A 57,671-nucleotide genomic window follows, 5' to 3' on the forward strand; every position below is an offset into this window, starting at 1 on the left:
GTGGTCGGGCAACAGCTTTATCGCCGCGACCGACCGCGCGCTGAATGACAAGCAAAAACGCGCTGCCATTGCCGACTATGTGCAGCGACTTGCCGAGGCACAGGTGTGGGCGCACCAGCATCTGGATACTTACAGTCAGACGCTGTCGAAAATCATCGGCTTCCCGCCTGAGGCCGCCAGGCTGTCCTATGGGCGCAGCAACGCCCGCTGGCAGTCGCTCGATGACAAGACGATTGCGCAGCAGCAGCAGACCGCCGATTTTTACCAGCAGGCGGGATTATTGCCGGTAAGAGTTGACGTTAAAGGGACATTTGATCGGAGTTTTATCATTCAGTAATGGCCTTAAATGGCCATTGTTTTAGGTTTCTTTTTTTGGGCAAGAGTGTGTGGCGTGTTTGCTGGGCGGCTGCCCTGGACCTGCTTTTTAGGTCAAAGGCACGCGCCTTGCGCGCTGGGCGCGTGCCCTTGACCTAAGAAATTAAATTCAAACCCTAAATTTGATAATCAATCACCACGTCACTGTCGTTCTGCGGCTGTTTAAAGACTTTCTCTTTAATCTCATTGATCGACAAACTCTGATTACACAATTCAATAAATCGCCAGACATAGTTACGTTGTAACTGCGAACGCTTGAGGCCCAGCCAAACGGTGTTGGCTTCGAAAAGGTGCTCGGCGTTAATCAGTTGCAGACCCCGGTCACGGTCGGCGTCGAAGGCTTTATCCGCCAAAATCCCGACACCCAGCCCCAGCTCCACGTAGGTCTTGATAACGTCGGAGTCCTGCGCGCTGAGCACGATGTCCGGGTTAAGCCCGTGTTGCTCGAAGGCGCTGTCTATTCTCGAACGTCCGGTAATCCCCTGACGATAGGTCACCAGCGAGTATTCGGCGAGCTGCTGCAAGGTCACCGGCTGCTGGTCCAGCAACGGGTGGCCATCCGGCACCAGGATGGCGTGATGCCAACGGTAATACGGAAACGAGGCGACGGAAGGATCGTTAATGAGCTTCTCACTGGCGATCGCCACGTCGGCCTGACCACTGAGCAACATCGCCAGCACTTCCTGCGGCGAGCCCTGATGCAGCTCGAGACGCACGGCCGGATACACCGAACGAAACGCCTTAATAACCCTCGGCAGACTGTAACGCGCCTGAGTGTGCGTGGTCGCTATGGTCAATACACCCGCATCTTCTTTAGAGAAGATATCGGCCAGGCGACGGATGTTTTGCGCTTCATTCAGAATACGCTCGGCGACGGAAAGCAGTTCTTTGCCCGGCTCGGTCAAACCCAGTAACCGTTTGCCGCGACGAATAAAAATCTCAACCCCAAGCTCGTCTTCCAGTTCGCGGATATGACGACTCACCCCCGACTGTGAAGTGAAAAGCATGTTCGACACTTCAGTCAGGTTGTAATTGCATCGCGCTGATTCCCGAATAATTTTTAGCTGTTGGAAATTCACCGTGAACCCCTAATTAGTTATACTTGCCTCTATTGTTACGTCCGTGTAACCAATAGGACAAATACGAAAAAAAAGTTACTTATGCTTTTTACTAATAAGGGTTGTTTCTTTATGCCTTAAACTCGTGAGGATTAGGCCGGTACTGGCGTGACTACCGGTTGTCCGCTGAAATGGGCGTTCAAGTTCTCGAGCACCTGTTTCATCATGTTTGACATCGCCTCGGGAGAACGCCCCGCGACGTGAGGCGTAAGCACCAGATTCCCGGTGATGCCTACCAACTCTTCCGGCACCTCAGGCTCACCGGCAAGCACGTCAAGCGCCGCGCCAGCGATAGTGTGATTATTCAGACTCTCGATCACCGCCCGCGTATCAACCACCGTGCCGCGCGCAATATTGATGAGATATCCCCGTGGCCCGAGTTCGCGTAGCACCTCGGCATCAATCAGATTGAGAGTCTCTTTCCCTCCCGGTGTCGCCACGACCAGATAGTCTGCCCAACGCGCCAGTGACTGACGGCTGTCAAAATATTGGTACCGGCTGTCTGCCACAGGACGGCGATTGAAATACCCTACCGGCATATCGAATCCTCCGGCGCAGCGATGAGCAATCTGCATACCTATATTGCCCAAACCAATGATGCCCAACTTTTTGCCAAACATGCCGGGGGTTACGATGCGCGAGCGCGCCCACTGCCCGGTGCGCACGCGATGGTCGAAGTCGGGAATATTGCGAGTGATGGCCAGCATCAGTGCCAAAGTGTGGTCGGCAACCGCTGAATTATTGGTACCGGGGCCGTGCGTCACCTGAATATTACGCGCTCTGGCAGCCGCTATATCAATCTGTTCAAAACCCACGCCCTGCGCGCAGATAATCTCGAGTTTGGGCATCGCGTCCATCTGCTCGGCGGTGAGACCAATTGAACCCACGGTCAATACCGCGCGAATTTTTGCCGCGACATCGGCTGGCAGATTATTACGGTCTTTCGGCGTCAGTGCGAAATGCAGCGCAAAACCTGCGGCCTCATAGTGGGCCGGAAACCCGGCGTCCATCTCAAAATGACATAATAAATCGATTTTCATGAATGTCCCCCTTCGAAAATAACCGTCAGCAAAAAGGTGCGGTAAATCATTTTGTTGTGCACCCGATTGCGAGCAACTTCGCGTCAAAAATAGACAGGAAAAAAAGACTTAGCAGGCTATTAACTATCCTGTAACAACCTCAACTTGTACAGGATTTCGCCCAAAACATCTGTTTCAAGGTGCGTTTGTAAAACCAGCGTCTACACTCCAACTATGCGCTTTGCAGATTTCTTGCTTGTTTACTCTCCTGGAGAACTATCAACGATGGCCAAAGCCCCACCCAAAAAAGTTGTTAAACCCACGGCTTCAGTTACCCCTCCTATCAAACCTCAGGCGCAGGTCGATGTTGAAGTTACCGAGCAGGGTGTCCGCCTGATCCATCCCTACAGCGATGGTGAATTGGTTAAAAATTTCGACAGCGGGCATAAAACGCGCGTCCGTGAGGGACTGCCAGTGCCTCTGGGCGCAACCTGGGACGGCCTCGGCGTAAACTTTGCGCTGTTCTCGGCGAACGCCACTAAAGTAGAACTTTGTCTGTTTAATGAAGAAGGCGAAGAGTATGACCGCATCGAATTGCCGGAGTATACCGACGAGGTCTGGCACGGTTATCTCCCCGATGCCCGGCCCGGCATGCTCTATGGTTACCGCGTTCACGGGCCTTATGCCCCGCACGACGGACACCGTTTTAATCCCGCCAAGCTGCTGTTAGACCCTTATGCCAAGCAGATTGTCGGCGATTTAAAATGGGACGATACCCTGTTTGCCTACGACATGGAAAGCGACAAAAAAGACCTGCATTTGGATGACCGCGACAGCGCACCCTTTTTACCGAAGTGTCGGGTTATCGATCCGGCGTTTTCATGGGCGCGCTCGCGTAAGAACCCGGTTCCCTGGGAAAAAACCATCATTTATGAGACGCACGTTCGCGGTTACACTATGCGCCACCCCGCCGTGCCGGAGCACCTGCGCGGCACCTTTTCGGCCATGACCACCCCACAGATTGTCGATTACATTAAATCTCTCGGCGTGACTTCGATCGAACTGATGCCTATTCATGCATTCACCGACGACCGTCATTTGCAGGAAAAAGGGCTGCACAACTATTGGGGCTACAACACGCTAAGCTTCTTTGCGCCGCATCCTCAATATATGGCAACGCACACCATCAACGAATTCAAGCAGATGATAGCCACCCTGCATGCCGCTGAAATCGAGGTTATCCTCGACGTGGTTTACAACCACACGGCGGAGGGCAACGAGCTTGGCCCAACGCTTTCTTTTAAAGGCATCGATAACGCCAGTTATTATCGTCTGATGCCGGAAAACAGGCGCTACTACATCAATGATACGGGCACTGGCAATACGCTGAACCTCAGCCATCCACGCGTGCTGCAAATGGTGACTGACTCCCTGCGCTATTGGGCGACCGAGATGCAGGTTGACGGTTTCCGCTTCGACCTTGCCACCATTCTTGGCCGCGAAAGTTACGGTTTCGATGAAGGCTGTGGGTTCCTCGACACCTGCCGTCAGGACCCGATACTGAGCCAGTGTAAGCTGATTGCAGAGCCCTGGGACTGCGGACCGGGCGGCTATCAGGTCGGTGGTTTTCCTCCGGGATGGGTGGAATGGAACGACCGCTTCCGCGATTCGGTACGAAAATTTTGGCGCGGCGACGAAGGACAGCTGGCCCAGTTTGCTACCCGTCTTTCCGGTTCGGCCGATATTTTCAACCATCGTGGGCGCAAACCTTACGCCTCGGTCAACTTTATTACCGCGCACGACGGTTTCACCCTCAATGACCTTGTGTCCTATCAGGACAAGCACAACGAAGAGAACGGGGAAGACAGCAAGGACGGAACCGACAACAATATTTCGGCCAACTATGGCGTCGAAGGCCAGACGGACGATCCTGCTATCAATGAACTCAGGCTTCGGCAGATGCGAAACATGTTGGCGACGCTGTTTTTCTCGCAGGGAACGCCAATGTTGCTGGCCGGCGACGAGTTTGCCCGCTCGCAGAACGGCAACAACAATGCCTACTGCCAGGACACGCCAATTGCGTGGGTTAACTGGAATATCGAGGACAAAGGGCGTTCACTCATCCTCTTCACCTATCGGTTGATTGCCCTGCGTGCCAGGTTTCCTATTCTGCATCGCGGTCGCTTCCTGACAGGTCAGGTGCATGAAAAACTGAATGTAAAAGACGTCAGTTGGTTCCAGCCGAATGCTGAAGAGATGAATGACGAAGCCTGGGGAGATGCGCACGCCAAGAGCATTGGTATGTTGCTGGACGGGCGCGCTCAGCCTACCGGTTTGACTCGCTATGGTTCACTGAGCACGGTACTTCTCCTGTTTAACGCGGCTCACGAGGACGTGGTGTTCTCGCTGCCTTCCGTGGCACACGGCGAAAGCTGGCGGCATATTCTCGACACCTACCAACCAGACGACATCAACGAGCGCAACTTCGAGTTTGGCAGTCAATACACCTGCCCATCACGCAGCGTGGTGCTGTTTGAATTGATGAGTCTGCCTAAATAACGTCCCTCTTCGAGCGAGCCCCTTCAACGCCCGGTTAGTACAACGGGCGTTTACAGATTGCCGTGCATCAACCACGCCTTGAGCCCGAGCGCATCGTGATAATGCGAGTAACCGCGCGGCCCACCGGTTATCACCATCAGGACGTCCTGCCCCTTGATGCGGGTATAGATAATCAAACAGTGTCCGGCCTGATCGGTATAGCCGGTTTTCTGTAGCACAATATTCCAGGTTTTATTGTTAATTAGCCCGTCAGAACTGCGATACACCAGCTGGCCGTGCCCCGGATGCACCACATCGCGTTTATCGGTCGAAAGCTGGCGGATAAGCGCATAGCGGTACGCGTGCTTGGCCATAATCGCCAGGTCATGCGCCGAGGCGGTGTTACGCGGGGTTAATCCGGTCGGATCGTAAAAATGCGTGTGGGTCATGCCATAGGCTCGCGCTTTACGATTCATCTGGCGAACAAAAGCACGGCGGCCGCCGGGATAGTAGCGACTGAGCGCGGCAGCGGCACGGTTCTCTGAAGACATCAGCGCGATGTGCAGCATGTCCTTGCGCGACAGCACAGAACCTATCGTTAAACGTGAATGCGTTAGCTTGAGCAAGTCTCTGTCGGCGGGCGTAACGGTGATTTTTTGCTTCAGCGACTGGTGGCTGTCGAGCACCACCATCGCGGTCATCAGCTTGGTTAGCGAGGCTATGGGGTAAGCACGGGTGGCGTTCTTTTGATACAGTACGCGACCGTTGGTGGCATTCATGACCAGTACCGACCGTGAAAGCATAGGGGGATAAACCTTGGCCGAGGCGCTGTAGGAAGTGACACACAGCAGGCTAAACAGCGGAACGGTGAGACGGGCAAATCCTGAACGAACAATGCGGGAAAAAAATGACATAACAACCATAAGACGATTAAAAATGAATTAATGACTTCAACAACTCAGAGACCAACCAGCCGCATTCCTGAAGACGATGCAGGAGATCGTTTTATTGACGATACGCAGTAAAGCTCTCCCTGACGCCAAATAGTGCCCAACTTGGCAGAGGTGACCAAAAGGTAAATTGTAAAAAAATCGTTGCATAGGGACGACAACCCCGCAGAATCAGGACTTTGTGTACCACTTTTAAGACACATCTTAGAAATAGCCAGTTCAGTTTACTTAACATCCGCAGTGGGATTCAAAACAAGACGTCGAGCCCCGGCAAAATACGCTCTCACAGGGGCTCGATGAGTCATGACAAGAATACGCAGGCTTGTAGAGGTGGGTTACTTTTATTTCTCGGCTTTGCGCAGATAGGCTTTGAACTGCGGGGTCATGGTAATTTTGAAGCCGTCTTTTTCCTTAGTGATCAAATACACCGCAAGATGCTCTTTTTCGGCCAACGCCAGGGCTTTTTTAGTACCTAACACCATCAGGCCAGTATCCCAGCCGTCGGCCTCGAGTGCTGTCGGTGCAATCACCGTTGCCGAGACCAGTTTGTGGGTAATAGGGCGTCCGGTTTCGGGGTCGATGATGTGCGAGAGGCGCTTACCGTCCAGCTCATAGTAGTTGCGATAACTGCCCGAGGTGCTTATCCCCATCCCCTGCAGGTCAACAATGGCCTCCACCGCATCTTCTTTGTCGGTCGGTTTCTGGATAGCAACCTGCCACGGTTTGCCTTCAGGGTTTCTGCCGCGAGAAACGACTGCGCCGCCCACGGAGACCAAATAGTTGCTGACACCGTTGCCCTCTACCAGTCTCGCAAGGTGATCGGTGGCATAACCCTCGCCAACGGTTGAGAGATCAACGTACATATTGGCTTTGTCTTTCTGCAAATAGTCTCCGTCCACGGTCTCGATGACCTTGAGATGCGAAAGCCCAATCTCGGCCTTGGCGGCATCTATCTGCTCCTGGGTTGGCATCTTGACAGGCTCTTTGGTCGGGCCAAATCCCCAAAGATTGACCAGTGGGCCGACGGTAATGTCCATCTCGCCACCGGTCTTTTTGCCGATGCGCAGCGCAGTGACAATGGCGTCGGCCATGCCGGAGCTGACAGGCTGCGGATCGGTACCGTTATATTGGTTAAAGCGCGAAAGAACAGAGTCGTTCTTATAGGTTGAAAGCTCGTGGTCGTCTTCTTTCAGCTGGTCTTCAATCTGTTTGCGCAACTCCGGTTCCCGGCTTTTATCCAGCCCGACCATGCTGACGCGATAGTAGGTGCCCATGGTTTGACCGGAGATAACGACTGCCGACTGGCTTGGGCTGTTGGTTGGACCGCAGGCGCAAAGCAGCGCAGTTCCGCTCAGAACAAGAGAGGCAGGCAAAAGGTGGCGATTGAACAGCATGTAAACTCACTTAGCAAAACGCAGGGTTAACATAGGGATAAATTAGGTAGGGCCAAGAGTATACAGTTTTTGTTAAACCCTGCGTTAACGGTGCCAACGCTTAAAATGTTACTTCCCGATTGTTTAATTTAGATTTAACGACTGTGTTTGGCGTGCCTTTCCCAGTTCTCCTGCTTAGCCTGAGGCGATTTTTTAAGCGCGACATAGCAGGCTCCTGCCCCGCCGTCCTTGCCGGTTGCCACGCTGAAAGCCTGCACCTCGTCAAGCTGCCTGAGCCATTTGGCGAGATAGCTGCGCACGATATTGGCATGGCTCTCGTCATGCCTGCCACGGCCGTGAACGATCAGCAAGGTGCGTAGATTCTGCGCCTGTGCCTGCAGAAAAAAGCTAAACAGTTCCTGACGACAGGTCTCGACCGGTTTGCGGAGAAGGTTAAGGCTGGCTTCGAGCGGATATTTCCCCTGACGCAGCTTATCCAGGACGCCCTGCTGCACGCCCGCCTGCTTATATTCCAGCGGTTCGGCGCAGTCGATGACGTCAAGAAAGCCGGTAGTCAGAATATTTTCAGGTTCAGTTACGTCCGGCGTCTGAGGCCGTGCCGCTTTTTGATGGTTTTTGAGGTAAACCACCTGATTGTTATCTGAGAGTTTGTGGACGCCGACCATTTCCTGTGAAAACAGAAAATCATCATTTTCATCATCATTTTTCATCGTCACCCTCCCGACGTTTTATTAGATTTTCACGTTCTCAAACCTGACCGGCACCCTGAAGCGGTGACGGTCAGGCTTAAGAACTGAGTGTATAGAAAAAAGTGCAGGCTGCAATATCCTGCCCGACCGCTCTCACCGCTTCAAAGATAAGAATCATATAACTCCCTGTTCCACAGTCTGTTATTTATCGCTCAAAAAAATGGCTTATTGATTTAGGGCTATACTTAGGCCCTGGAGTGGAATAATTCTGATGCTTGGTCGTTTCTGTTTCCATTCATTTTGAGGAGAAATGATGCCGTACCTTGATGACAATCTGGTTGTATTTACTGACCTCGACGGATCGCTGCTAGACCACCACAGCTACGACTGGCAGCCAGCGCAGGAATGGTTGAACACACTGAGTGCGGCGAAGGTTCCGGTGGTTCTAACCACCAGCAAAACGGCGGCCGAGGTCGCAGAACTCCAGAGAAAGTTAGAACTTACTGAGGTACCTTTCATTGCCGAAAATGGTGCGTTGATAGGTTTGCCAGACCGTTGGCAAAAGCACGAATCGTCGACTTCGGGGCACATTATTGGCGCCGCTTACGAAGACATTCGTCATGTTCTGGTCGCGTTACGCCAGCGCTACGATTTTGAATTTCGCGGTTTCGGTGACGTTAACGCCCAGCAGGTGATCGACTGGACCGGGCTTCCGCTTGAGAATGCCAAACTGGCCATGCAGCGCGAAGCCTCTGAACCGATTATCTGGTTTGGTAACAGCCTCGACTTCGCCCGTTTCGAAAAATATCTGCATCAAGAGAAACTGGCTCTTACGCGCGGTGGTCGCTTCTGGCACGTGATGGGGGCCGATGCAGGGAAAGGCCCGGCGGTGAAATGGCTGAGCGACTGCTACGCAGAGAGGGCCGGAAAACCCGTTGTTAGCATCGCACTCGGCGACGGCCCCAACGATATTGGCATGCTTAATGCTTCAGATTATGCGGTGGTCATTCGAGGTCACCATGACCATAAAATGCCAGTCAAAGAAGGTGTAAACGTATTTCGCACCGAACAATACGGTCCCGAAGGCTGGAAAGAGGGACTGGACCACCTTATCGACCGTTAACAGATTCACGTTTTGCCCTGTGTGGTTTTTTTGATGTTCTTTTAAATAAATTGAGGATGCCTATGAGCGAATTTTATCAGGACGGTATCATTACTAATTTTCACAACCTCACGAAAAGAAAATTAGAAGAATTAGAATACGATCTGCAGGTGTTCTCGGGTCGACGCTCGATGGGGCTTATCCTCCCTTCTCTGTTCTCGGAGCTTGAAGGGCCGGCGTTGAGCAAGATTGTTGACGAGTTGACCAAGGTTCCTTACCTGGAAGAGATTGTCATTGGTTTAGATCGCGCAGACCGCGATCAGTTTCTATTTGCACGCGAATTTTTCTCTCGCCTGCCACAACGTCACCGTATTTTGTGGAACGATGGCCCACGCCTGAAGGCGATCGATGAAGAGTTAAAGAAAGAGAACCTTTCGCCAATGGAACCGGGCAAAGGCCGCAATGTGTGGTTTTGCGTCGGTTACACGCTCGCTTCGCGCCGTACCACGGTGGTCGGCCTGCATGATTGTGACATCGTCACTTATAGCCGGGACATGCTGGCTCGCCTGATGTATCCGGTCGCGAACCCTAATTTCCACTATGATTTCTGTAAGGGCTATTACGCGCGAGTGGCTGACGGTAAGTTCAACGGCCGCGTGGGACGCCTGTTGGTGTTTCCACTGCTGAAATCGCTGCAAATCGTTTATGGAAACTCCGAGTTTCTCGAATACCTGCGCAGCTTCCGTTATCCCCTCTCCGGCGAATTCGCTATGCGTACCCACGTACTCAACGATTTGCGCATTCCGAGTGACTGGGGTCTTGAGATTGGCGTGCTGTCGGAGCTGCATCGCAATACGGCCACCAAGCGCATCTGTCAGGTCGATATCGCCGATAACTATGACCACAAACATCAGCCAATGTCTGAAGATGACGCGAGCAATGGCCTACAGCGCATGAGTATCGACATTACCAAGGCACTGTATCGCAAGATGGCGATTCTGGGCGTGCCGATCACCAGCGAATCGTTCCGCATTCTCAAAGCCACCTACTACCGCAACGCGTTGGACATGATTGACGGCTTCGAGCATGACGCGCGAATGAACGGCCTGAAGTTTGACCGCCACAGCGAAGAGTCGGCGGTTGAGCTGTTCTCAGGGGCAATCATGGAAGCCGGTTTGGCATTCGTCGATACGCCGAGTGAAAAGCCGTTTATTCCGAGCTGGAGCCGCGTTCAGTCGGCGTTCCCGGACATGCTGGAACGTATTCACGATGCGGTAGAAGAAGACAACAAAGGTAACGTTTAAGATAAGACCGGGCGTCACAGGATTTATTGTGACGCCCTACTGCTTAATAGATTTATCCGTTCACAATTTTATTACATTATTCTGCCGCAATTAATCAGCGATAAATTAATAGTCATAATTTCTACGCGTACGGTATTGTGACCCGCTGATTTAAAACCCTATTTGATTAAAATTAATTTCAGCCGCCAGCGGTCAATAACTCCCACGAGTTATTTTCGCCATTTCACCTGCACTTATTGACACACTTCCTGCTTATGGCCTGTCAAAAATAACATTGCAATAACATCAATCCGTATTAGTACGAAATACCCGACAAACCTAAAATGTTGGCATGAAATTTGATTTCACAGCGCGTGAAAATCACAACTTACTGAATAAAATGAATTTTAAATTAACGTCGCGCCTGCGCTTATTTTGCCCGGCCTGTTTACTCCGCCTGCAAAAATCGATCAACCTTTGCTCCAATCCGCGTTGCCGGGATGCAAAAAAATTGACGTAAACGAGACTCTTTTTATATATTCGCCTAAGAGTTCTGGCCGAAATGACCGCTTATTTGTCGTTAGATCAAAAAATATTTATAAAAAACCCCTTAAAAATCGTGGTTTTTAACTAAATACCTCTTTCGGGACAAAACTTACACTTATCACTCATTGCAAAAGATGTTAAAATTGACGCATATCAATATTGCGAGAGCGAAACCTATGATCCCGGAAAAACGTATTATTCGGCGTATCCAATCTGGTGGTTGTGCAATTCACTGCCAGGATTGCAGCATCAGTCAGCTGTGTATTCCCTTCACTTTGAATGAGCATGAGTTAGACCAACTCGACAACATTATCGAGCGTAAAAAACCGATTCAAAAAGGGCAGACTCTTTTTAAAGCCGGTGACGAACTCAAGTCTCTCTATGCTATCCGTTCCGGCACCATCAAGAGTTACACCATCACAGAACAAGGTGACGAGCAGATTACCGGTTTCCACCTCGCGGGTGACCTGGTTGGCTTTGACGCTATCGCGGGTCTGCAACACCCAAGCTTTGCGCAGGCGCTTGAAACCTCAATGGTTTGCGAAATACCTTTCGAAACGGTCGATGATCTTTCTGGAAAACTGCCAAAACTGCGTCAGCAAATGATGCGGCTGATGAGCGGCGAAATCAAAGGCGACCAAGATATGATCCTACTGCTTTCCAAAAAGAACGCAGAAGAGCGCCTGTCAGCCTTTATCTATAACCTTGCTCGCCGTTTTTCACAGCGCGGCTTCTCGCAGCGCGAGTTTCGCCTGACGATGACGCGCGGCGATATCGGTAATTACCTCGGCCTGACCGTGGAAACGATCAGCCGCCTGCTCGGGCGTTTCCAGAAATCTGGCATGCTCAGCGTAAAAGGTAAATACATTACGATTGAAGACCATAACGCGCTGTCGGTGCTGGCCGGAAACCCTATTTCGCTGGTTTCGTAGCTGCGCTTTCGGGCACCCTGCCCGAGGCGTCAAATACCGGATCAATAATTTGTCTATTTTATTGATTTACTTTATTGATCCGGTTCAATTTATCCTCTGTTCTGTTTGTCCATCCTGGTTTACTCTATAACTATAACGCGGGCTCTTTTCGTCCATCGATAAGGCGACAGCTTAAGCGTTTGCATTTGGCTTCTCTTTTGCGTTCTCTTTTAACGGGTTTTGACTTTCCTTGAGAAAATGGCGCCCTGTGCGCTTTCAATCACAGATGTTAAGGAGGCTCCTTTGGCCAAGTATCAGAACCTTCTGGTCGCTATTGACCCCAACCAGGATGACCAGCCGGCGCTGCGTCGCGCGGTCTATCTTGTTCAACGCAACGGTGGGAAGATCAAAGCCTTCCTGTCGATCTATGATTTTTCCTACGAAATGACCACCATGCTGTCCCCTGAAGAACGCACCGCCATGCGTCAGGGTGTGATAAGCGAAAGAAGCGCATGGATTACAGAACAGTGCCACTACTACGTCGAAGCAGGCATTCCTATCGACATTAAAGTGGTATGGCACAACAAACCCTTTGAAGCCATCATTCACGAGGTCCTTGCCGGACAGCACGACCTGCTGTTGAAAATGGCCCACCAGCACGACCGCCTCGAGTCCGTCATCTTTACGCCTACCGACTGGAATTTGCTGCGCAAATGCCCTTGTCCGGTGTGGATGGTTAAAGACCAACCTTGGCCGGAGGGCGGTAAAGCGGTGGTTGCCGTCAACCTGTCGAGTGAAGAGCCCTATCACGACCCGCTGAACATTAAATTGGTCAAGGAAACCCTTGAGGTCGCCTCGCACGTTAACCAGACCGAGGTTCATCTGGTGGGTGCCTACCCCGTAACCCCTATCAACATTGCCATCGAACTGCCTGATTTCGACCCTAGCGTTTATAACGATGCCATTCGCGGTCAGCACTTGATTGCCATGAAAGCGTTACGACAAAAGTTCCAGCTAGACGAGAAATACACTCACGTTGAAAAAGGACTGCCTGAAGAAGTCATCCCCGATCTGGCTGAGCATTTGCAAGCCGGCGTCGTAGTCTTAGGGTCGATTGGCCGCACGGGACTGTCTGCCGCGTTTCTCGGCAACACTACCGAGCAGGTTATCGATCATTTGAAATGCGACCTGCTGGCGATTAAGCCCGACGATTTTGTCTGCCCTATTTCTCTCGAAGAGAGCGGAGCAAATATCAAGGATACCGACGCCGAATAGCGTTTTCGGTTAGGTTTGGGCAATAAAAAAGCCAGTCATCGCGACTGGCTTTTTTTATCTGGAAACTACAGCATCGCTTAGAGCGCGCGCAGGATCCCTTCGACGCTCTCTTTGGCATCACCAAACAGCATCTGCGTGTTCTCTTTAAAGAACAGCGGGTTCTGAACGCCAGCGTAACCGGTGCTCATAGAACGCTTAAACACGATAACGTTTTGCGCTTTCCACACTTCCAGCACCGGCATACCGGCGATCGGACTGCGTGGGTCTTCCTGCGCGGCTGGGTTAACGGTGTCATTGGCACCGATAACCAGCACCACGTCGGTGTCGCTGAAGTCGTCGTTGATTTCGTCCATCTCGAGCACGATGTCGTAAGGCACCTTCGCCTCAGCCAACAGTACGTTCATGTGGCCTGGCAGACGTCCGGCCACCGGATGAATACCAAAGCGCACTTTCACCCCTTTGGCACGCAGTCGAGCCGTAATATCCTGAACCGGATACTGCGCCTGCGCCACCGCCATGCCGTAGCCAGGGGTGATAATGACCGAGGAGGCGTTTTTCAGCATATCTGCCACGTCTTCCGCGTTAATTTCACGATACTCGCCCATTTCCTGGTCATCGCCAGTCGAGGAGCTGTCGGTACCGAAACCACCGGCAATAACGCTGATAAACGAACGATTCATCGCCTTACACATGATGTAAGACAGAATCGCACCCGAAGAACCGACCAGAGCACCGGTCACGATCAGCAGGTCGTTGCTCAGCATGAAGCCTGCAGCCGCTGCCGCCCAACCTGAGTAGGAGTTCAGCATAGAAACGACAACCGGCATGTCTGCACCGCCAATTGACGAGACCAGATGCCAGCCGAAAGCCAGCGCGATGACGGTCATAATCAGCAGCGCAAACACCTGTGTCCCCACGCTTTCAGCACGGACAAACACGACGAGCAGCAGGAATGACACCACCAGCGCCGCCAGATTCAGCTTGTGACGATGCGGCAGAGCCAGCGGTTTTGAAGAAAAAATACCGCGCAGCTTACCGAACGCAACAATAGATCCGGTGAAGGTCACAGCACCGATGAAGATACCGAGAAACACTTCGACCAGATGGATGTTTTCCATCACTCCGTCCATCGGCACTGCGCCGTGGTCGAGATAGCTGTTGTACCCCACCAGCACCGCAGCGAGACCGACAAAGCTGTGCAAAATCGCAACCAGTTCCGGCATTTGAGTCATTTCGACTTTACGTGCCAGATAGATGCCAATAGCGCCGCCGATAACCATAGCCAGAATAATCCAGCCAACGTGACCGGAGTCAGGGCCAAGGATGGTGACGATAAGCGCGATCGCCATCCCGGTCATGCCAAAGATATTCCCCTGCTTGGACGTCTCATGCTTGGACAGTCCCGCAAGGCTGAAAATAAACAGAATAGCGGCAACAATGTATGCAGCTGTAACTAAACCCCCAGACATATGCTACCCCTTAATTCTTACGAAACATTTTCAGCATGCGCTGAGTGACGGTAAATCCGCCAAATATATTGATACTGGCAATCAGTACCGCCACGAAGGACAGGAAGCTCACCCAGCCGCCGTGCCCAATCTGCAGCAATGCCCCGACCACAATGATGCCGGAAATTGCGTTGGTTACCGCCATCAAAGGCGTATGCAGCGCATGGCTGACGTTCCAGACCACATAGTAGCCAACCACGCAGGAGAGCGCGAAGACGGTAAAGTGGGACAGAAACTCTTTCGGAGCGACATCGGCCAACCAGCCAAACAGCACCACGGCAATCGCCATAATGATGTATTTGGTCCATGGGGAGGCAGGCTTGGCGGCCTCTTTGGCGACAGGGGCTTCAACCTTGGCCGCCTGTGGCTGAGCAGAAACCTGAATCGGCGGAGCCGGCCAAGTCACTTCGCCGGTTTTAACCACAGTCACGCCGCGCACAACGGTATCTTCGAAATCGATCTCGATTTCTCCGTTTTTCTCTTTGCACAGCAGTTTCAGCAGGTTAACTAAGTTAGTACCGTACAGCTGGGAAGACTGGGTCGGCAAACGGCTTGGCAAATCGGTGTAACCGATGATTTTCACGCCGTTCGGGGTCACTGTGATGGTATCCGCGACAGTCAGCTCACAGTTGCCGCCGGTTTGCGCCGCGAGGTCAACAATCACGCTGCCCGACTTCATGGATTCAACCATTTCGCGGGTAATCAGCTTAGGTGCCGGACGGCCTGGGATAAGCGCGGTGGTGACAATGATGTCAACTTCTTCCGCCTGAGCAGCAAACAGCGCCATCTCGGCCTTGATAAAGGCCTCAGACATGACTTTGGCATAGCCGTCGCCGTTGCCTGCTTCTTCTTCGAAGTCGAGCTCGAGGAACTCGGCGCCCATACTTTGAACTTGTTCTTTTACTTCAGGACGCGTATCGAAGGCGCGCACGATGGCACCCAGGCTGCCCGCAGCACCGATAGCAGCCAGACCGGCAACGCCCGCACCGATGATCATCACTTTGGCAGGAGGAACTTTACCTGCGGCCGTAATCTGACCGGTAAAGAAGCGTCCGAATTCGTGTGCGGCCTCAACGATTGCGCGATAGCCTGCGATGTTGGCCATCGAGCTGAGGGCGTCCATTGACTGTGCACGAGAGATACGCGGTACAGAGTCCATTGCCAGCGCAGTGACGTTGCGTTCAGCCAGTTTCTGAATCAGCTCAGGATTTTGGGCTGGCCAGATAAAGCTCACCAGCGTGGAGCCTGCCTGCAGCTTTTCGATTTCGTCGTCCAGAGGGGCATTGACCTTCATGACGATGTCGGAATGCCAGACGGCGTCTCCCGCTTCAACCGTAGCACCGGCTGCTTCATAAGCCGCGTCGTCAAAACTGGCCAGTTTACCTGCGCCCTGCTCAATGGCGACTGTAAAGCCGAGTTTCAGCAGTTGTTCCACCGTTTTCGGTGTTGCTGCAACGCGGGCTTCATTGGTCAACCGTTCTCTTGGTATACCAATACGCATAATTATTCCCTTCACCCTTTTATTTGATGATGCATATCATCGATGTAGATACAAAAATTAAAAACCTGTCGGCTTGTTTCGCCGAAATACTGACGGAATTTTCAGGCCGGCTATAACCTACTGAATATCGGGTTAATAAGCTATAAGGAAACCGCATTAATGAGGATTAAATCACCTAAAAACGGCATAAGCCTCGATAGCACTGCAAAGCCGGTAATTTTCATATTTAATTCACTTCAATGAGGTAAAAATACCAGATGAATCACTCTTGCATGATGATGTCTATTCGCCAACGGCGGGCACAAAAGTGAGGAAAATGTAAATAATTAACATTTATTTCACTTATTTACTCCATCACGAAACTTATATAAGTTATCAGGGCAAAATAAAGTGACCAGGCTAGCGATTACAGACTTAAAGCATTTAAAAAATTACTAAAGCGCTCGCCATTATTACATGCAATAATCGGGAGCTAATCTGTTACACATCAATAATTCAGCATGTTTCAACATTACTGCGCAAGGTGAAAGGATTTTTTATGAAGCAGACGAAAACGATCATCGCATCGGCCGTTGTTTTGTTAATCTCGCAATTCTCTGTTTTGTCTGCAGCACAGGCGGCAGAAGAGATCAGTCCCGAGAAAGCAGCCGCCCTGAAGCCCTTTGATCGCATTGCATTTACTGGCCATTTTAACAATCTGGGCGATGCCTCTGATGAAGCATCTAAACGCGCCGACGATAAAGGCGCGGATTACTTCTATATTCTGGACACTAACAGTGTAAGCGAAAGCGGCAACTGGCGCGTAGTTGCCGACCTTTATCATAAAGATGCGCCTAAGGTCAGCCCAAAGCCGGTGCTTAACAGCGTTAACGGCGTTAGCGGCGTGAAACAGCTGCCAAAAGAAGTGGCCTATGAGTTAGAGCCTTTCGATACCGTTACCGTCAGCGGCCTGTTCCACAGCCAGCCTGACGTCATTCAGGCTATTGCTGAGGCCGCAAAAGCCAAAGGGGCTTACTCCTTCTTCATCGTACGCCAGATTGATGCCAATAACGGCGGCAATCAGTACGTGACTGCCTTTGTTTACAAAAAAGATGCGCGTAAGCGTGTGACTCAAAGCCCGGATGCTATCCCGTACAACTCTGACGCAGGTCGTGCAGCGCTGGCAGCCGGCGGTGCCGCAGCCAAGAAAGTTGAAATCCCGGGTGTGGCATCTTCAGAAAGCCCAAGCCGCGATGTAGGCCTGTTCTTCCAGACACAGTCTTCAACCGGTAAGCGTTACTCTGTCACTCTGCCAGACGGCAAGAAAATCGAAGAAGTGAACAACGTGACTGCGGCACAGATGACGCCGTTCTCTACCGTGACCTTCACCGGCCACTTCAACAGCATCACCGACGTCTCTGAAGAAGTCGCCAAGCGTGCGGCGGATCAGGGTGCTAAGTTCTACCACATCACGCGTCAGTGGCAGAACAAAAGCGGGGGTAACCTCACCGTCACAGCAGACCTGTTCAAATAAGTTTTAATGAGCGCGCAGTGGCTACAGCCGAAGGGCATCACGTCCTTTGGTTGTATCCTTGATAGCGTCAGGCAGGGAACAGCATGGGTAGGGATAACGCTCCCCCTCAGGTCTGAAATAATCAACGACCCGAGGGGCAGTGAAATTAATGTTTTGAGGGGTCTTGCAGTATTTCTACCGCTAAATGCTCATCCTGTTGCGTCAATTTCAGCGGATGTTTGCACTCTTCCTGAATGGCAGCCAGCTGCTCTTCGGTCAAACCATAAGGCAAATGAATATCAACGCTGTAAATATTCTGCTGCTGCGCCAACTCAATCAGTCGAACGATATTGATTTCGTCACTCACCTGCGTCGAGACAACTTGTAACGCTAATGCATTAAGCTTGTCTTGTTTGGATTTTTCCTGGGCTGTGCTTCGCGACCTCAACACCATGCCAAAAAAAGGCAATACGCCGTGGATGGCATCGAGGAAACTCCATTGCTTCTTGCACGATGCGGACAGGTATTCCATGTAGTTAAAGGACGCTTTTTCACTGCGCGCATCGGGTACCAGGCGACTATCAGCCATCTCCATTCCTCTCAGGGCCAGTGCTAACCCGTCTAACGTGTGTTAGAAAAGACCTTACTTTTTGAAGATAATGTTTTGAAACGATAAACACAATCATCTATATAATGGCATAGCTTTATATAATGACATAGTTTATTGATGCTTTGCCAGCGAGTTCAGGAGCTTTACTTGACCGATTTTATCCCTTCTGCACCGGTACTTATCACCGGTGGCGCCAAGCGAATAGGACTGGCTCTGGCTGAGTCGATGCTAGAGAAAAAAATTCCGGTAATCGTGAGTTATCGGCAACCTTACCCTGCCCTTGAGGAGCTGATTAAGAAAGGCGCATGCTGCATTCAGGCCGATTTTTCAGAAAATGCAGGGATACTCGCCTTTGCTGAAAAAGTGCGTGCCCAAACCGGTAAACTGCGTGCCATCATTCATAACGCCAGCTCATGGGTCGCAGAGTCGCCAGACACCGCACCACAGGATACGATGGCGATGATGCTGCAAATCCACGTTTACACCCCTTACCTGCTCAATCTCGAGCTGGAAGAATGTCTGCGGGGTCAGGGCACGGCCGGCGCCGATATCATTCACATTACCGATTTCGTGGTGGAAAAAGGCAGTAAAAAGCACATCGCCTATTCGGCAAGCAAGGCAGCGCTGGATAATATGACGCTCTCATTTGCACGAAAGCTGGCACCTGAGGTCAAAGTTAACTCCATTGCACCCGCGCTAATCCTCTTTAACCCAGAGGACGACGCCTCATACCGCGAGCACGCGTTAAATAAATCGTTAATGAAGATTGAGCCGGGCGAAAGTGAGATAGTCAATCTGGTTGATTACATCATGCGCAGTAAGTATGTGACCGGCAAAACACTCGGCGTTGACGGCGGCAGAAGATTGCGCTGACGCAGCGGTTGCCTGTGTTTATTAATATGAACGAAGTCTACTGCGGGCGTGGCGTTGATGCCCCGCTCGCGCTATGCTGGAACCCGATTTTCACCTTGACAGCAAACCAATGAATAAAATCGTTTTTGTAGAAGATGACGCCGAGGTGGGTAAGCTGATCGCTGCCTATTTGGGCAAGCATGACATTGAAGTTCTTATTGAACCTCGCGGAGACACGGCGCAAGACAGAATCGCGGTCGAAAAACCCGATTTGGTATTACTCGACATCATGCTTCCCGGTAAAGACGGCATGACCCTCTGCCGCGACCTGCGCCCGGCCTATGACGGCCCCATCGTGTTGCTGACCTCGCTGGACAGCGACATGAACCATATTTTGTCGCTCGAGATGGGCGCTAATGACTATATTCTGAAAACAACGCCACCGGCCGTGCTGCTGGCGCGTCTTCGGCTGCACCTGCGCCAGCGCCCGACGTCTACCACCGCCGAGCCAGAGAAAACCAGCAAACCGATGCAGAAAAGCAACGCCCTGCACTTCGGCCAGCTGTGCATTGATCCCGTCAACCGCGAAGTCACGCTGGGTGAAGAAACGATTACCCTTTCAACCTCAGACTTTGACCTTCTGTGGGAGCTCGCCACGCACGCAGGCCGCATCATGGACCGTGAAGCGCTGCTGCTCAACCTGCGTGGCGTGAGCTATGACGGGCTCGACCGCAGCATTGATGTCGCTATCTCTCGCCTGCGTCGCAAACTTTACGACAACGCGCTTGAACCATTTCGTATCAAAACGGTGCGTAATAAAGGTTATCTGTTTGCCCCTAACGCCTGGGAGTCCGTGCAGGAATGAGAAAACTTTTCGTTCAGTTCTTCCTGCTGCTGCTGGTGTGTTTCCTGGTTATGGCAATGCTGGTCGGACTGGTTTACAAAGTCACCGCCGAGCGCACCGGTCGCCAGTCGATGAACGACCTGATGAAAAGTTCGCTCTATCTGATGCGAAGCGAGCTGCGTGAAATTCCTATCAAAGACTGGAACAAGACCATCAGCACCCTTGAGCTGAACCTCTCGTTCAAACTGCATATCGAGCCACTGGGCAAGCGCAAGCTAAGCCCGGCACTCGACGCCCAACTGCGTGACGGCGAAATTGTGGCGCTCGACAGCGAATACACCTTTATACAGCGCGTGCCGCGAAGTAACTATGTTTTGGTCGTCGGGCCGATTCCATATCTGTTTTACATGCATGAAATGCGCTTGCTCGATTTGGGGCTGCTGATTTTCATCGGCCTGTCGTTAGCGTTGCCGGTATTTTTATGGATGCGTCCACACTGGCAGGACCTGCTTAAGTTAGAAAACTCGGCGCAGCGGCTTGGCAATGGTCATCTCGACGAACGAACCAATTTTGACTCGACGTCGAGCCTCAATCGTCTGGGAATTGCCTTTAACCAGATGGCTGACAACATTAATACCCTTATTGCGAGCAAGAAGCAGCTTATTGACGGTATCGCTCACGAGCTGCGAACGCCGCTGGTCCGGCTACGTTACCGGCTTGCCATCAGTGAAAATCTGCCAGAGGCCGAACAGCAGGCGATTAACCGTGACATCGGTCAGCTGGAATCGCTGATCGACGAGCTGCTGACCTACGCCCGTCTCGACCGGCCACAGGTCGCGCTGCATTTAACCAAAATCAACCTGCCGGAATGGATTGAAGACAAGGCCGATGACTTCCGTCTGGTAAATACCGAGCATGAGATAGAACTCGATGTGACTAAACCGGCCGACTTCGGCGGTGTGGACCTCCGCCTGATGGAGCGCGTACTCGACAATCTGGTCAACAACGCGCAGCGCTACGCTCATAAGCATTTGCGTATCAGCCTGTGGTTACAGGGTGAAGAAGCCAACCTACAGGTTGAGGACGATGGTCCGGGCATTCCACCGGAAGAGCGTTTGAGAATTTTTGAGCCATTCGTTAGGCTGGACCCAAGTCGTGACCGTGCAACCGGCGGCTGCGGGCTGGGATTGGCCATCGTGCATTCGATTGCCGTGGCCTATCAGGGGCGCGTCATGGTTGATTCCAGCCCGCTCGGCGGCGCAAGCATCCGCTTTAGTTGGCCGATTAAACCGACATTTAATCTCGCTATTGAACCGCAATAAATCGGGCCTGAGGGCAAACTTCCCCCACATTTTTATTATTTTGAAAGCACGGAGTTCAGCATGGCTACAGCTTATTCACAGTTACGCGCTACCTTTACCCGACTGTCGCGTTTCAGTCATCTTTCGTCCATCGCCGGATGGGACATGCAAACCATGATGCCACCGGAAGGCAGCCGCGCTCGCTCCGAGGCTTTGGCTGAATTGAGCGTTCTTCAGCACCAGATTTTGACCGCGGGCAAAGTGGGCGAATGGCTTGAGCAGGCGAAGCAGGAAGACCTCAACGATCTCGAGCAGTCTAACCTGCGCGAAATGGCCCGCCAGTATCAGCACGCCGCCCTGCTTCCGGAGAGCCTAGTTGAAGCGAAATCTCTCGCCGGCGCCCGCTGTGAGCACGCATGGCGTCGTCAACGCCCAGCGAATGACTGGGAAGGTTTTGTCGATAACCTGCGTGAAGTAGTGAAACTCAGCCGTGAAGAAGCGACACTGCGCGCCGAAGCAGCGGGTATCAGCCGTTATGACTCTCTGCTTGACCTCTATGAGCCGGGCATGACCGCCCACAAGCTCGACGGTATTTTTGGTGATTTGAAAACCTGGCTGCCCCAGTTGTTGCACAAGGTGGTTGAAAAACAGAAATCCGTACAGTTTGTTCAGCCGCAGGGCCCGTTTGCTATCGACAGTCAGAAACAGCTGGGCCTTAGCGTCATGAAGCGTCTCGGCTTCAACTTTGACGCAGGTCGTCTGGATATCAGCGCACATCCATTCTGCGGCGGCGTCCCGCAGGACGTGCGTATTACCACGCGTTACAACGAAGATGAGTTCATCACCGCCATGATGGGGGTTATCCACGAAACCGGCCATGCGCGCTATGAGCAAAATCTGCCGAAAGAGTGGCTGGGCCAGCCGGTATCCAACGCACGTTCAATGGGCGTTCACGAATCGCAAAGCCTGCTGTTTGAAATGCAGCTCGGCTGTAGCGACATTTTCCTGAAATCTATTTTCCCGCTGGTTACCGAGCAGTTTGGTGAGCGTCATGGCCTCGACGTCGATAACTTCATCAAGCTTAACCAACGCGTACAGCCTGGCCTGATCCGCGTCGATGCCGATGAGGTCAGCTACCCTGCGCATATTATTCTGCGTTATGAAATTGAGCAGGCGCTTATTGAAGGAGAAATTGAAGTCGACGATATTCCGGCACTGTGGAGCAGTAAGATGCAGCAATATCTGGGCCTCGATACCGTCGGCAATTATACCAACGGCTGTATGCAAGATATTCACTGGACCGACGGTGGCTTCGGTTATTTCCCGACCTATACGCTGGGTGCCATGTATGCAGCACAGTTATTCCAGACGGCGAATAAAGCGATTCCAACGCTACAGGACGATATAGCCCGAGGCGATCTGACGGCATTATTCCAGTGGCTGAACCAGAATATCTGGCAGCACGGCAGCCGCTTCTCGACCGACCAGTTAATTGCCAATGCCACGGGTGAAACCTTAAATACCGAGTTCTTCCGTAAACATCTCGAAAGCCGTTACCTGTAATAATCGTGACTTCCCGGGCAATGAATTCTCATGGCCCGGGAAAACCGCCCCATTCTGCTAAGATTTTTCTTATTTCATTGTTACAGATCCCCCTGATTTTAACCGATTTATGGCTTCTCAAAACGCTTAGGTAACCTGAATCTGCCGTGTGTTGTAACTAAGCAGCGTAATTTGTATGTTTTTTGTTGTACATAAAATCGCAACCAACTGATAAATATCAATAATACAGTTTGTACATACGGTTACACGCCGAAACCAATCACTAACGGACAACAGACACTCAGAAGCCTAGTATTCTCCTACCGGCCCCGCAGTGGGGTGGATACATAAATTCAATTCTGAGGAATTAACGATGAAAAAGGTATTAGCTCTGGTTATTGCCGCTGCAATGGGCCTGTCTTCTGCAGCATTCGCTGCTGAAACTACCGCTGCTCCAGCTGCTGCAACCACCACTACTGCTGCTCCTGCTCCAGCTGCTAAAGCGCCAGTTGCTAAAACGCACACTGCGAAAAAGCACGCTAAGAAGCACGCAACCAAGAAGAAAGTTGCACAGAAAGCTCAGGCTGCTAAAAAGCATGTGAAAAAACACGCTGCTAAGAAGCCAGTTGCTCAGAAAGCACAGGCTGCTAAAAAACACGTGAAAAAACACGCTGCTAAGAAGCCAGTTGCTCAGAAGGCACAGGCTGCTAAAAAACACGTGAAAAAACACGCTGCTAAGAAGCCAGTTGCTCAGAAAGCGCAGGCTGCTAAAAAACACGTGAAAAAACACGCTGCTAAGAAGCCAGTTGCTCAGAAAGCGCAGGCTGCTAAAAAACACGTGAAAAAACACGCTGCTAAGAAGCCAGTTGCTCAGAAAGCACAGGCTGCTAAAAAACACGTGAAAAAACACGCTGCTAAGAAGCCAGTTGCTCAGAAAGCGCAGGCTGCTAAAAAACACGTGAAAAAACACGCTAAAAAAGCTGCTCCAGCAGCTAAGTAATAAGTCTTTGTGAGCAACTCGTCTCACCATTATCAAGACTGATTATTTGACACCCGGTTCGCCGGGTGTTTTTTTCTCCGGCCTTAGACCCCCCTAGCGAAATATGAACACGGGGTTATCTTAATTAGGCAATCTTGAGGTATTGATGGACGATGCTGCGACGCTACCTGTTCGAAATTACCCTGAGTTCACTGATCCTGTTAGGCCTGATTACGTTGTTCTTCTACTTCTAGAGGAAAACGTTTTTCAACTAATCCGGAAAGTCAGAACCCATAATTAAAAAAATCCAATTAATACCGAGATAAATTGTTATTACCGAGTTATCTTAACCTCCTGTTACCAATAAGCTCTATACAGCTATAATCATCATCTTATTAATTGACTCTCAGTCAATCCCGCACTTAAGGTCAAAACGATATGCGCATAGCTTTACCGCTTGTCTTGTGCTTCCTCTGCTTCGCCCTCCCTGCTCATGCCGATTCATCAGACTCGGATAGCGACTCAGACACAATCAGCCTTAAAGAAAAAACCGCCCTATTTTTTGGCCAGGATCACCGTACCCACGTCAGCGATGTTAAAAGCTGGCCATGGCAGGCGATAGGTCAGATTGAAACGGCAAGCGGTAATCTTTGCACCGCGACCCTCATTTCCGAGCACCTGGTCCTAACCGCCGGACACTGCGTGCTAGCGCCCCCGGGTAACATCGACAAAGTCATCGCTCTGCGTTTTATCTCTCAGCATGAGAAATGGCGCTATCAGATTACGTCACTGCAAACGCTGGTTGATCCTGCGCTAGGCAAGAAACTCAAAGCCGACGGTGATGGCTGGATAGTGCCACCAAAAGCCGCGCCGTATGACTTCGCGCTGGTGCGTATTACCGATGAAAAACGAAAGTTGCCTATCAAGCCCCTGCCCCTGTGGCAAGGCACGCGTGACGAGCTGACGGCGGCGCTGAAGGCCAATGACCGCAAAGTGACGCAGGCAGGTTACCCTGAAGATCACCTCGATGATCTCTATAGTCATCAGGATTGTTTAATTACCGGATGGGCACAGCCGGGCGTGATGTCGCACCGTTGTGATACCTTGCCAGGCGACAGTGGCTCGCCGTTACTGCTTAAGCAAGACGGTAAATGGACGCTGATTGGTATTCAAAGCTCGGCGCCTGCCGCGCAGGACCGTTATCTGGCGGATAACCGCGCCCTGGCCGTTCCGGCAATCAGGGACGCGTTAGTCGAGTTAAGCGATAACCAGCTGGCGCACTAAGCCAGCTGCTCCATGGTCTGTAAAATACGCTTGTCCGAGATAGGATAAGGCGTTCCAAGCTGCTGCGCGAAGTAACTCACGCGCAGCTCTTCAATCATCCAGCGCACTTCCTGAACCTCTTCACTGGCCTGACGCACCGGCGGCAGCTTGTTGAACCACTGTTGCCACTTCTGTTGAACGCTCTCAACCTTAAGCATCTGCGCGCGATCGCGATGTGCATCCATCGCCAGTTTGTCCATGCGTTTTTCAATAGCCTGTAAATAACGCAAGGTATCAGGTAGACGCTTCCAGCCATTCTGCGTCACAAAACCGCGATAGATAAGGCCCGACATCTGCGCCTTGATATCAGACAGCGCCAGCGCCATCGTCATGTCAATTCGCCCTTTCAGGCGCTTATTAATACTGAATACTGCGGTCAGAATCTGCTCAACCTGGGTGGCAATCGTCACCACGGTGTCGTTGAGATTGGCGCGAACGTGTTCATGCAGTTTGGCGAAACGGGCTTCGTCCCATACAGGCCCACCCGACTCGGCGACCAGTTTGTCGATACCGCAGGAGATGCAGTCGTCTATCAGGTCCAACACCTTGCCGTAGGGATTGAAATAAAGACCCAACTTCGCCTTGTTCGGCAGCTTCTCGTGCAGGTATTTGATAGGTGAAGGAATGTTCAACAGCAGCAAACGTCGCGTACCGCGCCACATCGCCTGTGACTGTTCAAGCTCGCTGTCAAATAACCGGATAGCGATACTGTCTTTTTCGTCCACCAGCGCCGGATAGGCTTTCACCTCATAACCGCCGCGCTTCTGCTGGTAGCAGTCCGGCAAGGTTCCGAAGCTCCAGACATGCAGGTTATTTTGCTCGATACCGTCGTCAGCGACCGCAGAGAGCGTTTGCTGCACCTGTTCTTTCAGCGTTGACTTCAACGCTGTCAGACTCTTGCCTTCACGCAGCGTCTTGTTTTTGTCGTCAACAACGCGGAAGGTCATCTTGAGATGGTCCGGCACCTGGTCGAGCTGCCAGTCATCTCGTGACACCGTCACTCCCGTCATTTTACGTAATTCGCGCTCCATGGCCTCCAGCAGCGGCAGTTCAAACGGCGTAACGCGACCCAGCAGCGCATCGGCGTAGTTTGGCGCTGGAACAAAGTTACGGCGCACTGGCTTAGGCAGCGATTTAATCAGCGCCATGATAAGGTCGCGACGAATACCCGGGATCTGCCAGTCGAAGCCCTGCTCTTCAATCTGATTAAGCAGCGGCAAGGGGATATGTACCGTAACGCCGTCAGCTTCTGTGCCGGGTTCAAACTGATAGGTCACGCGCAGTTTGATATTTCCCTGATGCCAAAAGTTCGGGTAGTCATGCGCACTTATTTTCCCCGCGCCCTCTTTGATAAGCATGCTTTTTTCAAAGTTCAGGCTGTCGACAGGCTGTTTCTTCCACCAGGTATCAAAATGCTTACCGGACACCACCTCACGGCCGATGCGCTGGTCATAAAACAGGAACAGCGTCTCTTCGTCGACCAGAATGTCGCGACGGCGAGACTTATGCTCTAGCTCCTCAACTTCTGCGCGCAGACGCAGGTTGTCGCGGAAGAAGGCATGACGGGTTTGCCAGTCACCCTCCACCAAAGCGTGACGGATAAACAGCTCACGCGAGAGGACGGCGTCGATGCTGCCATAGTTGACGCGACGCGCCATGACAATCGGCAGCCCAAACAGTGTGACCTTTTCGTTGGCCATCACCGCGCCCTGGGCTTTTTCCCAATGCGGCTCGCTGTAGCTGTATTTCAGCAGGTGTTTGGCCAGCGGTTCTATCCACTCTGGCTCAATTTTGGCCGCAATACGCCCCCACAGGCGACTGGTTTCAACCAGCTCGGCAACTATCACCCACTTTGGCGGCTTCTTGAACAGACCAGAACCCGGGAAGATAGAGAACCGTGCGTTACGCGCACCGGTAAACTCCTGCTTCTCTACGTCTTTCTGCCCAACGTGTGACAGCAGACCGGTCAACAGCGCGCAGTGCACGCTGCGATAATCAGCGGCCACGCTGTTGATACGCAGTCCCAGCTCCTTCACCACCTGACGCAGCTGGGTATAGATATCCTGCCACTCGCGAACGCGCAAATAGTTGAGGTAATCGCTGCGGCACAGCTTACGGAACTGTGCCGAAGAGAGCGCTTTTTGCTGCTCCTGAAGATAGTCCCACAGGTTCACGAAGGCGAGGAAATCGGAATCTTTATCCGCAAAGCGGCGATGTTTTTCGTCCGATGCCTGCTGTTTGTCCATCGGACGCTCACGCGGGTCCTGAATCGACAGCGCAGCGGTGATGATCATCACCTCGCGCAGACAGGCGTTTTTCTGCGCCTCAAGCACCATACGGGCGAGTCGCGGGTCAACCGGCAGTTGAGCCAGGCTGCGGCCCTGTTCGGTCAGGGTATAGCGACCGTGCTCGGCAGGGTTAATCGCCCCCAACTCTTCGAGCAGGCGGACACCGTCCTGAATGTTGCGCTTATCGGGCGCTTCGACGAACGGGAAAGCAGAAATATCGCCCAGACCGAGTGAGGTCATCTGTAGGATGACGGACGCCAGATTGGTACGCAGGATCTCTGGGTCGGTAAACTCAGGGCGCGACAGGAAGTCCTGCTCCGAATAAAGACGGATACAGATACCCTCGGACACACGCCCGCAACGTCCTTTACGCTGATTGGCCGAGGCCTGCGATACCGGCTCAATCGGCAAGCGCTGTACCTTGGTGCGGAAACTATAGCGACTAATACGCGCCGTGCCGGGGTCGATAACGTATTTAATACCCGGTACGGTCAGCGACGTTTCGGCCACGTTGGTGGCAAGAACAATGCGGCGTCCAGCGTGCGACTGGAACACACGGTTTTGTTCACTGTTCGACAGGCGCGCATAGAGCGGCAAAATCTCGGTGTGCGGCAAATCAAGGCGATTCAGCGCGTCGGCGGTGTCGCGAATTTCGCGCTCACCGCTCATAAAGATCAGGATATCCCCGTTGCTCTCATGCCCCAGCTCGTCAACCGCGTCAAAAATAGCCTGCAGCTGGTCACGATCGGTATCATCTGCATCGTCAACGACCGGGCGATAACGCACCTCAACCGGATAGGTACGGCCTGAAACCTCAATAATAGGGGCATTGTTAAAATGTTTGGAAAAGCGCTGAGGATCGATGGTCGCCGAGGTGATGATGACTTTTAAATCCGGGCGCTTTGGCAGCAGCTGGCGCAAATATCCGAGAATAAAGTCGATGTTCAGGCTGCGCTCGTGCGCCTCATCGATAATCAGGGTGTCGTACTGCATCAGCATGCGGTCTTGCTGGATTTCGGCCAGCAAAATACCGTCGGTCATCAGCTTGACCAGCGTGTTTTCACTCACCTGGTCGTTAAAACGGACCTTATAACCGACGGTACTGCCGAGCGAGGTTTCCAGCTCGTCGGCGATACGGTTAGCGACAGTACGCGCCGCCAGTCTGCGCGGTTGAGTATGGCCAATCAGGCCTTTGATACCCCTGCCAAGCTCCATACAGATTTTCGGAATCTGCGTGGTTTTACCCGAACCGGTTTCACCTGCGACGATAACGACCTGATGATCGCGGATGGCTTCAAAGATGTCCTGCTTCTTTTGACTGACCGGCAGATTGTCGGGATAGGTGATTTTAGGGCGTGACGCCTCACGCGCGCTGACTTTTTGCAGCCCCTGCTGGAGCGAAGTTTCAAGCTCTTGAGTCAGTCCCAGCAATGCCTGCGGGTCATCTATTTTTTTTGCGCCCTGCAAACGACGTTGCAGGCGTTGTCGGTCACGTAGCATCAGCCCGTCTAGTTGTGCTGATAGTGCCGCGAGCGGTGATTTCACGTTCTTGATTCCTTGATTAGAGGCGGCCGCTGGCCTTGCCTGAATAACGCTATGTTATCACAAGCTATTGAGGTTACTGAAAGTTGGAGGCGGATTTCTCAAGTGCCAGGTTATTCAAAAAATTCGAATGTAGATCTCGAAATATTGCACTATCACTGACGAAGATTTATCAATAGAGTAACAAGCATTGTTGGGACGCCCCGTCCCTGTATTACCCCCACTTACGTGAAGGATTTAAAAATGAGTAAAGTACTGATTCTGAAATCAAGTATTCTGGCTAACTTCTCTCAGACCAACCAACTGGCTGACTACGCCGCTGCTCAATTCCAGGCTGCTAACGGTGCGTCTCAGGTAACCGTGCGTGACCTGGCGGCTAATCCTATCCCTGTATTGGATGGCGAACTGGTTGGCGCACTGCGTCCTTCCGATGCTGCTCTGACGCCACGTCAGGAAGAAGCACTGGCCTTGTCTAACGAGCTTATCGCTGAGCTGCAGGCTAACGACGTTATCGTTATCTCTGCTCCAATGTACAACTTCAACATCCCAACTCAGTTGAAGAACTATTTTGACCTGGTTGCTCGTGCGGGCGTAACGTTCAAATACACCGAGAAAGGCCCAGAAGGTCTGATCAAAGGCAAACGCGTTATCGTTCTGACCAGCCGCGGCGGCATCCATAAAGATACCCCAAGCGACCTGGTTGCTCCATACCTGAACCTGTTCCTGGGCTTCCTGGGCATGACTGACGTTGAGTTCGTCTTCGCGGAAGGTATTGCTTACGGTCCAGAAGTTGCCGCTAAAGCTCAGGCTGATGCAAAAGCAGCAATCGACGTTGCTGTTAAAGAAGTTGCCGCAGCTTAATTATTTACCGTCACTCTCGGCTAACTCATTTTAGAAGCTGATGAGTCACGGTAGAGACGCTGTAATAAACATTGCGCGCCCAGTAAGGCGCGCTTTTTTTATTACAACAATAAAACGAGACTCCAGAATCACGCGAAGCGTGGCTCTATTTCTGGAGCCACTGGCCGTTGATGCCGCGCACGTATTCACCCTTCCCGGCACGCGTCACCAGCTTTTGCCCGGCAAGTTTCGCTACGTCGGCGGTGCTGACCTGATTATTGGTTGCTACGTCCTGATACTGCTGCTCGCGGGCCTGATTAATGCGTTTTACCAGTGCCAGGGTTTCGGGATCCTGTTTCACCGGAGCCAGATAACCCGACAGCGTCTCCCCCACCCGTCCCTGCATTTTGGCCTGTTCGACGGTCAGCGCCAGCGCCGAACCGCAGCATAGCCAGCCGCAAAGCATCACTATCAACGCCAGACCTTTGCCTTTTACCGATTTCATAACCCTTGTCCTTAAAAAAGATCGCTCTTGTTCTTCAACAGGTCTTCGACGTCTTTATCGACCTTGATATGAATCTCATGTTCAATCTTGACGTTCATATTGATGGTTATCGGCGCAGTGGGCGTCGCTATCTCGATGCGCGGTACGCATCCGTTAAGCAGTAGCGTCGCGAGTAATAGCGGTAAACAGGACGGTATCAGGTTCATTGTTCCTTCCTCAATTCAGTATCCTTGGTCGCAGGCGCAAACTGGTTGGTGGCAGAAAGCTGCTGTTGCAACCCTTCCTGCAGGTTGTCACCAAAACGCAGGCTGCGCCAAAGCTGATAAACGTTTTCCTGGTGGGTGTAGTTCAAATCGATTTCACGTTTCTGGTGATCGATATTATTAACCCCCTTAATCTGCGCCGCCATGGTCAGCCCCCCCAGATTGTCGAGGCTCACTTTGGCGTAAGACTTATAGATTTCAAGGTATTGCAGCAGCTTGATGATAAGCCCGTTGGCGATATTACCCTGTGCCATTGCGGCCACAAACTGCGGATCCAGCCTCAGCGTCAGTCCGCCGTCGTTGGCTATCCAACCGTCGTGAATCAGCCATTTCGGATTATCGACGTACAGCGGCAGCTCGCCGTTAACGCGCCCGGACATAGCCAGCTGTTTTGGTTTTAGCGCGGTAAAGAGCGCGCTGAGGTCAATTTTTTGCAGCTTCAACACGGCCGCGTCATGCTGCGGGAGACGCAACTCGGAAAGGCTAATGTGCCCCAGCAGGACGTCCATGCCAACGTGGGTAAGCTTAAGCGGTGCGCTTTCACTCCACGGATAACTGCCCTGCAGTTCGGCGGTAATGTTTTGCATCGCAAACAGGTTGTTAAGCTCGCCAATCCGCAGACTGACCGGCTGCCGGGTACCAAACCGCCACTTCTGGTCCTTGAGGCGATAAGACAGTGAGAAGTTGAGCCCGCTTAGGTCGCCGTCTTTCAGCCACATGCTGCCGTCTTTAACCACCCAGTGCCCTCCGGCGATAAATCCCTGGCCGCGCGCAGCGGAAAACGCGGACTGCGCGTAGAAGCTGCCGCCTCGAAGCTTGACGTTGAGGTCTGGCGTCAGCAGCGTCTGGAAGGCGGTGAGATCCTGTTTTGGCCACCACGCCTGACCGCGCAGACGCTCGCCGTCCCAACGTCCATTAAGACGGATAGGCCCAATTGGCAGCGCCGCAAGCTGACCGTTAAGCGTTATGTTCATTGGGCTATCGCCCTTCATCGTCAGGGTGAGTGCCGCGGGGGGCAAATAGCCGCCATTTTCCAGCGAAACCTTTTGCGCCACCAGCTTAATCGCGCCTTCAAAATTCAGCGTCGTGGGCGGTTGTGTGCTGGCATAACGTTCAGGTATCGGCCTCATCCACCTTAGCGGCGTGGTCAGCGTCAGGCGAGGTGCATCGACGTTGACCAGCCCGTAATGCAGGCGATCAAAACCGGCCGATAGCTGCGTCAACGTCAGCTGATTGTCGTTCCAGCTGCCTTTACCGGCGACGTCCCACCGCCCACTCAGCGGCGGGAGATTGCCCTTACCCCAGTAGTTAAACGCCCACTGCCCATGGTCAGGCCAGAAGCTTTGCGATTTACCGTTGAGATGCAGGTCAATGTTGCCCCAGTAACTGTCCTGCCCGCGGATAATGGCTTGCAGAGGGCCACTCACGCCCCCGGCGCTTACCTTCACCCCCGCCAGCGGCCAGCGCGCGTCCTGAAGACTTAGCGTCGCGGTCGGCTTACCCCAGGCACGCAGCAATGCGCCGCTGTGCAACGAAATTTCAGGATTAAGCACCGAGCCGGTCAGCGTGGCGGGAAACGATGCACTGAGTGAAACCTGCGCCAGATTGGCCTGACCGGTTAACTGAAATGCAATACTACTGTCGAGCAGGCCCACGCGGCCCGGCCCCATCGTCAACACCGCGTTGGCCTTGCCGTTGTGACCTTGGGTCAATACGTTCAACCGACCGCTCAGCGTCGTTTGGTTAAGGTTGTCGCTCCAGTTGTTCAGCGTCAGGTTCACGCCACCGGACAGCGGCTGCTGCGCATACGGCCAACGCCACTGCCCGTCGCTAATCTGGATCTGCTTATTGCCCAATTGCCACGGCAAACTGAGCAGCGGCTCGGTTTCACCCTGCTCGACAAGCCGCAGCTCGCCCCTCTGGTTCTGCCAGCTCATGCTGACGTTAAGCGGATGCGGCACCGCGGAGGTGTGCATCTGCCCATGCAGCTCACCGCTTTCCGGCAAGGTGTCAAGTGCCGCAGGCAGAGTCAGCTTGCCCGCTAACTGGATAGGCTCGTCGCTGCCCGGCGGCGTCAGGCTCAAGGTGCTAATTGTCAGCTGCCGTTGGTTGTCCAGCGCAGCATCGAAGCTCAGTGCATCCCCCTGATAGCGCAGCGCCTGAGTTTGCCCGCTGTTGTCTATTAGCAGACTGCCCGCGTACTGTTGCCACGGAGTGATTGAAAGCCTGGCGATGTGCAGTTGGCCTACAGGCAACTGTTTCTGAATATCGGGCAGTGAAAGCGCCGAGTTGGAATTTTTACTGACAGGGTATTGGCTCAGGCAGGCCGTGTCGACGCTCAGGCTTCCCAGACTGAGGTTCCATCCTTTCTGCGCCTTGTCGAGCGCGATGTCCTTTGCGTCGGCAAGCACGCAGTCCTGCGCCAGATAGCGCAGGCCCGGCAGTCGCAGCTGTCCGTCTGACCAGACGGGTGCCGAGGACAAACTTAATGCCGTCCCCTGCGCCAGCCAGTGTCCAGCCAGCGATGGCAGCCACTGCGGCAGCGTTTTCCACAGCAGTACCAGCAGCAGAAGTATCGCCACCACCGCGGCCAGCAGAATCTGTATGAGACGTTTAGGTCCTTTCCTCATGAATTGTCCTGATATTTTCTTTACGTCTGCAAGATATCATAAAAATCACGTTACACTCGCTTACCCTTTGTTTACACGACGCCCAAATGCTAGTTTTAACTATTATTTCTCGAAAATTCCCTTACTTCTTGGAGAATCAGGTATGAAACTTGCGATTTACGGCACCAAGAATTACGACAAAAAATATTTTGAGCTGGTTAATCAGCAGTACGGCGATGAGCTGGTATTTTTTGATTTTATGCTAGGTGCAGCCACGGCGAAGAACGCCGAAGGCTGCGATGCGGTCTGCATATTCGTTAATGATGACGCCAGCCGAGAGGTGCTTGCCGAACTCGCAGCACTCGGTATTAAAACACTGGCGCTGCGCTGTGCGGGCTTTAACAATGTTGATTTGGATGCCGCCAAAGAGTTGGGTATTAGCGTAGTCCGCGTGCCGGCATACTCACCGGAAGCCGTCGCCGAACACGCGGTGGGGCTGATGCTGTGCCTTAACCGACACATTCACCGCGCCTATCAGCGCACTCGTGAAGCCAACTTTTCGCTCGAAGGACTGACCGGCTTTAACATGTATCAACGTACTGCCGGAATCATCGGCACCGGCAAAATTGGCGTTGCGGCCATGCGTATTCTGAAAGGTTTTGGCATGCAGATTCTGGCCTACGATCCCTACCCAAGCCCGCTGGCGCTGGAACTGGGCGCGGAATATGTCGACCTGCCCACGCTGTACGCCCAATCCGACATTATCTCGCTGCATTGTCCTCTGACCGCCGACAACCATCATCTTCTCAATAAAGAGTCGTTTAGCCAGATGAAAGACGGCGTGATGATCATCAACACCAGCCGTGGCGCACTGCTCGATGCCAGCGCGGCGATTGACGCCCTGAAGCAGCAAAAAATCGGTGCACTGGGGATGGACGTCTATGAGAACGAACGTGACCTGTTCTTCGAAGACAAATCTAACGAAGTCGTGCTCGACGACGTTTTCCGCCGCCTGTCTTCCTGTCACAACGTGCTGTTTACCGGCCATCAGGCGTTCCTGACCGGCGAGGCGTTGACCAGCATTGCGGAAACGACGCTCGGTAATCTCTCGCAAATTGCGAACGGAGAGCAATGTCCGAATCAGGTAACGGCTCAGTCCTAATCAGAACAATAGTGAGATTTTTAGGTCTCTTTTCGATATAATGATGACGTTAAAAAGCGCTTAATAAGTTTAAAGCGCTGCCATTTCGACGAAATGAATGGAAATCAACTCAGGTTTCTTCAGGAGAGAAGATGAATAAAAAACTGATTTTAGGCAGCCTGCTGGCCGCCGTTGCGCTCAGTGGCTGCAGCTATCCCCACCAGGAAAAACTCACCCCCGAACGCCTGCAACAGCACCCTTATGAACTCGTCAGCATTGACGGCGCACCGATAGCCAGTCAGAGCAGCCGTAGACCGACTCTCGAATTCAGCGAAAAGATGCACGTCTCAGGCGCTATGTGTAACCGCTTTATGGGACAAGGACAGCTCGACAACGATCGACTCTTCGTCAGGCAAATGGCCTCAACGCGCATGCTTTGCGCCGACAGCCAACTCAACGTCGGCGACCGGCTCATCGCCGAGATGCTACAGAATGGCGCGAAAGTCTCCCTGCACGGCAAACAGCTCATACTCCGCGAGGGCGAACACGAGCTGGTCTATCGCGCCAAATAGCGTTAGGACAAGACAGTATTCCTCACAGCCATTAGTGTTGTGGCAAGGCGGCCACAGAGTGAGTCCCGATGAGCTGACACACGTCAGTAATTCGGGTGAGCGAAGACAGCCAACGCAGCCACAGCGCTGGGACGAAGAGGCATTCCTCACCGCCATTAGTGTTGTTGCAAGGCGGCCACAGAGTGAGTCCCGATGAGCTGACACACGTCAGTAATTCGGGTGAGCGAAGACACCCAACGCAACCACAGCGCTGGGGCGAAGAGGCATTCCTCACCGCCATTAGTGTTGTGGCAAGGCGGCCACAGAGTGAGTCCCGATGAGCTGACACACGTCAGTGATTCGGGTGAGCGAAGACAGCCAACGCAGCCACAGCGCTAAGGGCGAAGAGGAATTTTAGGTACAGGCACCGCTCATCACAGCCGACTCCCCGCATCGACGACCATTAGACATCTGGCACATGCCTACTGAAGTACCGTCGAGTTGGCGTGCGAGCTGTAGCGTGCCTCCGGCCATTGAACAGGCTGCTGCGGCAGGGCTGTTACTCAGGTTACGATGGGCAATATTGAAGCTGTTACCCTGCTGTTGAACTTCCGCACTTTCTTTATTGCTGCTGCAGGCAGCTAAAACCAATGTGGCGCCAGCCAGTAGAAATCGTAACCCTGTTTTCATGCACCCTGCTCCTGGATGATTATTTCGTTAAATTTAACGAGAGTCATCATAGCCGAGCTTTTCTGCTAACGTCGAGCCCTGAAAAGAAGTAAATAGCCACTTTTCTTAAAAATTTATATCCAGAAACAGATTATTTCCGTTTGTTATTTATTCTGCTCATAGAGTGGACGCTTATTAACCCGAAATTCTTCTTAAATCACAAAAAATTCGCCCTTGGGATGAAATAATATAAAAAAGGAGGAAGTCTTTTATGCTGACAGATTTTTTAATCCGAATTGCCGTTGCCGGTGTCCTTGGAGGACTTATCGGTATTGAAAGACAGCTGCGTGCAAAAGAAGCCGGTTTACGTACCCATATTTTGGTCGGCATCGGCAGTGCGATGTTTATGATCGTCTCGAAATATGGCTTTGAAGATATTCTTAATCAGAGCCACGTCAGTTTTGACCCCAGTCGTGTTGCCGCGCAGGTGGTCAGCGGCATGGGTTTCTTGGGTGCCGGTACCATCATTATTCAAAAACAAATCGTCAAGGGACTGACCACCGCCGCCGGGCTTTGGGTGACCGCGGCAATTGGTTTGGTCATTGGTAGCGGACTGTATGAGATTGGGGTCTATGGCACCGTATTAACGCTGCTGGTTCTTGAGGTATTTCGTCAAATCAGCAACCGTTTAATTGGTCATCATCATCTGATCGAAGTCCGCCTGAGACCACAAAGCGTCCCTCAGGTATTAATTGCACTACAGAAAATGCGTATCCGTCCCGGCCATATAAAAGTCAGCCAAAAGGATGACGATGAAGATAAATGTGAGCTTGTTATGGACGTCGTATTATCGCCGCGTCAGAAAATTGAAGCCCTCTATGAGGCCATAATGTCGGTAGACGGTATTAAGCGGGTAGACGTTAATTAAGGCGCACAGAATCACCATAACGCATTGAATTGCAAATGCAAAATTTGAATAACTAATCCCAATCTATCTATATGCGGCAAAGATTTGCCGCATGATAAGCTTTCCCCCTCTCTTTATAGTCGTTATTTCCAACATGGCAATAAAAGCTGCAACAGTAATGTTTGGGGAAGGTGAAGTGTGCCCGCTTGGTTTTCTTTAGCTGTAGATTCTTTTTGGCCCATGCTTTATGCAGGGCTGACATTTACCATTCCACTGACGCTGATAGCGTTTGCTTTGGGATTAACGCTGGGTTTTATTGTGGCATTAATTCGCCTTTATGGCCCCGCGCCACTGCGAAGTTTCGTCCGCTTTTATGTCTGGCTTATTCGCGGTACTCCTCTCCTGGTGCAGCTTTTCCTGATATTTTACGCCCTGCCGAGCGCAGGAATTACTCTCGACGCTTTTCCGGCGGCGGTGATAGGCTTTACCCTGAATATCGGTGCTTATACTTCTGAGGTGATTCGAGCCACTCTATTATCGGTGCCAAAGGGGCAATGGGAAGCGGCCCATTCCATTAGCATGAGCTGGTCCCAGTCTTTGCGCCGGATTATTCTGCCGCAGGCCGCTCGCGTCGCCGTCCCACCGCTGTCGAATACCTTTATTTCATTAGTCAAAGACACCTCCCTGGCCTCGGTGATTACCGTGCCAGAGCTGTTTCTGGCGGCGCAAAGAATTGCCGCCGTAACCTATCAGCCCCTCATTCTTTATACCGAAGCGGCCATCATCTATTTACTGATCAGCTCCGTTTTATCCGCATTACAGAGCCGTCTGGAAATCAGACTGGCCAGAAATACCGCAGTAAAGGAAAACTTTAATGATAACGCTATCCGGAGTTGAGAAAAGTTTTGGACTAAATAAAGTCCTGAACGACATAGCGCTGACGCTCGAAGAAGGCAGCGTAACTGCACTGATCGGGCCTTCAGGCAGCGGCAAAAGTACCTTATTACGCTGCATTAATTTATTGGAAATTCCTCAGGCCGGGCAATTAAAGATTGGGAATGAAGAAATACGTTTTTCCCCAAAGATGCGCATCGGCAAACGAGATATTCGCCGAATAAGCCAGCAAACCGGCATGGTATTCCAAAATTTTCAATTATTCCCTCATCTGACCGTACTCGAAAATATCACCGAGGGATTGGTCGTAGTGCATAAATGGCCGTTGGATCGGGCGATAAAACGTGCCGAAGCGCTGTTGGCCAAGGTAGGTATGCAGCATAAGCGTGACGCCTGGCCTGCCACACTCTCCGGTGGACAGCAGCAGCGCGTCGCCATTGCACGCGCTCTGGCCCCTTCGCCCAAGGTGCTGCTTTGTGATGAACCGACCTCAGCGCTGGACCCTGAGCTGTCGCTTGAGGTGGTCGCGGTATTAAAGCAGCTGGCACAGGAAGGGACCACCATGCTGATGGCCACTCACGACCTGCGCCTGGCGGCGAATATCGCTAATAACGTCGTCTTTCTTGAGGCGGGTGAAATTGTTGAAAGCGGTACCTCAGAGGCTATTTTCACTCAGGCCAGGAAAGCACGAACAAAGACCTATATTTCAACGTTAACCAATACCCTTCCCGATTCATGGGAAATCTAAAACAAAAAAATCAATACTAATAATCTTAAGGAGTCACTGATGAAAGTAATAGCGACGGCATTATTGGCCACGGCACTGCAATTTAGCGTTTCTCACGTTGCTTTTGCCGAATCAGATTTGGCAAAAATTCACTCGGCAGGCGTGATCAAATTTGGTACGGAAGGCACCTATCCCCCGTTTACCTATCACAACACCTCGGGTGAGCTTGTCGGCTTTGACGTTGATATCGCACGGGAAATTTCTAAGCGTATTGGTGTTAAAGCGGAGTTTGTCGAAGGGAAATGGGACGGGCTGATTGCGGGCCTCGACGCCAAACGCTATGACGCGGTGATTAACGAAGTGTCCATCACACCAGAGCGTCAGGCAAAGTACGATTTCTCTGACCCGTATATTGCGTCAAAAGCGGTACTGATCGTGCGCAGCAACAACACCACCATCAAGTCATTTGCCGACCTGAAAGGCAAGAAATCGGCGCACACCTTGACCAGCAACTATGCACAACTGGCGCGTAAATACGGTGCGGAGATTGTCGGTACTGACGGTTTCGACCAGTCCGTCTCTCTTGTTGCACAGGGCCGCGCGGATGCCACTATCAACGACAATCTGTCGTATCTCGACTTCAAAAAACATAAACCTGACGCGCCGGTCAAGATTGTTGCTACCGAGTCAAACGCCGAGCAGGAAGGCGTGCTTATCAGAAAAGACAACCCGGATTTACAGCAGGCAATCAACAAAGCATTGGCTGAAATAAAGTCCGACGGCACTTATCAGCGCATTTCTAATCAATATTTTGGTGCTGACGTTTCCAAATAATCACGTCGTTCCGCAGTGGCATGACTGCCGCTGCGGAGACGTCTTTCCGCCTTCTCCCGCGATTTTACAGGTCAGAACATGACAATAGCCTCAACGCCGGTATTCACGGTGGTACAACCCTCGGCAGTGCTCGCCGATCCCCACATTCTTTCTGACATCCGCGACCGACGCAGCATCATTGACTCTATCTATGATTCTCTGGTGCGCCGCGATGACCATGGACAATTTATTCCCTGGCTGGCGACGCATTGGAGGGTTGAGAATAAGGGACTGCGCTGGTGTTTTACTCTGCGAACAGACGTCATATTTCACAATGGCTCCGCGCTTACCGCGCAAGATGCTGCAGGCTCCCTGCGACGCGCGCTTTCCGCCGACATGCCCGGCGAACTCGGCACCGAAGGGGTTTTGCGTGGCTATCTTGAGGGGGCGAAAATAGCCGCTACCGATGACAGTGTGCTGATTGTGGAAACGTTAAGCCCCTTTGGCGATTTGCTGGATTTACTGGTGGATATTCCCGTCGTAGAGACGTCGTCACTGCCTAAATTAATCGGCAGCGGACCTTATCGGGCCAGCAGCCAGCAGCCCGGCAAGGTCGTTTTGCAAGCGTTCAACCCACATTGGGCCGCCCCCCCGCCCGCTCAATCACTGGTCTGGCTCGCTGAACCCGATGCCAAACGTCGTTTAGCCCTGTTACAACAAGGCAAAGTGGATTTAGCCGTCGATACCCCGGCACACTACGTGACAGGGTCACATGATAATTTTCAAATTCTAAAACGTAAAAGCACGCTGTGCGTGATTTTTCTGTTTAACCTCTTTAGCGGCCCCTTGCAGGACGTTCGCATCAGAAAGGCGCTCAATTATGCGATAAACCTGACAGACATCATCAACGACCCAGCGATTGCGGCAGGCCAGGCAGCGCCGCTGGCAGGTCCGCTGAGCCCACGTCACGCGGGAACACCGGCAGACCTCTGCGCTTATGCTTATAATCAGCAAAAAGCACGCGAGCTGCTCGCCGAGGCCGGCTATGCGCAAGGTCTTACGCTTGAGTTTTCATTACCGGCTACGTTCCCCGATGAGTCAATTCCGCTGGCTGAACGCATCGCCCAGCAGCTTAAGGACGTAGGGATCACCGCCAACCTGACGGTTTACCACGACAGGCCAGCCTATGCGCATCGAGTTCGTGACAAGCAATTTGGCGATGTAGCCTGCTTTGACTCAAGCCCCGCCAGCGCCTGGCGCGTGTATATCGAAAAGCTCGACTCCCGTCGTCAAGGCCCGTGGTGGCAGGGATACCACAGTGAAACACTGAACGCCCTGCTGAACGAGATAGCCGCGACACAGCACGCCGAACAGCGTCAGGCGCTTCTGGCGCAGGCATTTACACTTGTCCACCATGATGCGCCGTGGCTTTTCCTCTACGCGCCAGATAACCACTGGACGCTGGGCGAAAAAGCCAAGGGATGGCAACCCACCTTCGAAGGACGCGTACGCATTATTGCCAACCCAGATGGGGGTACTCATTGAGAAGCAAGCACGGCGACAGGTGTATTTTTGATACAGTGATTGACCGCCGATCGCGGCATTCCACCAAATGGCTAGCGGTCAAAGAGGGCTCGACGCCGGAGAATGCCTCGGTCATCCCCCTTTGGATAGCGGATATGGATTTCCGCTCTCCGCCTCAGGTTTTGAGTGCAATGCAGCAAGCGGTAGAGCATGGGATCTTGGGCTACAGGGAGTGGCCTGAGGACTTTTTCAGCCTTTTTTGCCATTGGCAGTCCTCGCGACACGGCTGGGAAATTGATCCTGAATGGGTTGTGCCGTGCCAGTCGGTTATTACCGCGATGGATCTCATCATCCGAACGTTGAGTGAGCCCGATGACGAGATAATTATTCTCTCGCCCGGTTTTGGCACCTTTAACCGGGTCATTCACCATACTGGTCGTCGCCTGGTTGATGTCCCCTTGGTTGAACAGGACCGCCAGTATGGATTGGATATCTCACGCATCGAGGCGCAGATTTCTCCTCGTAGCCGAATATTAATCCTCTGTAATCCCCATAACCCGATTGGCAAAGTGTGGAATAAGCAAGAGTTGGCGCAGATAGGCGACCTGTGTCAGCGTCACGGCCTGCTGCTGCTCTCCGATGACGTGCACCAAGACTTGGTCATTGGTGAACGGCCTTATACCCCTATCATGTTACTCAATGATAAGGTTGCCGATTTCTGCATTACTTTCACCTCGCCCTGTAAGACCTTTAACCTCGGCGGGTTGCCGGTCACTCATCTGGTGATTAAAAACGACGCAATCCGTAGCAGGATTCGCCATGAGCTTTACCAACTGAGCGTGCACAAGCCGAACTCTCTTGGCATGAGTGCCTGCGACGCGGCGTATCGCGAGGGAGAACCGTGGCTGGACGAACTGCTCGGGTATTTAAAGGCCAACTATGCCCTGCTCAAGCAAGGGCTGAACGCAGGGTCAAGTATTCGTTTGTTTCACATCGAAGGCAGCTATCTTGCCTGGCTGGATTTTCGCCGTGCCGGACTCACTCAGCCCGAGCTGGAACACCGGTTGCTGCATCAGGCAGGGCTGTTGCTAGAAAGTGGCCTCAATTTTGGCCCAACTGGCCAGGGATTTATGCGCCTGAACTTTGCGTTGCCCAAATCCGAACTGGAAACAGTGATAGAAAGGCTGCGGCATTATTTTCCGGCCTGACCCTTTTTGTTGATAGGCCAGGCAAGTGAAGCTCCCACGACTTCTGTCCCTATCTCTTGCTTTCCCAAGCCGGCAGCGAGGTCAACCAGGTTTCACGCTGCGCCTCAATGATGGCACCTCGCCGGGCGTTTGCATGATATTCGCCTTTTTCGCCTGGTTTATGAGTGGCTGTCGGTAAACTAAAAGAGGCGGCGCGGATCGGCGACTCATATCTCGGTTGGCCGATGCCGTTATCTGCCCACGAAAGCAGAGGCACGACGCGTACGCTAATACGGTCCAGCGTTTTATACGGCCACGGCTTTGCTTCATTGCCGTACTGCGCCATAAAATCCAATGATTTCAAGACGCTTCCGCCGTCGGGCGTCGTGTAGTGCCACAGGTCTTGCCCCCCCTTCTGACCGTCAGCCTTCTGGTCAAGGATGGCCAAAAGGCTAACAGCCTGCAAATTGAAATAGCTGTAGTGGAATGAACGCGTTCGCGCCAGTTCGAGCGGCTGAGTACCGTCGGGCCGCAGTTGGGTGTCTAGTTTGCTTTCAGTGAGCGCCACCATCTTTTTTATCGTTTCCGGTCGGTCGAGATACCAGGCGATGCCCGCCACCTGCGTCGCGTACCAGTTACCGTGGTTATTTTTAGTTTTACTCTCTTTAATTGCCAGCTTACTGGTCTGCAACCAGTGCAAATATTCCTGCATCCATTGGCGCAACTGGCGCTCATCGTCAGAGGACCAGGCGGCGTTACCGCGCAGCATCAGCACGGAATCAACGATTCTTGTTGCAAAATAGCGGCCATCGAGCACGCCCGCGTTTCTGCCCGCAGTCATTCCGGGCACACCTTGGGCAAAGTTAAGATTAGGATTCATGCGCGTTGCCGGCGTGATAAACCAGGTGCGCAACATGCTTGCGGCCTTATCGGCATAGCGCTGCTGCCCTGAAAAATACCAGGCGAGGGTGAGATCCTGAACCTTTGCAGTAAACGCCGCGAGCCGCACGCCGTCACTCTGATTATTTTTACTGGCAGGGTTTACTTTGCCGTCTCGGCGGATCCAGGGCTGTCCATCGGTTTTACTCGGATCCGGCCACCAGTAGGCGCTCAGACTCAGGTAGTCGTGTTTAGTCCCACTTGGCGGCGTCATCCCCTTTTCGGTCACGCTTGGGTTCGGCGTTTTCAGCGCCCGATTAGCGGAGGTAATAAGCAGGTCATAGGCCTCTTGGGTGGACGTTGCCGCTTTCCCCTGCTCAAGTTGATGCTTTACCTGCAACAACTGGCTGGCCTGCAAGAATGCCAACGCTTGTGGACCCGAATCGGCAGCATACGCAGCGCACCCTGCTCCTGCACTCAGCATGAAGGCAATGCTTATGGCCACTTTGCAAAATCGACTCATCTTCCGTCCTTCTAATTATTAAATTTAATAATTTCCGAAAAACACCGATAGCTGTTTAACGCCTTGAGGAAAGATACGCGAGCATGGGATTATTTATCAATAGATAATTTAATAGAGTGAAGCCTAATCGAAAATTCTTTATAGAGAGAGATTCTTATTGCACCAGATAAAGGTGCGCAGCTAACACTGGCTGAAATATACGACCAGTAATAATTTCATATAAAAAAGAACATATCACACCACGTCGTTAGTAACGAAAAGGTTAATTAACCGAGAGGTATTATTCAGAAACCTGATCAATAAGTAATTATTTAATCATTTCAATAAACCCCTCTTTTTGGCAAAAGAAAAGATTCAAGAAAATGGCGCACAGTATAAATATGAAATTACCCTGTTCGAAGAAGGTACGATCGGCCCTGAGGAGCCAATAGCCCTATTCATTAAATTCCACATTTCGCTCTACGTCGAAGTATCAGCGCGGCAAACCGCTAATCTTTCTCTTACATATTCGTAGGGAGAGAGAGAATGATCGCAGTGCTTTTTGAAGCTGAGTACAATATTACTATGCAGGAAAGATATTTGGCGCTCGCCGCCGAGCTAAAACCGATGCTCGCAGAGATTGACGGGTTTATTTCCATAGAGCGTTTTCAGAGCCTGGCATCAACGGGGAAAATTCTATCACTTTCCTGGTGGCGCGATGAAGAGGCGGTCCTGACCTGGAAAAAGAATATCTTCCATATGAGCGCACAGGCGGAAGGTCGGGATTCTATTTTCACATTTTACAGAATTCGTATCGCTCAGGTCATACGCGATTATTCATCGGAAGACAGAGGATAACAAATGTACGATATTCACGTGATTCTGAAGAATACCCCGGGTGAACTGGCCTGGTTGGGTAAAATACTGGGGCATCACGACGTCGGTCTGGAAGGAGGCGGCATTTTTACGGCAGGTAATGAGTGCCACGCGCACTTCCTCGTTGAGGAGGGTAATAAAGCTAAATGGGTCCTTGAGAGTGAAGGGTTCAGGGTCAAAAGTATCAATGAACCCATCATCAGAAAGCTTAAGCAGGAGCGCCCCGGCGAGTTTGGCGAAATTGCCGCCGCGTTGTCTAAAAACGGTGTTAATATTCTGACTCAGTACAGTGATCATGCCAATAGACTGATTTTAATCACCGATAATCAACAAATTGCAGCTAAAATTACTGAGCCATGGGCTCCGGTTTCCTGATAAATATGCTTAACAAAATCGAAGTCGATGATAGTGATACTCAGCTCGAATCCTCTATGGCGGCCCTCGCGGCCGCCATGTCTGACCCGTCGCGCGTCAAAATGTTGTGTGCGTTGATGGACGGGAGAGCGTGGACCGCCACTGAACTCAGCGCCGTTGCGGATATTGCTTCATCAACGGCGAGCTCTCACCTGAACCGGCTGGTCAATAGCCATCTGATCACTTGCCTTTCGCAGGGGAGACATCGTTATTATCGCCTTGCAGGCCATGAAGTTGGGCAGTTGGTCGAGATGATGATGGGTGTGTCGTGGAAAAGAATTCCCCCGCCTAAAACTCGAACTCCGGTGCAATTGAGAGTGGCACGTACCTGCTATGACCATTTGGCCGGAGAAGTCGCGGTAGAAATTTACGAATCTATGAGGCGCGAGGGCTGGATAAACGATGATGGCACTCACCTCACGGAAAAAGGTCACGAAAATTTTCAGCAAATGGGCGTCGTGCTTGACCCTAAAACCAAACGAAAGCCTTGCTGCGCCTGTCTGGACTGGAGCGAACGACGCTCTCATCTAGGGGGAGATGCTGGCGCTGCTTTTTTTACTCTCTGTGAACACCGGGGTTGGCTAAAACGCGTTCAGGGTTTCAGAGAGGTGAATATCACCTCATCAGGAAAGGCTGCCTTTCGAAAATGGTTTGCTCTGTCAGGCAATCCAGACTGACCCACTACGCCCTTTTATCGCAGGGACTCAGCGGCCTACTCCTGTCAGGCCTCGAGAAATTCAGGCAGATTTACCTTAGTCAGATAATGCCGCTGTATGCCTGCTACAGGAAAATCAGCCCCCCCTCAATGATTCCCTCGCTGTTGCGACTATAAACCCCAGCGCCCCCCAGCCGCTCGAATCAATAAATTGTCCGTTACAGCGCCTCAATCGCTTAAAAAATTCTTCCCGCTCCTGGTCGGTAATCATGTCGGTGACCGTGATATCCAAAAGCACGCCCTCCTTCGAGGCTGTGCCGAAATACTACGGGCATCGCAAAACGGTCCAAAAAAAGCTAACCCGCTTATTCAAACGTGAATCGCTTCACATTAATTCTCCCCAAGCCTGCAATATAAAATGCTATACCTTTAAAAATGAAACGTTGTTTCATTTTTAAAGTGTCGGGTTCATCCCGTAACCAGCACAATTTATGTTTTTAGGATGAGAACAATTATGTGGGAATCTAAGGTATTGATTGTTGCGCTGTCATGCGGAATAAGTGCGCAAGTCTTGGCGGGTACTGTGCCTGAAGCGAGCAGTCTGATTTGGCACAGCATCACCTTCGGTCAGTCGACCGACGTTAATTTCGCCACCAATGTCCTGCAGGATAAAATTGGCATCAATGAAACGCTTCTGGCGGACGGGAAATCCGTTCCCACGGCCGGTGTAAAACTTGCCACACCTTTTACGCTGGAAAGTCGAGGCGGTAAAATAGGTAACAGCCATGACGGCCTGACTTATTTCTATACACGACTGCCGGGTGATGTAAATTTCCAGCTGGAAGCCGATGTCACGCTGAATCAATTAGGTCCTGAAAACGGGGCAAAACCTGCCGGACAGGAAGGTGCCGGATTATTAGTACGCAATATCCTGGGCAAGGCACGGCAACCAGTAACCAAACCCGGCGTTGAGGAGCTTCCGGCAGCCTCCAATATGGTGATGAACACGGTAATGGCAATCGGAGATAAGCCACAGGAAGTAGCCTTAATAGCCCGCCAGGGAGTGAAACATCCATGGGGTAATATCGGTATAGGTATTGTGCGCGAGGCCTATCATCCTTTGACAACGCCTGCACATTTCTCTTTGCGACTGACTCGGACCGATAAAGGGTTTGAGGTCTCCTATGCGCCAGAAAGCAGCCACCGGTGGGTAAGTAAAACTCTCAATGGCGCTGACCTGATTACAAAGCTGGATAAAACGGGTTATTACGTTGGGTTTTTCGCCTCGCGCAACGCCCGCATTACCGTTAACCATACCAAACTGATACTCAGCGCGGCCGATACCCAACCGTCTCCGCCTTATGTCGCGCCGCCTCTCGAGCCCCATATCGAGATCATGTCATCGCCTGTTGTAGCAAGCCAGAACGGCATTTTCCAGCTGCGAACCAATGAGCGCGGGCAGATACAGATCAAAATGGGTGAACAAACGCTGCTTAGCCAGACGGCTATTGGCGGTGGTGAAGCGGTCGCTGTACCATTTCATCTCCAACAACCCGAGGGCAAAATAAACATAGAATTTATCCCGGATAACGCTAAACCCCTGAGCCGCATTTTCCCTGTCAAACGGGTGCCGGTGAGTCATCCGCAGCGGCTTTACGTTTCAGCCAAGGGGGCAGCAGATAACGATGGAACTCGGCAACATCCGCTGGATTTCGCGACCGCAGTCAACCTGTTAGCCCCCGGCGGCACGCTGTGGATGGCTGACGGTGAATACCCTGCCAGCGAGATCCCGGCAACGGCGAGTGGCACGGCAAAAAAACCTAAAACGCTGCGTCCGGAGAGTAATAACGTGGTGTTCAACGGGCTTACCCTCGACGCAAGCTATTGGCAAATTGAGGGGATCACCGTGACTCAAAAGAGCTTTCACATTGCTGGTAGTTATAATCACATCAACAACGTTAAGGCACATAACGCAGACGATACGGGTATTTGGGTTGCCTCACCGGAGGGTATTGGCCGCGCACTTTGGGCCAGTCATAATCTAATAAGCAATTCAGAATCCTGGGGAAATAAAGATCCGGGGCATAAAAATGCCGATGGATTTGCAGTGAAAATGCGCGTAGGAGAGGGAAATCGCCTCGTTAACTGCTACTCGCACGATAACATCGATGACGGTTTTGATTTGTTCAACAAGATTGAAGACGGTCCGAACGGCAGCGTCACAATAGAAAACAGCCTCTCGGTACACAACGGCAGCAACGGCTTTAAACTCGGCGGCGAAGGCCTGCCTGTCGCTCATGTTATCCGCAATAATGTTGCCGTAGAAAACGGCATGGACGGCTTCACCGATAACTTCAACCCAGGTGCCTTGATCGTTGAAAATAATCGTGCCGTTGACAATAAAAGATTCAACTTCCTGTTCCGTCCTTCACCCTATACCCCAGCGGATAAACAAGGAACGTTTAAAGCCAATATTTCGCTGAGATCCTCAGAGGGCAGATATAACGATGTAGTCAGCGGAAACGTAGACAGCAGCAATTATTTCTATGCCCATCGCAGAACGGTGAATGCTTTACATCAAGAGATCCAGCCCGACAGCTTTATTTCCACGCGGCTTCCAAGCCCCATTTCACGTCTTCCTGACGGAGAATTTAATTACTCCAATTTTTTAGCAAGGAAATAAAGGCAGTTTCATTAACAGGAAGAGACGCTAAATACCCTAATACTGCTCAATATTTCAGGGAGCTCTAAAATGATAAATCACAGACTGCTGATCTGCGGCCTGCTGCTGGCCAGCGCAAGCAGTCATGCCGTTACCCTTGATATTCGACACGAATGGCTTGATGACAGTAAACAGCATAAAGACCGGATCTTAATATCACACCGCTTTGCCAATGGTATCGGTTTATCTTTCGAAGATAAATGGCGCTCCGGGGATAATAACCCCAATCAACCGTTTAACAGAATGGTGGGTAACGGCACGGAAACGACGCTTACCTATCAATATAAAGCAACAAAGTCGTTTTTTTTGCAGCCAGGATTTGCCGTTGAGGTGAATTCCGGCAATAAAGTCTACAAGCCGTCGTTGGCCGCTGGATACACTTTCTCCAGCGGCATTTATTTTAATACACGCTATCGTTATGAAGAGACACACTATGACAACGGTAATAATGATAAAAAAACTCATCGCGAAGAGATTTGGCTCGGCTATCGCCTTGCCGACTGGCGTTTCGAATATAACTATATTTATAAACACAGTAATCAGATTCTGTTTGATAATGCTAAATGGGACTATGAAGAAGATTTTAAAGTTGCCTACAACATCAATCACCATTGGACGCCCTATGCCGAAATTGGCAATGTCTCGGTTCGAAAAAATACCCACGAAAGGCAGACCCGCCTGCGGGTGGGAATTCAATACAGCTTCTAAGGTTCGGTATAGGAAATGAAGCAAAATCTTGTCGAGTCCCTTTAACACCTCACGACATATCAGAGTACAAGTCTGATATGTCAGGGAATTTCTTAGGGCCTTTGCTGCACAGTCTGACTTTAGGTTAGTAGCAAACAGAACTCAACGCAGAAAACTGCCATGCCTTATACAGCCTCAATATCCTTAAAAACCCAGCCTAACCCCGCTTAAAACGTGTTGGCTTTCGCCCGCGTAATCCGTAACATACACGCCAATTAACTCCGTGCCGCATTTTGTCGGCTGGCGCCAGCCTGAATATTGCCCCACTGGTGCCCTTTTTAGATCTCGAGTGTCGATATAATGTTTGATAATCAAGAAGTTAGCAAGAAAGAGCAATACAACCTGAATAAACTCCAAAAGCGTCTGCGTCGTGACGTTGGTAAAGCTATTGCTGATTTTGGCATGATTGAAGAAGGCGACCGCATCATGGTCTGCCTGTCTGGTGGTAAAGACAGCTATACCATGCTTGAAATTCTGCGCAATTTGCAGCAAAGCGCGCCGGTCAATTTCTCTCTGGTTGCCGTTAATCTTGACCAGAAACAACCGGGTTTCCCGGCGCACATTCTGCCGGAATACCTCGATAAGCAGGGTGTCGAATACAAGATCGTTGAAGAAAATACCTACGCTATCGTAAAAGACAAAATCCCGGAGGGCAAAACCACCTGCTCGCTGTGCTCCCGTCTGCGCCGCGGTATCCTTTACCGCACGGCTACCGAATTAGGCTGTACCAAAATCGCGCTCGGCCATCATCGCGACGATATCCTGCAAACCCTGTTCCTCAACATGTTCTATGGCGGCAAACTGAAAGGTATGCCCCCTAAGCTGATGAGCGACGACGGCAAACACATCGTTATCCGCCCACTGGCCTACTGCCGTGAAAAAGACATCGAGCGTTTTGCGATTGCTCGTGGTTATCCGATTATCCCTTGCAACCTGTGCGGCTCGCAGCCAAACCTACAGCGTCAGGTCATTAGCGACATGCTGAAAGACTGGGACAAACGTTATCCGGGCCGTATCGAGACCATGTTCAGCGCCATGCAGAACGTCGTGCCTTCGCACCTTAACGATACCAACCTGTTCGACTTCAAGGGCATCAAGCACGGTGATGAAATCGTTGACGGCGGTGATTTGGCCTTCGATCGCGAAGACATCCCAATGCAGCCCGTCGGCTGGCAGGCGGAAGAGGACCTGGTAGTCGAACGTCTTGACGTCCTGCAGATCAAGTAATCCCCCGCCTCTGCGGACAAAATAAAAAACGCGCTGAAGCCTAAGCTTACAGCGCGTTTTTTATTACCTGTGTCGCAAAAAATCAGGCCGTCTGTTCTTCCAGCCAACCGATACGCATCTCTGGCACCGAACGCAGCAGCTCACGGGTGTAATTATCCAAAGGCTCTGAAAGCGTGGTGTTCACCGAGCCATTGCGCACAATCTCGCCTTTAAACAGCACGGCGACTTCGTCGGCAACCTCACGCACCACCTTCAGGTCATGAGTAATAAACAGGTATGAAATACCGGTCTGATGCTGAATCTGACGCAACAGTGCCAACACGTCGCGGGCAACCAGCGGGTCCAGCGCTGAGGTGGGTTCATCACAGACAATCAGCTTGGGTTCAGCGGCCAGCGCGCGAGCAATACAGACGCGCTGCTTCTGCCCGCCCGACAGCGCCGCAGGATAACGGGCAGCCAGTTCAGGACTCAGCCCCACCTGCGTCAGCAGCTCGGAAACGCGCTCGGCACGCTGCTGGCGGGTAAGTTCGGTGAAACACTCGAGCACGCGCGAAATCTGCTTGCCGATAATCTCTTTCGGGTTCAGCGCAGTATCGGGAATTTGATGGATAAGCTGTATATCACGTAGCTGTTGGCGACTGCGCGCCCGCAGACCTGCGCTCAACGCCTGCCCTTCAATGCTCACTTCGCCGTTTTCCGGCTTGTGCAGCCCGCAAATCACTTTGCCTAACGTCGATTTACCGGAACCCGATTCGCCAATAACCGCCAACGTCCGCCCCCGGGGTAGTGACAGGGAAAGATTTTTTAGCACCGGCTGATGATGGTATCGCGCGCTGATGTTATCGATGCGCAACAGCTCGGGCTGATTCATCGGCATCGCCTCGCGCGGTTCACCCTGTGCGGTCAGCAGGCGTTTGGTATAGTCTTGTTCCGGCGCGTGCAGCAGTCTTTCGGTGGTCGCGTGCTCCACCGTCTTGCCGTGCTGCAACACCATGATTCGATTGCTTATCTGCGCCACCACCGCCAGGTCATGGCTAATATAAATGGCCGCTACACCGGAAAGGCGGATGACGTCGGCAATGGCTTTGAGCACGCCAAGCTGGGTGGTCACGTCGAGCGCGGTGGTCGGCTCGTCGAAAATCAGTAACTCCGGTCCCGCGCAGAGCGCCATCGCTATCATGGCGCGCTGAAGTTGCCCGCCGGAAACCTGATGCGGATAGCGCTGATAAAACTGCGCCGGTTCCGGCAGACCCAGCTGGGTGAACAGTTCGATAGCTTTCGCCTGCGCCTGTTGGCGAGGAAGAATACGATGCTTGAGCGTCGCCTCGATAACCTGTTCGCCGATAGTTATCGCAGGGTTAAACGCCGCGCCGGAAGATTGCGCCACATAGGCGATTTTTCTGCCGCGCAGCGTTCTCAACTGCCGCTGCGACTGTCGGGCCAATTCAGTGCCATTAAATCTGATACTGCCCGACGCGATGCGCATGCCGTGACGGCAGTGGCCGAGAATCGCCAGTCCGATAGTCGATTTCCCCGCACCAGACTCGCCAATTAGTCCCAGCACTTCACCGGCCTTCAGGTCGAAGCTGACATTATCGACCAAACGGCGCTGAGTTTTATCGCTCGAAACCACGACCAGCTGCTCAACCTGAAGCAAAGGATTACCCATGATGACCTCCCCATGAACGCGTCGAGCCGCTCATCAGCCAATCGGCGACCGCATTGATGGCGAGCGCCAGAACAGCAATCGCGCCGCCCGGAACCAGTGCGGCCCAGACGCCAAACAGGATGCCGTCTTTATTATCACGCGCCAGTCCGCCCCAGTCGGCCGTCGGCGGTTGAATGCCCAGTCCAAGGAACGACAGTGCGGACAGGAACAGCAAAATAAAGATAAAGCGCAGCCCAAACTCGGCAATCAGCGTTTGCAGCGAATTGGGCAAAATGACTCGCCAGAGGATCCAACCGAGGCTTTCACCGCGCAGTCGGGCGACGTCCACGAACTCCATCACGCCGATTTCAACCGCCAGCGCACGCGCGACACGCAGTACGCGGGTGGACTCCAGCAGCCCTAGCACCAGCGTTAGCGTCAGAATAGTTTTAGGCAACACCGCAAGCACGATCAGAGCGAAAATCAGCGTGGGGATAGCCATGATCATATCGTTGATGCGCGAGATAGTCTGGTCGAGCCAGCCGCCACTCACCCCTGCGATAAAGCCGAGCGTACAGCCCACGACGAAGGCCAGCACGGCGGCCAGAGCGGTAACGCCGAGCGACACCCGAGTCCCCCAAATCATACGCGACAGCAGGTCACGCCCCAGATTATCGGTGCCGAGACGCAGCGTGGCGTCGGGCGCCTGCCAGGCCATCCCGATGACTTTATCCGGCGCATAAGGCGCCAGCCAAGGCGCGAAGACGGCAATCAGCACGAACAGGGTCAGCCCTGTCAGTCCCAGAATTGCGGTTGGTTTTAATGCAGGCATCTCAAAATTCCTTTAGCAGCACTTAACGACGATGGCGTAAACGCGGGTTGGCAATCAACGCCAACACGTCGGCCAGCAGGTTGAGCAGGATGTAAATCCCCGCCAGCAGCAGCGCACAGTCCTGCATGACCGGGATGTCGCGCTTGCTAATGCTGTCCACCATGTACTGCCCTAATCCGGGATAAACAAATACGTTCTCAACGATGACCACGCCAACCATCAGGTAGGCCAGGTTGATGGCGACCACGTTGATTATCGGACCGAGTGCGTTCGGCAATACGTGACGCCACAGAATGCGTGCCGGCGTTAGCCCTTTCAGCAGCGCGGTGTCAACGTAGGCCGCGCTCTGGGCAGCAATCAGCGCCGCTCGGGTCATGTTGCTCATATGGCCGACAATCGCCAGCACTAAGGTAGCGCACGGCAGCGCGATGGCAGACAGTCTTGCGGTGAAGGACATCGAATCAGACAACGTACTGTTGCTTGGGGCCCAGGCCAGCGTGATGGCAAAAATCAGGATAAGCAGATAGCCGGAGAAAAACTCCGGCAGCGCCACGGCGGCGCGCGCTACACCGTTGAGCAACGTATCGATAATCCCGCCCTGATATCGCACCGACAGAAAACCGATACCCAGCGCCAACGGCACGGCAATCACCGCCGTGCACCCTGCCAGGAACAGCGTGTTGCCAAGGCGGACAAACAGCGGGCCGGCGATAAACTCTCGGCTGGTATAGCTGATGCCAAAATCACCGTGCAGAATGCCTGCAAGCCAATTGAGATAGCGTCCAACGGCGGGTTTATCCAACCCCAATTGCAGGTTCAGCTCACGGATGGCGTCGGGCGTGGCGCTCTGCCCCAGAATCGCCGTGGCGGCGTTGCCCGGTAAAAGCTGAACGCCAATAAAGATAAGCACCGAAACGGCCAGCACCATCAACACGCCGTAGCACAGGCGCAGCGTGACCAGTCGCAGTAAAGATGAACGGCCCGAAGGCCGTTGCGTAATCATTTCCGACATACTTTTTTATCCGCGTTATGGCTTCAGCTTCAGCTCTCGATCCAGACTTTTTCCGCCGCGCGGTTGCCGCTCAGCGGCATCCCAGGTACTGAGGTAAAGCCTTTGATTTTGGTTGAACAGCCGTCGAGGGCGTCAGCGTAAAGCGGAATAATTTCGCTGCCCTGATCGACCAGCATCACCTGAATATCGTGATAAATCTGCCTGCGGCGCGCTTCGTCCTGCTCGCCTCGCGCGGCTTTTACCATCGCGTCAAAGGCCGGAACGTGCCATGCGGACTCATTCCAGGATGACTGGCTGGTAAACACCAGTGACAGCATGGCATCAGCGGTCGGGCGGCTGGCCCAGTTAGAAGAAACAAACACCTTTTTCTGCCAGGTATCGTTCCAGAAAGCGTCATCCGGCACGTGATCGACCTTGAGATCGATACCGGCCTTGGCGGCAGACTGTTGATAGAGCTGTGCCGCGTCCACCGAACCGGGGAAACCGGCATCGGCAACGGACAGGGTTAATGGACCGGTAAAGCCTGACTTTTTCCAGTGGAAGCGTGCCTGATCCGGATCGTAAGGACGCTGCGGAATGTCTTTGGCAAAGTAGCGATTCGACGGGAAGAACGGGTTATCGTTCGCCACGCTGGCGTAGCCGCCGAGCACAGTGTCGATAATTTGTTTACGATCGATGGCGTATTTTAGCGCCAGACGGCCGTCGACATTGTTGAACGGCGCAAGATTAGACAGCCCCGGGAAGGTATAAATTGCGCTGTCTTTCGCTCGCACCAGCTGAATATTCGGCATGTGCTGAATACGGCCCACGATGCGTGGATTAACGCGGTTGATAAGCTGCGCGGAGCCACTCACCAGCGCAGCAACGCGCGCCGTGGAGTCGTTCATCGCCAACGTTTCAACTGAATCAACGTGGCCGCGTTCGCTGTTCCAGTGATTAGGATTACGTTTGGTCAGCGTAGTCACGCCGGGCTGGAATTTCTCGAGAATAAAGGCACCGGTGCCGATGCCTTTGTCGAAGCTTTCGTTTTCTGCGGTAATCACAAAGTGTACCGCGCTCAGCAGCCACACAAACTCGACGTCCGCCGCGTTCAACTTGACAGTCACTTCATGGTCGCCGGTCGCGGTAATCGACTCAACCGGGTCAAGATAGCCTTTGACCGGCGAGGTCGACTTTTCGCCTCGGTGGTGATTAAGCGAATAAACCACGTCTTTGGCGGTCAATGCGCGCCCGTCATGAAACTGCACGCCCTGACGAATTTTCAGGTTCCAGGTCTTGCTGCCGTCGGCGGACGACCAGGACTCTGCCAGTGATGGTGCCAGTTCGCCCTTTTCATCTATCTCGACCAGGCTGTTGAAAATCTGCGAGCCGACGAAATACATATAGGTTTCAAACCAGAAAGCCGGATCGAGACGGTCGGTGCTGGAGGCATTATCAATGCCGACCACCAGGTGTCCACCCTTTTTAGGTACCGCTGTAACGGCGGCAAAAGCGTTTGAAAACGGCCACAGAGAACTGGTTGCCGCCACGGCAGAGAGAGCCCCTGCGCCTTTGATAAACGAACGACGATCTATCATGAGTATCCCTTAATGAGAGGCACAGCCTCCAATCGCTGATTATTGTTTTTAAGAATTCGTTGTTTTTAGGATTTGCTTGTTGAAGCCAGCGCCTGATTCAGGGCAGCAATATGTTCTGGGCCGATGCCACAACAGCCGCCAATCATCGTGGCACCGGCCGCGACCCACTCCTCGGCAAAGCTCAAATATCCCTGTGGATCGGTATCTTTACGCATCTCGCTGAGACCTTCGTTAGCCCCGCGCTTGTTGTCAGAAGGCTCGAACGCATTGGCATAAACGCCAATGTCCAGCGAGACGCCCTGTTGTTTCAATATTTTGCTGGCTTCAGCGACGGCGCTCGCCATCACTTCCGGACGGCTACAGTTGAACAACACCGCTTGTGCGTTAAGGCGCAACGCGGCGTCTACGGCTGCAGCCACCAATTCGCCAGAGCGCAGCACGGCCTGTTCCTGCGGATTCAGGGCGTCTTGCAGAGTAAACGACAGCCAAAGCGGGCGTTTATCGTCGCCCAAAACCTCGCGTACCAGCTCCACTTCAGCGACAGAACTCTGCGTTTCAGCCAGCCATAAATCGACGTTTTCATTAAGTCCAGCCACCAGCACCGAGAGCAGCGCTCGGGCTTTCACTGGCTCAAACAGGTCGGGACGATAAGAGCCCAGCACCGGCGGTAGCGAACCCGCGACCTTGACCGGCCTGGGAGCCGCGTCCGCCGCCTCGCGCGCCAGCTTGCCCGATAGCGCGATCAGCTCGGCACCGCGCTGCGAGAAGACATCGTCGCCAACGTGAAATGGCACCACGGCATAGCTATTGGTGGTAATGACCTGTGAACCCGCGGCAATAAAGGCGTCGTGGGCCTGACGAACAAAGTGTGGTGCTTCCATCAATGCTAAAGCAGACCACTCGGGTTGACGAAACGGTGCGCCCATTCGGGCCAGTTCGCGGCCCATGCCGCCATCGAGGATCACAATGTTACTGGTCATTTTTTGTATGTTTACCCACTGGTTACTGTTTAGATGAAGAATTATTTAACCTGGCAACACTGTACAAAAGCGGCGTTTAGATGTCTAGATATCTTTATGGATAGAGGGATGAAGTATGTCAGGAGCATCGTCAAAGAGAGGGAAATGGCGGTGAACTCTCATCAGAATCTGAAAAGCAGCGGTGCGAGGAAAAAAAGAGGGCTGTTTACGGACAAAAACTTGTTCTAAATCAATAAATATCAGCGTGGATTGAAGCAATATCTATTTCGCAGGTGAATGCAACGTCAAGCGATGGGCGTTGTGCTCCATATTGTCTTATTTAGTTATTTAGAATTATTGCATAGCGTTTGATTCGAATAATGCCGGTCTATGACCGGCTTTTTTTTATGCTTTTTTACCCGCTACGTAGGGAGTTACAGCCATTTGCTGCGCTTCATCCACCAGGCGACGCCGCCGACCAATACCACCAGCAGCGCACAGAATATTGCAAAGCTCATGTGGTTGCTCGAGCCAGGAATACCGCCGAGGTTGACGCCGAACAAACCGGTCAGGAACGTGGTTGGCAGGAAGACCATTGCCAACAGCGACATGGTGTAAGTACGGCGGTTCAAGGCATCGGCCATTAACGAGCTAATTTCATCGGAAAGCACCCCGGTACGGGCAATGCTGCCGTCCAGATCGTCAAGCCCACGGCCCAAACGGTCGGCGATTTCCTGCATGCGGCGACGCTCATCATCGGTCATCCACGGGAAACGTTCGCTTGCCAGACGAGCAAACACGTCACGCTGTGGCGCCATATAACGACGCAGAACAATCAGCTGTTTGCGCAGCAGCGCCATCTCACCGCGCTCTGGCAGCTGTTGCTCCAGCAGCGCATCCTCAAAGTCAATTATCTTGTCGTGGAGGTCCTCGATAAAATCGCTGGTGTGATCGGTCAACGCATCACACATTTCAACCAGCCAGCTGCCGGTATCGGTCGGACCGGTGCCATGCTGCATATCATTGATGATTTCATTCATCGAGAACACTTTGCGGTGACGGGTCGAGATAATCATCTTGTCGGTCAGATAAACGCGAATAGTCACCAACTGGTCCGGACGCGCGTTGGCATTGAGATTGATGCTACGCAGGGTTATTAGCGTGCCGTCACCCATACGCAAAACCTTCGGACGAATACTCTCTCCGGCAAGCGCTTCACGCACGCTGTCTGGCAGAACCGGCGTACTGTTAATCCATTTTTCGCTGTCAGGCATTGAATAATCGAGGTGCAGCCAGCAGGGCTTGTCGGTACTGGCCTGACAGTTTTGATCTATGTCCTGTACGCCACCTTTACCGTCTAGCTGATAAGCATAAACAGCATCCGAAACTTGTAACTCTTCACCCTTGATGACTTCCACGGTATTCCTCACTCTCTCTACTATTTAAAATTAGTTTAGCGTTAACTCTTTGAAGCTCCAACAAATCGGCCGAAAATGCTCGGGTAATTCAGGTAATAATGACCGATAAAGCCAGTAATAATGCCATGGGTGGTCGAGGAAGGTGTAAACGCAGCGGGATAGAGTGTTTCAAGATGTGGGACGTGACGTGGAACGTGTTTTTTTGAGCGTATTTTTAGCCTAACACTTTGCATATTATGATACTTTGTTACAAATTCTCATCGACTCATATTGTATAAGTATCACGCCCGGCACACGTGGTGGCTGGCTTAAACATCAGGTTAAACAAAAAATGAAAAAATTGCTTCTGTCATTGTTGGTTGTTGGTTCCATGACCAACGTGGTGCATGCAGCCGAGATGATTGGCAACTATACTGCAGCGGGCTACACCCACTGTGGCGGCATGAAGGTTCTGACCAGTGCTATCACTAGCCAAGACACGATGGTGTTGCAGATTACCGATCCTAAAACTAACGCTTCACAGATTTATTTCGGTAACCGTGACGCCGATATGAGTGACAAGGTGAAGTACGTGTTGTCCACCTATAACCC

At 52.3% G+C, this 57,671-nt stretch carries 49 protein-coding genes (2 of these 49 cut by a window edge); 29 read left to right on the forward strand and 20 right to left on the reverse strand.

The features are described from left to right. On the forward strand, window positions 1-337 hold the end of the coding sequence (locus tag O1V65_RS08310) for an ABC transporter substrate-binding protein (RefSeq protein WP_017493119.1). 611 nt of this gene lie to the left of the window's left edge; the window shows 337 of its 948 coding nt (coding positions 612-948); the start codon falls outside the window, past its left edge; it ends in the stop codon at window positions 335-337. Between the two features lie 154 nt (window positions 338-491). Here the strand turns inward: O1V65_RS08310 and cbl are convergent, their stop codons facing one another. Both cbl and O1V65_RS08320 read right to left on the reverse strand, forming a co-directional pair. Continuing rightward, entirely contained in the window at window positions 492-1,454 is a 963-nt protein-coding gene (cbl, locus tag O1V65_RS08315; protein ID WP_026110698.1) for an HTH-type transcriptional regulator Cbl, read from the reverse strand. A 131-nt stretch (window positions 1,455-1,585) separates the two neighbouring features. After that, a complete protein-coding gene (locus O1V65_RS08320; protein WP_084912068.1) occupies window positions 1,586-2,533 on the reverse strand; it encodes a 2-hydroxyacid dehydrogenase in 948 nt (315 codons plus the stop codon). Between the two features lie 264 nt (window positions 2,534-2,797). On the opposite strand from O1V65_RS08320, the gene glgX reads away from it, so the two are divergent. Further along, window positions 2,798-5,071, forward strand: a complete 2,274-nt coding sequence (glgX, locus tag O1V65_RS08325) for a glycogen debranching protein GlgX (RefSeq protein WP_269130410.1) — start codon at window positions 2,798-2,800, stop codon at window positions 5,069-5,071. Between the two features lie 50 nt (window positions 5,072-5,121). On the opposite strand, the gene O1V65_RS08330 is transcribed toward glgX, so the two are convergent. The 3 genes from O1V65_RS08330 to smrA form a co-directional block, all read right to left on the reverse strand. Then, the gene (locus O1V65_RS08330) at window positions 5,122-5,964 is read right to left on the reverse strand and encodes a serine hydrolase (RefSeq protein WP_026110722.1); all 843 of its coding nucleotides are present in this window, start codon (window positions 5,962-5,964) and stop codon (window positions 5,122-5,124) included. Between the two features lie 377 nt (window positions 5,965-6,341). Continuing rightward, window positions 6,342-7,394 carry an FAD:protein FMN transferase ApbE gene (apbE, locus tag O1V65_RS08335; RefSeq protein WP_017493264.1) on the reverse strand — a complete coding sequence of 351 codons (1,053 nt, stop codon included), beginning with the start codon at window positions 7,392-7,394 and terminating at the stop codon, window positions 6,342-6,344. 134 nt (window positions 7,395-7,528) lie between these two features. Next, a complete protein-coding gene (gene smrA / locus O1V65_RS08340; RefSeq protein WP_269130411.1) occupies window positions 7,529-8,104 on the reverse strand; it encodes a DNA endonuclease SmrA in 576 nt (191 codons plus the stop codon). Between the two features lie 289 nt (window positions 8,105-8,393). Between smrA and O1V65_RS08345 the strand changes: the two genes are divergently transcribed. The 4 genes from O1V65_RS08345 to uspE all read left to right on the forward strand — a co-directional run bounded on the left by O1V65_RS08345 (window position 8,394) and on the right by uspE (window position 13,200). Beyond that, window positions 8,394-9,206 (forward strand): mannosyl-3-phosphoglycerate phosphatase-related protein, encoded by an 813-nt coding sequence (locus O1V65_RS08345; protein WP_376783481.1) that lies wholly within the window; start codon window positions 8,394-8,396, stop codon window positions 9,204-9,206. Between the two features lie 62 nt (window positions 9,207-9,268). After that, a complete protein-coding gene (locus tag O1V65_RS08350; protein WP_084912071.1) occupies window positions 9,269-10,489 on the forward strand; it encodes a glycosyltransferase family protein in 1,221 nt (406 codons plus the stop codon). 701 nt (window positions 10,490-11,190) lie between these two features. Next, window positions 11,191-11,946 carry an FNR family transcription factor gene (locus O1V65_RS08355; RefSeq protein WP_017493260.1) on the forward strand — a complete coding sequence of 252 codons (756 nt, stop codon included), beginning with the start codon at window positions 11,191-11,193 and terminating at the stop codon, window positions 11,944-11,946. Between the two features lie 282 nt (window positions 11,947-12,228). Further along, window positions 12,229-13,200 carry a universal stress protein UspE gene (uspE, locus tag O1V65_RS08360; protein ID WP_269130412.1) on the forward strand — a complete coding sequence of 324 codons (972 nt, stop codon included), beginning with the start codon at window positions 12,229-12,231 and terminating at the stop codon, window positions 13,198-13,200. A 77-nt stretch (window positions 13,201-13,277) separates the two neighbouring features. Here the strand turns inward: uspE and pntB are convergent, their stop codons facing one another. Further along, window positions 13,278-14,669, reverse strand: a complete 1,392-nt coding sequence (gene pntB / locus O1V65_RS08365) for a Re/Si-specific NAD(P)(+) transhydrogenase subunit beta (RefSeq protein ID WP_017493258.1) — start codon at window positions 14,667-14,669, stop codon at window positions 13,278-13,280. Between the two features lie 10 nt (window positions 14,670-14,679). Continuing rightward, on the reverse strand, window positions 14,680-16,209 hold the full coding sequence (pntA, locus tag O1V65_RS08370; RefSeq protein WP_165429471.1) for a Re/Si-specific NAD(P)(+) transhydrogenase subunit alpha: 1,530 nt from the start codon (window positions 16,207-16,209) through the stop codon (window positions 14,680-14,682). A 538-nt stretch (window positions 16,210-16,747) separates the two neighbouring features. Between pntA and ydgH the strand changes: the two genes are divergently transcribed. Further along, window positions 16,748-17,722 carry a DUF1471 family protein YdgH gene (gene ydgH, locus O1V65_RS08375; RefSeq protein ID WP_017493256.1) on the forward strand — a complete coding sequence of 325 codons (975 nt, stop codon included), beginning with the start codon at window positions 16,748-16,750 and terminating at the stop codon, window positions 17,720-17,722. A 145-nt stretch (window positions 17,723-17,867) separates the two neighbouring features. Here the strand turns inward: ydgH and O1V65_RS08380 are convergent, their stop codons facing one another. Next, window positions 17,868-18,290, reverse strand: coding sequence for a hypothetical protein (locus O1V65_RS08380; protein WP_017493255.1), 423 nt, complete (start codon window positions 18,288-18,290; stop codon window positions 17,868-17,870). A gap of 138 nt (window positions 18,291-18,428) precedes the next feature. On the opposite strand from O1V65_RS08380, the gene folM reads away from it, so the two are divergent. From folM to O1V65_RS08410, 6 genes are all read left to right on the forward strand, one after another. Continuing rightward, complete coding sequence (gene folM / locus O1V65_RS08385) at window positions 18,429-19,184, forward strand: dihydromonapterin reductase (protein ID WP_051040090.1); 756 nt, start codon at window positions 18,429-18,431, stop codon at window positions 19,182-19,184. A 109-nt stretch (window positions 19,185-19,293) separates the two neighbouring features. Then, window positions 19,294-20,028, forward strand: coding sequence for a two-component system response regulator RstA (gene rstA / locus O1V65_RS08390; RefSeq protein ID WP_026110721.1), 735 nt, complete (start codon window positions 19,294-19,296; stop codon window positions 20,026-20,028). Continuing rightward, window positions 20,025-21,329: a two-component system sensor histidine kinase RstB gene (rstB, locus tag O1V65_RS08395; protein ID WP_017493252.1), complete on the forward strand. Its 1,305-nt coding sequence runs from the start codon at window positions 20,025-20,027 to the stop codon at window positions 21,327-21,329. The genes rstA and rstB overlap by 4 nt, the downstream gene beginning before the upstream one ends. 60 nt (window positions 21,330-21,389) lie before the next feature. Then, window positions 21,390-22,871 carry a carboxypeptidase M32 gene (locus tag O1V65_RS08400; RefSeq protein ID WP_165429469.1) on the forward strand — a complete coding sequence of 494 codons (1,482 nt, stop codon included), beginning with the start codon at window positions 21,390-21,392 and terminating at the stop codon, window positions 22,869-22,871. Between the two features lie 352 nt (window positions 22,872-23,223). Next, on the forward strand, window positions 23,224-23,850 hold the full coding sequence (gene asr / locus O1V65_RS08405; RefSeq protein ID WP_269130413.1) for an acid resistance repetitive basic protein Asr: 627 nt from the start codon (window positions 23,224-23,226) through the stop codon (window positions 23,848-23,850). 417 nt (window positions 23,851-24,267) lie between these two features. Then, entirely contained in the window at window positions 24,268-25,113 is an 846-nt protein-coding gene (locus O1V65_RS08410; RefSeq protein ID WP_084912074.1) for a trypsin-like serine peptidase, read from the forward strand. Here O1V65_RS08410 and hrpA read toward each other — a convergent pair. Continuing rightward, window positions 25,110-28,985 carry an ATP-dependent RNA helicase HrpA gene (hrpA, locus tag O1V65_RS08415; protein ID WP_017492824.1) on the reverse strand — a complete coding sequence of 1,292 codons (3,876 nt, stop codon included), beginning with the start codon at window positions 28,983-28,985 and terminating at the stop codon, window positions 25,110-25,112. The genes O1V65_RS08410 and hrpA overlap by 4 nt on opposite strands. Window positions 28,986-29,225: 240 nt before the next feature. Here hrpA and O1V65_RS08420 point away from each other — a divergent pair, with 240 nt between their 5' ends. Then, entirely contained in the window at window positions 29,226-29,843 is a 618-nt protein-coding gene (locus O1V65_RS08420; protein WP_017492825.1) for an FMN-dependent NADH-azoreductase, read from the forward strand. A 145-nt stretch (window positions 29,844-29,988) separates the two neighbouring features. Here the strand turns inward: O1V65_RS08420 and O1V65_RS08425 are convergent, their stop codons facing one another. The 3 genes from O1V65_RS08425 to O1V65_RS08435 are packed head-to-tail and all read right to left on the reverse strand — an operon-like array spanning window position 29,989 to window position 33,220. Beyond that, window positions 29,989-30,327: a YdbL family probable chaperone protein gene (locus O1V65_RS08425; protein WP_017492826.1), complete on the reverse strand. Its 339-nt coding sequence runs from the start codon at window positions 30,325-30,327 to the stop codon at window positions 29,989-29,991. A gap of 11 nt (window positions 30,328-30,338) precedes the next feature. Then, complete coding sequence (locus tag O1V65_RS08430; protein WP_017492827.1) at window positions 30,339-30,533, reverse strand: YnbE family lipoprotein; 195 nt, start codon at window positions 30,531-30,533, stop codon at window positions 30,339-30,341. Next, the gene (locus O1V65_RS08435) at window positions 30,530-33,220 is read right to left on the reverse strand and encodes a YdbH family protein (RefSeq protein ID WP_269130414.1); all 2,691 of its coding nucleotides are present in this window, start codon (window positions 33,218-33,220) and stop codon (window positions 30,530-30,532) included. The genes O1V65_RS08430 and O1V65_RS08435 overlap by 4 nt, the downstream gene beginning before the upstream one ends. A gap of 142 nt (window positions 33,221-33,362) precedes the next feature. Between O1V65_RS08435 and O1V65_RS08440 the strand changes: the two genes are divergently transcribed. Beyond that, on the forward strand, window positions 33,363-34,361 hold the full coding sequence (locus O1V65_RS08440; protein ID WP_017492828.1) for a 2-hydroxyacid dehydrogenase: 999 nt from the start codon (window positions 33,363-33,365) through the stop codon (window positions 34,359-34,361). A gap of 131 nt (window positions 34,362-34,492) precedes the next feature. Continuing rightward, window positions 34,493-34,912 carry an META domain-containing protein gene (locus O1V65_RS08445; protein WP_084912079.1) on the forward strand — a complete coding sequence of 140 codons (420 nt, stop codon included), beginning with the start codon at window positions 34,493-34,495 and terminating at the stop codon, window positions 34,910-34,912. 393 nt (window positions 34,913-35,305) lie between these two features. Here the strand turns inward: O1V65_RS08445 and O1V65_RS08450 are convergent, their stop codons facing one another. Then, complete coding sequence (locus O1V65_RS08450) at window positions 35,306-35,581, reverse strand: putative hemolysin (protein ID WP_017492830.1); 276 nt, start codon at window positions 35,579-35,581, stop codon at window positions 35,306-35,308. A 250-nt stretch (window positions 35,582-35,831) separates the two neighbouring features. Here O1V65_RS08450 and O1V65_RS08455 point away from each other — a divergent pair, with 250 nt between their 5' ends. From O1V65_RS08455 to O1V65_RS08480, 6 genes are all read left to right on the forward strand, one after another. Beyond that, window positions 35,832-36,488, forward strand: coding sequence for an MgtC/SapB family protein (locus O1V65_RS08455; RefSeq protein ID WP_017492831.1), 657 nt, complete (start codon window positions 35,832-35,834; stop codon window positions 36,486-36,488). Between the two features lie 177 nt (window positions 36,489-36,665). After that, window positions 36,666-37,364, forward strand: a complete 699-nt coding sequence (locus O1V65_RS08460) for an amino acid ABC transporter permease (protein ID WP_084912080.1) — start codon at window positions 36,666-36,668, stop codon at window positions 37,362-37,364. Then, window positions 37,342-38,109: an amino acid ABC transporter ATP-binding protein gene (locus tag O1V65_RS08465; RefSeq protein WP_017492833.1), complete on the forward strand. Its 768-nt coding sequence runs from the start codon at window positions 37,342-37,344 to the stop codon at window positions 38,107-38,109. Before O1V65_RS08460 ends, O1V65_RS08465 begins: the two co-directional genes overlap by 23 nt. A 39-nt stretch (window positions 38,110-38,148) precedes the next feature. After that, window positions 38,149-38,922, forward strand: coding sequence for an amino acid ABC transporter substrate-binding protein (locus O1V65_RS08470; protein ID WP_017492834.1), 774 nt, complete (start codon window positions 38,149-38,151; stop codon window positions 38,920-38,922). Between the two features lie 78 nt (window positions 38,923-39,000). Then, on the forward strand, window positions 39,001-40,446 hold the full coding sequence (locus O1V65_RS08475) for an ABC transporter substrate-binding protein (protein ID WP_269130415.1): 1,446 nt from the start codon (window positions 39,001-39,003) through the stop codon (window positions 40,444-40,446). A 35-nt stretch (window positions 40,447-40,481) separates the two neighbouring features. Beyond that, the gene (locus tag O1V65_RS08480) at window positions 40,482-41,633 is read left to right on the forward strand and encodes a MalY/PatB family protein (protein ID WP_269130416.1); all 1,152 of its coding nucleotides are present in this window, start codon (window positions 40,482-40,484) and stop codon (window positions 41,631-41,633) included. Window positions 41,634-41,682: 49 nt separating this feature from the next. Here O1V65_RS08480 and O1V65_RS08485 read toward each other — a convergent pair whose 3' ends face one another. After that, complete coding sequence (locus O1V65_RS08485; protein ID WP_420066648.1) at window positions 41,683-43,014, reverse strand: alginate lyase family protein; 1,332 nt, start codon at window positions 43,012-43,014, stop codon at window positions 41,683-41,685. A 525-nt stretch (window positions 43,015-43,539) separates the two neighbouring features. Between O1V65_RS08485 and O1V65_RS08490 the strand changes: the two genes are divergently transcribed. From O1V65_RS08490 to ttcA, 6 genes are all read left to right on the forward strand, one after another. Next, a complete protein-coding gene (locus O1V65_RS08490; RefSeq protein ID WP_269130417.1) occupies window positions 43,540-43,851 on the forward strand; it encodes an antibiotic biosynthesis monooxygenase family protein in 312 nt (103 codons plus the stop codon). A 3-nt stretch (window positions 43,852-43,854) separates the two neighbouring features. Then, a complete protein-coding gene (locus O1V65_RS08495; RefSeq protein WP_269130418.1) occupies window positions 43,855-44,244 on the forward strand; it encodes an amino acid-binding protein in 390 nt (129 codons plus the stop codon). Window positions 44,245-44,249: 5 nt separating this feature from the next. Next, entirely contained in the window at window positions 44,250-44,960 is a 711-nt protein-coding gene (locus O1V65_RS08500) for an ArsR/SmtB family transcription factor (protein WP_026110665.1), read from the forward strand. A 492-nt stretch (window positions 44,961-45,452) separates the two neighbouring features. After that, window positions 45,453-47,621 (forward strand): right-handed parallel beta-helix repeat-containing protein, encoded by a 2,169-nt coding sequence (locus O1V65_RS08505; RefSeq protein WP_269130419.1) that lies wholly within the window; start codon window positions 45,453-45,455, stop codon window positions 47,619-47,621. A gap of 69 nt (window positions 47,622-47,690) precedes the next feature. Beyond that, window positions 47,691-48,368, forward strand: a complete 678-nt coding sequence (locus tag O1V65_RS08510; RefSeq protein ID WP_269130420.1) for an oligogalacturonate-specific porin KdgM family protein — start codon at window positions 47,691-47,693, stop codon at window positions 48,366-48,368. Window positions 48,369-48,707: 339 nt separating this feature from the next. After that, complete coding sequence (ttcA, locus tag O1V65_RS08515) at window positions 48,708-49,634, forward strand: tRNA 2-thiocytidine(32) synthetase TtcA (protein ID WP_017492844.1); 927 nt, start codon at window positions 48,708-48,710, stop codon at window positions 49,632-49,634. 82 nt (window positions 49,635-49,716) lie between these two features. On the opposite strand, the gene O1V65_RS08520 is transcribed toward ttcA, so the two are convergent. From O1V65_RS08520 to zntB, 6 genes are all read right to left on the reverse strand, one after another. Continuing rightward, window positions 49,717-51,303: an ABC transporter ATP-binding protein gene (locus tag O1V65_RS08520; protein ID WP_269130421.1), complete on the reverse strand. Its 1,587-nt coding sequence runs from the start codon at window positions 51,301-51,303 to the stop codon at window positions 49,717-49,719. Then, complete coding sequence (locus tag O1V65_RS08525) at window positions 51,296-52,114, reverse strand: ABC transporter permease (RefSeq protein ID WP_017494412.1); 819 nt, start codon at window positions 52,112-52,114, stop codon at window positions 51,296-51,298. The genes O1V65_RS08520 and O1V65_RS08525 overlap by 8 nt, the downstream gene beginning before the upstream one ends. Window positions 52,115-52,136: 22 nt before the next feature. Then, entirely contained in the window at window positions 52,137-53,126 is a 990-nt protein-coding gene (locus tag O1V65_RS08530; RefSeq protein WP_269130422.1) for an ABC transporter permease, read from the reverse strand. 29 nt (window positions 53,127-53,155) lie between these two features. Beyond that, on the reverse strand, window positions 53,156-54,700 hold the full coding sequence (locus O1V65_RS08535) for an ABC transporter substrate-binding protein (RefSeq protein WP_269130524.1): 1,545 nt from the start codon (window positions 54,698-54,700) through the stop codon (window positions 53,156-53,158). A 68-nt stretch (window positions 54,701-54,768) separates the two neighbouring features. Next, window positions 54,769-55,683, reverse strand: a complete 915-nt coding sequence (locus tag O1V65_RS08540) for a homocysteine S-methyltransferase family protein (RefSeq protein ID WP_269130423.1) — start codon at window positions 55,681-55,683, stop codon at window positions 54,769-54,771. Between the two features lie 413 nt (window positions 55,684-56,096). After that, a complete protein-coding gene (gene zntB / locus O1V65_RS08545) occupies window positions 56,097-57,080 on the reverse strand; it encodes a zinc transporter ZntB (protein ID WP_017493663.1) in 984 nt (327 codons plus the stop codon). 331 nt (window positions 57,081-57,411) lie between these two features. Here zntB and O1V65_RS08550 point away from each other — a divergent pair, with 331 nt between their 5' ends. Beyond that, on the forward strand, window positions 57,412-57,671 hold the 5' portion of the coding sequence (locus O1V65_RS08550) for a hypothetical protein (RefSeq protein ID WP_017493662.1). Its footprint extends 163 nt past the window's final position; only the first 260 of its 423 coding nucleotides appear in the window; its start codon is at window positions 57,412-57,414; its stop codon lies off the right edge, out of view.

Source organism: Rouxiella badensis (genome assembly GCF_026967515.2).
In the GTDB taxonomy this organism is placed as follows: domain Bacteria; phylum Pseudomonadota; class Gammaproteobacteria; order Enterobacterales; family Enterobacteriaceae; genus Rouxiella; species Rouxiella badensis.

Excerpts from the sequence above, each read along its gene's own strand:
- O1V65_RS08320 (WP_084912068.1), bottom strand. The coding sequence starts at position 2,533 with ATGAAAATCGATTTATTATGTCATTTTGAGATGGACGCCGGGTTTCCG.
- glgX (WP_269130410.1), top strand. The coding sequence starts at position 2,798 with ATGGCCAAAGCCCCACCCAAAAAAGTTGTTAAACCCACGGCTTCAGTT.
- O1V65_RS08330 (WP_026110722.1), bottom strand. The coding sequence starts at position 5,964 with ATGTCATTTTTTTCCCGCATTGTTCGTTCAGGATTTGCCCGTCTCACC.
- apbE (WP_017493264.1), bottom strand. The coding sequence starts at position 7,394 with ATGCTGTTCAATCGCCACCTTTTGCCTGCCTCTCTTGTTCTGAGCGGA.
- smrA (WP_269130411.1), bottom strand. The coding sequence starts at position 8,104 with ATGAAAAATGATGATGAAAATGATGATTTTCTGTTTTCACAGGAAATG.
- O1V65_RS08345 (WP_376783481.1), top strand. The coding sequence starts at position 8,394 with ATGATGCCGTACCTTGATGACAATCTGGTTGTATTTACTGACCTCGAC.
- O1V65_RS08350 (WP_084912071.1), top strand. The coding sequence starts at position 9,269 with ATGAGCGAATTTTATCAGGACGGTATCATTACTAATTTTCACAACCTC.
- O1V65_RS08355 (WP_017493260.1), top strand. The coding sequence starts at position 11,191 with ATGATCCCGGAAAAACGTATTATTCGGCGTATCCAATCTGGTGGTTGT.
- pntB (WP_017493258.1), bottom strand. The coding sequence starts at position 14,669 with ATGTCTGGGGGTTTAGTTACAGCTGCATACATTGTTGCCGCTATTCTG.
- pntA (WP_165429471.1), bottom strand. The coding sequence starts at position 16,209 with ATGCGTATTGGTATACCAAGAGAACGGTTGACCAATGAAGCCCGCGTT.
- ydgH (WP_017493256.1), top strand. The coding sequence starts at position 16,748 with ATGAAGCAGACGAAAACGATCATCGCATCGGCCGTTGTTTTGTTAATC.
- O1V65_RS08380 (WP_017493255.1), bottom strand. The coding sequence starts at position 18,290 with ATGGCTGATAGTCGCCTGGTACCCGATGCGCGCAGTGAAAAAGCGTCC.
- folM (WP_051040090.1), top strand. The coding sequence starts at position 18,429 with ATGCTTTGCCAGCGAGTTCAGGAGCTTTACTTGACCGATTTTATCCCT.
- rstA (WP_026110721.1), top strand. The coding sequence starts at position 19,294 with ATGAATAAAATCGTTTTTGTAGAAGATGACGCCGAGGTGGGTAAGCTG.
- rstB (WP_017493252.1), top strand. The coding sequence starts at position 20,025 with ATGAGAAAACTTTTCGTTCAGTTCTTCCTGCTGCTGCTGGTGTGTTTC.
- O1V65_RS08400 (WP_165429469.1), top strand. The coding sequence starts at position 21,390 with ATGGCTACAGCTTATTCACAGTTACGCGCTACCTTTACCCGACTGTCG.
- asr (WP_269130413.1), top strand. The coding sequence starts at position 23,224 with ATGAAAAAGGTATTAGCTCTGGTTATTGCCGCTGCAATGGGCCTGTCT.
- O1V65_RS08410 (WP_084912074.1), top strand. The coding sequence starts at position 24,268 with ATGCGCATAGCTTTACCGCTTGTCTTGTGCTTCCTCTGCTTCGCCCTC.
- O1V65_RS08420 (WP_017492825.1), top strand. The coding sequence starts at position 29,226 with ATGAGTAAAGTACTGATTCTGAAATCAAGTATTCTGGCTAACTTCTCT.
- O1V65_RS08425 (WP_017492826.1), bottom strand. The coding sequence starts at position 30,327 with ATGAAATCGGTAAAAGGCAAAGGTCTGGCGTTGATAGTGATGCTTTGC.
- O1V65_RS08430 (WP_017492827.1), bottom strand. The coding sequence starts at position 30,533 with ATGAACCTGATACCGTCCTGTTTACCGCTATTACTCGCGACGCTACTG.
- O1V65_RS08435 (WP_269130414.1), bottom strand. The coding sequence starts at position 33,220 with ATGAGGAAAGGACCTAAACGTCTCATACAGATTCTGCTGGCCGCGGTG.
- O1V65_RS08440 (WP_017492828.1), top strand. The coding sequence starts at position 33,363 with ATGAAACTTGCGATTTACGGCACCAAGAATTACGACAAAAAATATTTT.
- O1V65_RS08445 (WP_084912079.1), top strand. The coding sequence starts at position 34,493 with ATGAATAAAAAACTGATTTTAGGCAGCCTGCTGGCCGCCGTTGCGCTC.
- O1V65_RS08450 (WP_017492830.1), bottom strand. The coding sequence starts at position 35,581 with ATGAAAACAGGGTTACGATTTCTACTGGCTGGCGCCACATTGGTTTTA.
- O1V65_RS08455 (WP_017492831.1), top strand. The coding sequence starts at position 35,832 with ATGCTGACAGATTTTTTAATCCGAATTGCCGTTGCCGGTGTCCTTGGA.
- O1V65_RS08465 (WP_017492833.1), top strand. The coding sequence starts at position 37,342 with ATGATAACGCTATCCGGAGTTGAGAAAAGTTTTGGACTAAATAAAGTC.
- O1V65_RS08470 (WP_017492834.1), top strand. The coding sequence starts at position 38,149 with ATGAAAGTAATAGCGACGGCATTATTGGCCACGGCACTGCAATTTAGC.
- O1V65_RS08475 (WP_269130415.1), top strand. The coding sequence starts at position 39,001 with ATGACAATAGCCTCAACGCCGGTATTCACGGTGGTACAACCCTCGGCA.
- O1V65_RS08485 (WP_420066648.1), bottom strand. The coding sequence starts at position 43,014 with ATGAGTCGATTTTGCAAAGTGGCCATAAGCATTGCCTTCATGCTGAGT.
- O1V65_RS08490 (WP_269130417.1), top strand. The coding sequence starts at position 43,540 with ATGATCGCAGTGCTTTTTGAAGCTGAGTACAATATTACTATGCAGGAA.
- O1V65_RS08495 (WP_269130418.1), top strand. The coding sequence starts at position 43,855 with ATGTACGATATTCACGTGATTCTGAAGAATACCCCGGGTGAACTGGCC.
- O1V65_RS08500 (WP_026110665.1), top strand. The coding sequence starts at position 44,250 with ATGCTTAACAAAATCGAAGTCGATGATAGTGATACTCAGCTCGAATCC.
- O1V65_RS08505 (WP_269130419.1), top strand. The coding sequence starts at position 45,453 with ATGTGGGAATCTAAGGTATTGATTGTTGCGCTGTCATGCGGAATAAGT.
- O1V65_RS08510 (WP_269130420.1), top strand. The coding sequence starts at position 47,691 with ATGATAAATCACAGACTGCTGATCTGCGGCCTGCTGCTGGCCAGCGCA.
- ttcA (WP_017492844.1), top strand. The coding sequence starts at position 48,708 with ATGTTTGATAATCAAGAAGTTAGCAAGAAAGAGCAATACAACCTGAAT.
- O1V65_RS08520 (WP_269130421.1), bottom strand. The coding sequence starts at position 51,303 with ATGGGTAATCCTTTGCTTCAGGTTGAGCAGCTGGTCGTGGTTTCGAGC.
- O1V65_RS08525 (WP_017494412.1), bottom strand. The coding sequence starts at position 52,114 with ATGCCTGCATTAAAACCAACCGCAATTCTGGGACTGACAGGGCTGACC.
- O1V65_RS08530 (WP_269130422.1), bottom strand. The coding sequence starts at position 53,126 with ATGTCGGAAATGATTACGCAACGGCCTTCGGGCCGTTCATCTTTACTG.
- O1V65_RS08540 (WP_269130423.1), bottom strand. The coding sequence starts at position 55,683 with ATGACCAGTAACATTGTGATCCTCGATGGCGGCATGGGCCGCGAACTG.